Origin of the sequence: Erwinia psidii (assembly GCF_003846135.1) — a bacterium.
GTDB classification, from domain to species: domain Bacteria; phylum Pseudomonadota; class Gammaproteobacteria; order Enterobacterales; family Enterobacteriaceae; genus Erwinia; species Erwinia psidii.
Genome location: NZ_RHHM01000009.1, coordinates 115,343 through 169,597, shown reverse-complemented (window position 1 = coordinate 169,597; position 54,255 = coordinate 115,343). Strand labels below are relative to the sequence as shown.

The 54,255-nt window shown below is 51.8% G+C and carries 68 protein-coding genes and 1 pseudogene (1 of these 69 running past the window's edge); 17 read left to right on the top strand and 52 right to left on the bottom strand.

Annotation, left to right across the window (positions count from 1 at the left end; all coding sequences use genetic code 11):
• The 7 genes in view from rplR to rplN are tightly spaced (at most 30 nt apart) and all read right to left on the bottom strand, a layout consistent with a single transcriptional unit that may run on beyond the window.
• Window positions 1-68: the start of a 50S ribosomal protein L18 gene (gene rplR, locus EB241_RS13115; protein WP_004160572.1), read on the bottom strand. 286 nt of this gene lie to the left of the window's left edge; 68 of the gene's 354 nt are visible here — the first part of the coding sequence; its start codon is at window positions 66-68; the stop codon falls past the left edge of the window.
• Between the two features lie 9 nt (window positions 69-77).
• Window positions 78-611 (bottom strand): 50S ribosomal protein L6, encoded by a 534-nt coding sequence (rplF, locus tag EB241_RS13110; protein ID WP_124233599.1) that lies wholly within the window; start codon window positions 609-611, stop codon window positions 78-80.
• An 11-nt stretch (window positions 612-622) separates the two neighbouring features.
• A complete protein-coding gene (rpsH, locus tag EB241_RS13105; protein ID WP_020322766.1) occupies window positions 623-1,015 on the bottom strand; it encodes a 30S ribosomal protein S8 in 393 nt (130 codons plus the stop codon).
• Between the two features lie 30 nt (window positions 1,016-1,045).
• On the bottom strand, window positions 1,046-1,351 hold the full coding sequence (rpsN, locus tag EB241_RS13100) for a 30S ribosomal protein S14 (RefSeq protein ID WP_124233598.1): 306 nt from the start codon (window positions 1,349-1,351) through the stop codon (window positions 1,046-1,048).
• 13 nt (window positions 1,352-1,364) lie between these two features.
• Window positions 1,365-1,904, bottom strand: a complete 540-nt coding sequence (gene rplE, locus EB241_RS13095) for a 50S ribosomal protein L5 (RefSeq protein WP_024966584.1) — start codon at window positions 1,902-1,904, stop codon at window positions 1,365-1,367.
• 14 nt (window positions 1,905-1,918) lie between these two features.
• Window positions 1,919-2,233: a 50S ribosomal protein L24 gene (gene rplX / locus EB241_RS13090; protein WP_020322770.1), complete on the bottom strand. Its 315-nt coding sequence runs from the start codon at window positions 2,231-2,233 to the stop codon at window positions 1,919-1,921.
• Between the two features lie 10 nt (window positions 2,234-2,243).
• Window positions 2,244-2,615, bottom strand: coding sequence for a 50S ribosomal protein L14 (gene rplN, locus EB241_RS13085; protein ID WP_004160583.1), 372 nt, complete (start codon window positions 2,613-2,615; stop codon window positions 2,244-2,246).
• Window positions 2,616-3,291: 676 nt separating this feature from the next.
• On the opposite strand from rplN, the pseudogene EB241_RS22000 reads away from it, so the two are divergent.
• From EB241_RS22000 to EB241_RS21990, 4 genes and pseudogenes are all read left to right on the top strand, one after another.
• Window positions 3,292-3,552, top strand: a pseudogene (locus tag EB241_RS22000) (glycoside hydrolase family 3 N-terminal domain-containing protein); the annotation flags it as partial.
• Between the two features lie 156 nt (window positions 3,553-3,708).
• Window positions 3,709-3,930, top strand: a complete 222-nt coding sequence (locus EB241_RS21145) for a hypothetical protein (RefSeq protein ID WP_199737357.1) — start codon at window positions 3,709-3,711, stop codon at window positions 3,928-3,930.
• A gap of 351 nt (window positions 3,931-4,281) precedes the next feature.
• Window positions 4,282-4,548, top strand: coding sequence for a glycoside hydrolase family 3 C-terminal domain-containing protein (locus EB241_RS21995; protein WP_199737356.1), 267 nt, complete (start codon window positions 4,282-4,284; stop codon window positions 4,546-4,548).
• 122 nt (window positions 4,549-4,670) lie between these two features.
• Complete coding sequence (locus EB241_RS21990) at window positions 4,671-4,901, top strand: fibronectin type III-like domain-contianing protein (protein WP_199737358.1); 231 nt, start codon at window positions 4,671-4,673, stop codon at window positions 4,899-4,901.
• A 77-nt stretch (window positions 4,902-4,978) separates the two neighbouring features.
• Here EB241_RS21990 and rpsQ read toward each other — a convergent pair whose 3' ends face one another.
• The 20 genes from rpsQ to fkpA form a co-directional block, all read right to left on the bottom strand.
• Window positions 4,979-5,233: a 30S ribosomal protein S17 gene (rpsQ, locus tag EB241_RS13075; protein WP_124233597.1), complete on the bottom strand. Its 255-nt coding sequence runs from the start codon at window positions 5,231-5,233 to the stop codon at window positions 4,979-4,981.
• The gene (gene rpmC, locus EB241_RS13070; RefSeq protein WP_013204129.1) at window positions 5,233-5,424 is read right to left on the bottom strand and encodes a 50S ribosomal protein L29; all 192 of its coding nucleotides are present in this window, start codon (window positions 5,422-5,424) and stop codon (window positions 5,233-5,235) included. The genes rpsQ and rpmC overlap by 1 nt, the downstream gene beginning before the upstream one ends.
• Entirely contained in the window at window positions 5,424-5,834 is a 411-nt protein-coding gene (rplP, locus tag EB241_RS13065; protein WP_004956184.1) for a 50S ribosomal protein L16, read from the bottom strand. The genes rpmC and rplP overlap by 1 nt, the downstream gene beginning before the upstream one ends.
• Window positions 5,835-5,846: 12 nt before the next feature.
• Window positions 5,847-6,545: a 30S ribosomal protein S3 gene (gene rpsC, locus EB241_RS13060; protein ID WP_124233596.1), complete on the bottom strand. Its 699-nt coding sequence runs from the start codon at window positions 6,543-6,545 to the stop codon at window positions 5,847-5,849.
• 17 nt (window positions 6,546-6,562) lie between these two features.
• Window positions 6,563-6,895 (bottom strand): 50S ribosomal protein L22, encoded by a 333-nt coding sequence (gene rplV, locus EB241_RS13055; RefSeq protein WP_124233595.1) that lies wholly within the window; start codon window positions 6,893-6,895, stop codon window positions 6,563-6,565.
• 12 nt (window positions 6,896-6,907) lie between these two features.
• Window positions 6,908-7,186, bottom strand: coding sequence for a 30S ribosomal protein S19 (rpsS, locus tag EB241_RS13050; protein WP_013204132.1), 279 nt, complete (start codon window positions 7,184-7,186; stop codon window positions 6,908-6,910).
• A 16-nt stretch (window positions 7,187-7,202) separates the two neighbouring features.
• Entirely contained in the window at window positions 7,203-8,024 is an 822-nt protein-coding gene (rplB, locus tag EB241_RS13045) for a 50S ribosomal protein L2 (protein ID WP_124233594.1), read from the bottom strand.
• A gap of 17 nt (window positions 8,025-8,041) precedes the next feature.
• Window positions 8,042-8,344 (bottom strand): 50S ribosomal protein L23, encoded by a 303-nt coding sequence (rplW, locus tag EB241_RS13040; RefSeq protein ID WP_034917494.1) that lies wholly within the window; start codon window positions 8,342-8,344, stop codon window positions 8,042-8,044.
• Window positions 8,341-8,946 carry a 50S ribosomal protein L4 gene (rplD, locus tag EB241_RS13035; RefSeq protein ID WP_124233593.1) on the bottom strand — a complete coding sequence of 202 codons (606 nt, stop codon included), beginning with the start codon at window positions 8,944-8,946 and terminating at the stop codon, window positions 8,341-8,343. The genes rplW and rplD overlap by 4 nt, the downstream gene beginning before the upstream one ends.
• Window positions 8,947-8,956: 10 nt before the next feature.
• Window positions 8,957-9,586 carry a 50S ribosomal protein L3 gene (gene rplC, locus EB241_RS13030; protein WP_124233592.1) on the bottom strand — a complete coding sequence of 210 codons (630 nt, stop codon included), beginning with the start codon at window positions 9,584-9,586 and terminating at the stop codon, window positions 8,957-8,959.
• 32 nt (window positions 9,587-9,618) lie between these two features.
• Window positions 9,619-9,930: a 30S ribosomal protein S10 gene (gene rpsJ, locus EB241_RS13025; protein WP_001181005.1), complete on the bottom strand. Its 312-nt coding sequence runs from the start codon at window positions 9,928-9,930 to the stop codon at window positions 9,619-9,621.
• Window positions 9,931-10,288: 358 nt separating this feature from the next.
• On the bottom strand, window positions 10,289-11,473 hold the full coding sequence (gene tuf / locus EB241_RS13020; protein ID WP_124233591.1) for an elongation factor Tu: 1,185 nt from the start codon (window positions 11,471-11,473) through the stop codon (window positions 10,289-10,291).
• A gap of 69 nt (window positions 11,474-11,542) precedes the next feature.
• On the bottom strand, window positions 11,543-13,657 hold the full coding sequence (gene fusA / locus EB241_RS13015; protein ID WP_124233590.1) for an elongation factor G: 2,115 nt from the start codon (window positions 13,655-13,657) through the stop codon (window positions 11,543-11,545).
• An 87-nt stretch (window positions 13,658-13,744) separates the two neighbouring features.
• Window positions 13,745-14,215, bottom strand: coding sequence for a 30S ribosomal protein S7 (gene rpsG / locus EB241_RS13010; RefSeq protein ID WP_124233589.1), 471 nt, complete (start codon window positions 14,213-14,215; stop codon window positions 13,745-13,747).
• A gap of 96 nt (window positions 14,216-14,311) precedes the next feature.
• On the bottom strand, window positions 14,312-14,686 hold the full coding sequence (gene rpsL / locus EB241_RS13005) for a 30S ribosomal protein S12 (protein ID WP_013204141.1): 375 nt from the start codon (window positions 14,684-14,686) through the stop codon (window positions 14,312-14,314).
• Window positions 14,687-14,812: 126 nt separating this feature from the next.
• The gene (gene tusB / locus EB241_RS13000) at window positions 14,813-15,100 is read right to left on the bottom strand and encodes a sulfurtransferase complex subunit TusB (protein ID WP_124233626.1); all 288 of its coding nucleotides are present in this window, start codon (window positions 15,098-15,100) and stop codon (window positions 14,813-14,815) included.
• Window positions 15,101-15,107: 7 nt separating this feature from the next.
• Window positions 15,108-15,467 (bottom strand): sulfurtransferase complex subunit TusC, encoded by a 360-nt coding sequence (tusC, locus tag EB241_RS12995; RefSeq protein ID WP_124233588.1) that lies wholly within the window; start codon window positions 15,465-15,467, stop codon window positions 15,108-15,110.
• On the bottom strand, window positions 15,467-15,853 hold the full coding sequence (gene tusD / locus EB241_RS12990) for a sulfurtransferase complex subunit TusD (RefSeq protein WP_124233587.1): 387 nt from the start codon (window positions 15,851-15,853) through the stop codon (window positions 15,467-15,469). The genes tusC and tusD overlap by 1 nt, the downstream gene beginning before the upstream one ends.
• Entirely contained in the window at window positions 15,853-16,575 is a 723-nt protein-coding gene (locus tag EB241_RS12985; protein ID WP_124233586.1) for a helix-turn-helix transcriptional regulator, read from the bottom strand. Before EB241_RS12985 ends, tusD begins: the two co-directional genes overlap by 1 nt.
• A 189-nt stretch (window positions 16,576-16,764) precedes the next feature.
• Window positions 16,765-17,604 carry an FKBP-type peptidyl-prolyl cis-trans isomerase gene (gene fkpA / locus EB241_RS12980; protein WP_124233585.1) on the bottom strand — a complete coding sequence of 280 codons (840 nt, stop codon included), beginning with the start codon at window positions 17,602-17,604 and terminating at the stop codon, window positions 16,765-16,767.
• Between the two features lie 287 nt (window positions 17,605-17,891).
• On the opposite strand from fkpA, the gene EB241_RS12975 reads away from it, so the two are divergent.
• The gene (locus tag EB241_RS12975; protein ID WP_124233584.1) at window positions 17,892-18,107 is read left to right on the top strand and encodes a SlyX family protein; all 216 of its coding nucleotides are present in this window, start codon (window positions 17,892-17,894) and stop codon (window positions 18,105-18,107) included.
• Here the strand turns inward: EB241_RS12975 and EB241_RS20945 are convergent.
• The 5 genes from EB241_RS20945 to kefG form a co-directional block, all read right to left on the bottom strand.
• Window positions 18,101-18,262, bottom strand: coding sequence for a hypothetical protein (locus EB241_RS20945; protein WP_158612411.1), 162 nt, complete (start codon window positions 18,260-18,262; stop codon window positions 18,101-18,103). The two genes, EB241_RS12975 and EB241_RS20945, sit on opposite strands and share 7 nt — an antisense overlap.
• Window positions 18,246-18,800, bottom strand: coding sequence for a peptidylprolyl isomerase (gene slyD / locus EB241_RS12970; protein WP_124233583.1), 555 nt, complete (start codon window positions 18,798-18,800; stop codon window positions 18,246-18,248). The genes EB241_RS20945 and slyD overlap by 17 nt, the downstream gene beginning before the upstream one ends.
• Window positions 18,801-18,937: 137 nt before the next feature.
• Window positions 18,938-19,132 carry a YheV family putative zinc ribbon protein gene (locus EB241_RS12965; RefSeq protein ID WP_124233582.1) on the bottom strand — a complete coding sequence of 65 codons (195 nt, stop codon included), beginning with the start codon at window positions 19,130-19,132 and terminating at the stop codon, window positions 18,938-18,940.
• Window positions 19,133-19,140: 8 nt separating this feature from the next.
• On the bottom strand, window positions 19,141-20,946 hold the full coding sequence (gene kefB / locus EB241_RS12960; RefSeq protein ID WP_124233581.1) for a glutathione-regulated potassium-efflux system protein KefB: 1,806 nt from the start codon (window positions 20,944-20,946) through the stop codon (window positions 19,141-19,143).
• Complete coding sequence (kefG, locus tag EB241_RS12955; RefSeq protein ID WP_124233625.1) at window positions 20,947-21,498, bottom strand: glutathione-regulated potassium-efflux system ancillary protein KefG; 552 nt, start codon at window positions 21,496-21,498, stop codon at window positions 20,947-20,949.
• Between the two features lie 123 nt (window positions 21,499-21,621).
• Between kefG and EB241_RS12950 the strand changes: the two genes are divergently transcribed.
• Window positions 21,622-23,532: an ABC transporter ATP-binding protein gene (locus EB241_RS12950; protein ID WP_124233580.1), complete on the top strand. Its 1,911-nt coding sequence runs from the start codon at window positions 21,622-21,624 to the stop codon at window positions 23,530-23,532.
• A gap of 407 nt (window positions 23,533-23,939) precedes the next feature.
• On the opposite strand, the gene EB241_RS12945 is transcribed toward EB241_RS12950, so the two are convergent.
• Window positions 23,940-24,542: a LysE family translocator gene (locus tag EB241_RS12945; protein ID WP_124233579.1), complete on the bottom strand. Its 603-nt coding sequence runs from the start codon at window positions 24,540-24,542 to the stop codon at window positions 23,940-23,942.
• A 78-nt stretch (window positions 24,543-24,620) separates the two neighbouring features.
• On the opposite strand from EB241_RS12945, the gene EB241_RS12940 reads away from it, so the two are divergent.
• Window positions 24,621-25,616 (top strand): hydrolase, encoded by a 996-nt coding sequence (locus EB241_RS12940; RefSeq protein WP_407644277.1) that lies wholly within the window; start codon window positions 24,621-24,623, stop codon window positions 25,614-25,616.
• Between the two features lies 1 nt (window position 25,617).
• Window positions 25,618-25,839, top strand: coding sequence for a YheU family protein (locus tag EB241_RS12935; RefSeq protein WP_124233577.1), 222 nt, complete (start codon window positions 25,618-25,620; stop codon window positions 25,837-25,839).
• A gap of 41 nt (window positions 25,840-25,880) precedes the next feature.
• Here the strand turns inward: EB241_RS12935 and EB241_RS12930 are convergent, their stop codons facing one another.
• Window positions 25,881-26,126 carry a hypothetical protein gene (locus tag EB241_RS12930; RefSeq protein ID WP_124233576.1) on the bottom strand — a complete coding sequence of 82 codons (246 nt, stop codon included), beginning with the start codon at window positions 26,124-26,126 and terminating at the stop codon, window positions 25,881-25,883.
• Between the two features lie 33 nt (window positions 26,127-26,159).
• Between EB241_RS12930 and EB241_RS12925 the strand changes: the two genes are divergently transcribed.
• Window positions 26,160-27,029, top strand: coding sequence for a phosphoribulokinase (locus tag EB241_RS12925; RefSeq protein ID WP_124233575.1), 870 nt, complete (start codon window positions 26,160-26,162; stop codon window positions 27,027-27,029).
• Window positions 27,030-27,058: 29 nt separating this feature from the next.
• Here EB241_RS12925 and EB241_RS12920 read toward each other — a convergent pair whose 3' ends face one another.
• Window positions 27,059-27,463, bottom strand: coding sequence for an OsmC family protein (locus EB241_RS12920; RefSeq protein ID WP_124233574.1), 405 nt, complete (start codon window positions 27,461-27,463; stop codon window positions 27,059-27,061).
• A 309-nt stretch (window positions 27,464-27,772) separates the two neighbouring features.
• On the opposite strand from EB241_RS12920, the gene crp reads away from it, so the two are divergent.
• Together crp and EB241_RS12910 are read left to right on the top strand one after the other, a co-directional pair.
• The gene (gene crp / locus EB241_RS12915; RefSeq protein WP_124233573.1) at window positions 27,773-28,405 is read left to right on the top strand and encodes a cAMP-activated global transcriptional regulator CRP; all 633 of its coding nucleotides are present in this window, start codon (window positions 27,773-27,775) and stop codon (window positions 28,403-28,405) included.
• Window positions 28,406-28,461: 56 nt separating this feature from the next.
• Window positions 28,462-30,540 carry a YccS/YhfK family putative transporter gene (locus EB241_RS12910; protein WP_124233572.1) on the top strand — a complete coding sequence of 693 codons (2,079 nt, stop codon included), beginning with the start codon at window positions 28,462-28,464 and terminating at the stop codon, window positions 30,538-30,540.
• A gap of 31 nt (window positions 30,541-30,571) precedes the next feature.
• On the opposite strand, the gene argD is transcribed toward EB241_RS12910, so the two are convergent.
• The 3 genes from argD to ppiA all read right to left on the bottom strand — a co-directional run bounded on the left by argD (window position 30,572) and on the right by ppiA (window position 33,141).
• Window positions 30,572-31,792, bottom strand: coding sequence for a bifunctional acetylornithine/succinyldiaminopimelate transaminase (gene argD, locus EB241_RS12905; RefSeq protein WP_124233571.1), 1,221 nt, complete (start codon window positions 31,790-31,792; stop codon window positions 30,572-30,574).
• 83 nt (window positions 31,793-31,875) lie between these two features.
• Window positions 31,876-32,451 (bottom strand): aminodeoxychorismate synthase component II, encoded by a 576-nt coding sequence (locus EB241_RS12900; protein WP_124233570.1) that lies wholly within the window; start codon window positions 32,449-32,451, stop codon window positions 31,876-31,878.
• Between the two features lie 117 nt (window positions 32,452-32,568).
• Entirely contained in the window at window positions 32,569-33,141 is a 573-nt protein-coding gene (gene ppiA / locus EB241_RS12895; RefSeq protein WP_124233569.1) for a peptidylprolyl isomerase A, read from the bottom strand.
• A 274-nt stretch (window positions 33,142-33,415) separates the two neighbouring features.
• On the opposite strand from ppiA, the gene tsgA reads away from it, so the two are divergent.
• Window positions 33,416-34,600, top strand: a complete 1,185-nt coding sequence (gene tsgA, locus EB241_RS12890) for an MFS transporter TsgA (RefSeq protein WP_124233568.1) — start codon at window positions 33,416-33,418, stop codon at window positions 34,598-34,600.
• Between the two features lie 55 nt (window positions 34,601-34,655).
• Here the strand turns inward: tsgA and EB241_RS12885 are convergent, their stop codons facing one another.
• Entirely contained in the window at window positions 34,656-35,936 is a 1,281-nt protein-coding gene (locus EB241_RS12885) for a cytosine deaminase (protein WP_124233567.1), read from the bottom strand.
• 185 nt (window positions 35,937-36,121) lie between these two features.
• Here EB241_RS12885 and EB241_RS12880 point away from each other — a divergent pair, with 185 nt between their 5' ends.
• A complete protein-coding gene (locus EB241_RS12880) occupies window positions 36,122-36,562 on the top strand; it encodes a hypothetical protein (protein ID WP_124233566.1) in 441 nt (146 codons plus the stop codon).
• A 33-nt stretch (window positions 36,563-36,595) separates the two neighbouring features.
• Here the strand turns inward: EB241_RS12880 and trpS are convergent, their stop codons facing one another.
• The 12 genes from trpS to pilM form a co-directional block, all read right to left on the bottom strand.
• Window positions 36,596-37,600, bottom strand: a complete 1,005-nt coding sequence (gene trpS, locus EB241_RS12875) for a tryptophan--tRNA ligase (protein ID WP_124233565.1) — start codon at window positions 37,598-37,600, stop codon at window positions 36,596-36,598.
• Window positions 37,597-38,295 carry a phosphoglycolate phosphatase gene (locus EB241_RS12870; RefSeq protein WP_124233564.1) on the bottom strand — a complete coding sequence of 233 codons (699 nt, stop codon included), beginning with the start codon at window positions 38,293-38,295 and terminating at the stop codon, window positions 37,597-37,599. Before EB241_RS12870 ends, trpS begins: the two co-directional genes overlap by 4 nt.
• Window positions 38,279-38,965, bottom strand: a complete 687-nt coding sequence (rpe, locus tag EB241_RS12865; protein WP_124233563.1) for a ribulose-phosphate 3-epimerase — start codon at window positions 38,963-38,965, stop codon at window positions 38,279-38,281. Before rpe ends, EB241_RS12870 begins: the two co-directional genes overlap by 17 nt.
• Window positions 38,966-39,018: 53 nt before the next feature.
• Window positions 39,019-39,840, bottom strand: a complete 822-nt coding sequence (gene dam / locus EB241_RS12860; RefSeq protein WP_124233562.1) for an adenine-specific DNA-methyltransferase — start codon at window positions 39,838-39,840, stop codon at window positions 39,019-39,021.
• 125 nt (window positions 39,841-39,965) lie between these two features.
• Window positions 39,966-40,961, bottom strand: coding sequence for an SPOR domain-containing protein (locus EB241_RS12855; RefSeq protein ID WP_124233561.1), 996 nt, complete (start codon window positions 40,959-40,961; stop codon window positions 39,966-39,968).
• Window positions 40,962-41,057: 96 nt separating this feature from the next.
• A complete protein-coding gene (aroB, locus tag EB241_RS12850; RefSeq protein ID WP_124233560.1) occupies window positions 41,058-42,146 on the bottom strand; it encodes a 3-dehydroquinate synthase in 1,089 nt (362 codons plus the stop codon).
• 49 nt (window positions 42,147-42,195) lie between these two features.
• Window positions 42,196-42,717, bottom strand: coding sequence for a shikimate kinase AroK (gene aroK / locus EB241_RS12845; protein WP_124233559.1), 522 nt, complete (start codon window positions 42,715-42,717; stop codon window positions 42,196-42,198).
• Window positions 42,718-43,086: 369 nt separating this feature from the next.
• Complete coding sequence (gene hofQ, locus EB241_RS12840; protein WP_124233558.1) at window positions 43,087-44,325, bottom strand: DNA uptake porin HofQ; 1,239 nt, start codon at window positions 44,323-44,325, stop codon at window positions 43,087-43,089.
• Window positions 44,249-44,689, bottom strand: a complete 441-nt coding sequence (locus EB241_RS12835; RefSeq protein ID WP_124233557.1) for a DNA utilization family protein — start codon at window positions 44,687-44,689, stop codon at window positions 44,249-44,251. The genes hofQ and EB241_RS12835 overlap by 77 nt, the downstream gene beginning before the upstream one ends.
• Window positions 44,676-45,179, bottom strand: a complete 504-nt coding sequence (locus EB241_RS12830) for a HofO family protein (RefSeq protein WP_124233556.1) — start codon at window positions 45,177-45,179, stop codon at window positions 44,676-44,678. The genes EB241_RS12835 and EB241_RS12830 overlap by 14 nt, the downstream gene beginning before the upstream one ends.
• Window positions 45,176-45,754, bottom strand: a complete 579-nt coding sequence (locus EB241_RS12825) for a PilN domain-containing protein (RefSeq protein WP_124233555.1) — start codon at window positions 45,752-45,754, stop codon at window positions 45,176-45,178. The genes EB241_RS12830 and EB241_RS12825 overlap by 4 nt, the downstream gene beginning before the upstream one ends.
• A complete protein-coding gene (pilM, locus tag EB241_RS12820) occupies window positions 45,754-46,578 on the bottom strand; it encodes a pilus assembly protein PilM (RefSeq protein ID WP_124233554.1) in 825 nt (274 codons plus the stop codon). The genes EB241_RS12825 and pilM overlap by 1 nt, the downstream gene beginning before the upstream one ends.
• A 151-nt stretch (window positions 46,579-46,729) precedes the next feature.
• Here pilM and mrcA point away from each other — a divergent pair, with 151 nt between their 5' ends.
• Window positions 46,730-49,285: a peptidoglycan glycosyltransferase/peptidoglycan DD-transpeptidase MrcA gene (mrcA, locus tag EB241_RS12815; protein ID WP_124233553.1), complete on the top strand. Its 2,556-nt coding sequence runs from the start codon at window positions 46,730-46,732 to the stop codon at window positions 49,283-49,285.
• Window positions 49,286-49,371: 86 nt separating this feature from the next.
• Here the strand turns inward: mrcA and nudE are convergent, their stop codons facing one another.
• Complete coding sequence (gene nudE / locus EB241_RS12810; RefSeq protein ID WP_124233552.1) at window positions 49,372-49,938, bottom strand: ADP compounds hydrolase NudE; 567 nt, start codon at window positions 49,936-49,938, stop codon at window positions 49,372-49,374.
• A 405-nt stretch (window positions 49,939-50,343) separates the two neighbouring features.
• On the opposite strand from nudE, the gene EB241_RS12805 reads away from it, so the two are divergent.
• From EB241_RS12805 to hslO, 3 genes are all read left to right on the top strand, one after another.
• Window positions 50,344-52,482, top strand: a complete 2,139-nt coding sequence (locus EB241_RS12805; RefSeq protein ID WP_124233551.1) for an intracellular growth attenuator family protein — start codon at window positions 50,344-50,346, stop codon at window positions 52,480-52,482.
• Window positions 52,483-52,616: 134 nt separating this feature from the next.
• Window positions 52,617-53,018, top strand: a complete 402-nt coding sequence (hslR, locus tag EB241_RS12800) for a ribosome-associated heat shock protein Hsp15 (protein ID WP_124233550.1) — start codon at window positions 52,617-52,619, stop codon at window positions 53,016-53,018.
• Between the two features lie 22 nt (window positions 53,019-53,040).
• On the top strand, window positions 53,041-53,919 hold the full coding sequence (hslO, locus tag EB241_RS12795; RefSeq protein WP_124233549.1) for an Hsp33 family molecular chaperone HslO: 879 nt from the start codon (window positions 53,041-53,043) through the stop codon (window positions 53,917-53,919).
• The last annotated feature ends 336 nt before the right edge of the window (window positions 53,920-54,255 follow it).

Here is a 54,255-nt window from a genome sequence, read left to right as displayed (position 1 = left end):
GCACCCAGCTCTTTGAGCTTGCGGCGTGCGCGGGTCGCACGACGGATACGAGCAGATTTCTTATCCATAGTGTTACCTTACTTCTTCTTAGCCTCTTTGGTACGCACGACTTCGTCGGCGTAACGAACACCCTTGCCTTTATAAGGCTCAGGACGACGGTAGGCGCGCAGATCGGCTGCAACCTGACCAATCAGCTGTTTATCGGCGCCTTTCAGCACGATTTCAGTCTGCGTTGGACATTCAGCAGTGATCCCCGCTGGCAGCGCATGCTCAACCGGGTGAGAAAAGCCGAGGGCCAGACTCACAGAGTTGCCTTTAACAGCTGCACGATAACCTACACCAACCAGCTGCAGCTTCTTAGTGAAGCCTTCGGTAACACCGATAACCATACTGTTCAACAGTGCACGAGAAGTACCAGCCTGTGCCCAACCATCAGCAAACCCTTCGCGTGGAGCGAAAGTCAGCATATTGTCAGCATACTTAACTTCTACAGCAGCGTTGACAGTAAGAGTCAGCTCGCCGTTTTTACCTTTAATCGAAATAACCTGACCGTTGAGTTTTACCTCTACGCCGGCAGGAATGACGACAGGTGCTTTAGCAACACGAGACATTCTTTCCTCCGTTAAGCTACGTAGCAGATAATTTCGCCACCAAGACCAGCCTGGCGCGCTGCACGATCGGTCATTACACCTTTGGAGGTAGAAATAACAGCAATACCCAATCCAGCCATAACTTTTGGCAGTTCGTCTTTACGCTTATAGATACGCAGACCTGGACGGCTTACACGCTGAATGCTTTCTACCACTGCCTTGCCCTGGAAATACTTAAGAGTCAGTTCCAGTTCTGGCTTGGTGTCGCCTTCAATTTTAAATTCTTCAATATAGCCTTCTTCCTTCAGCACGTTGGCAATTGCCACTTTCAGCTTGGAGGAAGGCATGGTGACCGCAACTTTGTTCGCGGCCTGACCGTTACGGATACGGGTCAGCATATCCGCGATCGGATCTTGCATGCTCATCTGTCTTTACTCCCGTGATTCAATTGGTAATTACCAGCTAGCCTTTTTCAAGCCAGGTACTTCACCGCGCATAGCGGCTTCACGCAACTTGATACGGCTCAACCCGAATTTGCCCACATAACCATGTGGACGGCCAGTTTGGCGGCAGCGTTTACGCTGGCGAGACGGGCTGGAATCACGCGGCAGAGTTTGCAGCTTCAGAACGGCATTCCAACGATCTTCGTCGGATGAGTTCACGCTAGAGATAATAGCCTTAAGTTCCTCGCGTTTAGCGCGGTATTTTTCGGCCAGTTTTACGCGAACAACTTCGCGTGCTTTCATTGATTGCTTTGCCATAAGTAACCCTGCCTTACTTGCGGAAAGGGAAGTCAAAGGCAGCCAGCAGAGCACGGCCTTCATCATCAGATTTCGCAGTAGTGGTAATGGTAATATCCAAACCACGAACGCGATCGACTTTGTCATAATCGATTTCTGGGAAGATGATCTGCTCACGAACGCCCATGCTGTAGTTACCACGACCATCAAATGACTTTGCGGACAGGCCACGGAAGTCACGGATACGCGGTACAGCAATAGAGATCAGACGCTCAAAGAACTCCCACATGCGCTCGCCACGCAGAGTCACTTTACAGCCGATCGGATAGCCCTGACGGATTTTGAAGCCTGCAACTGATTTGCGTGCTTTGGTGATAAACGGTTTTTGACCGGAGATGGCTGCTAAGTCAGCTGCTGCGTTATCCAGCAGTTTCTTGTCAGCGATCGCTTCACCAACACCCATGTTCAGGGTGATCTTCTCGACCCGAGGGACTTGCATGACAGAATTGTAGTTAAACTCAGTCATGAGTTTTTTAACTACTTCGTCTTTGTAGTAATCATGCAGTTTCGCCATCGTACTACTCCAAATTACTTGATAGTTTCGCTATTAGATTTGAAGAAGCGGACTTTTTTGCCATCTTCGAATCTAAAGCCTACACGGTCAGCCTTGCCAGTGGCAGTGTTGTAAAGCGCAACGTTGGAAACCTGAATAGCAGCTTCTTTTTCAACGATGCCACCTGGTTGGTTCAGGGCCGGAACCGGCTTCTGATGTTTTTTTACCAGGTTAATGCCTTCAACAATGACCTTACCAGAAGACAGGACATTTTTTACTTTACCGCGCTTACCTTTATCTTTACCGGTCAGCACGATAACTTCGTCATCGCGACGGATTTTAGCTGCCATTTTTCGCTCCTTAGAGTACTTCTGGTGCCAGAGAGATAATTTTCATGAACTTTTCAGTACGAAGCTCACGAGTTACCGGCCCAAAAATACGCGTTCCGATTGGCTGCTCGCTGTTATTATTTAAAATAACGCATGCATTGCCATCGAAGCGAATGACAGAACCGTCCGGGCGACGAACACCCTTCCTGGTGCGCACCACTACCGCCTTCAGCACATCACCCTTCTTAACCTTACCGCGAGGAATTGCTTCCTTGATGGTAATTTTGATGATATCGCCTACGCCTGCGTAGCGACGGTGCGAGCCACCCAGAACCTTGATACACATTACGCGACGTGCACCGGAGTTGTCGGCGACGTTCAGCATAGTCTGTTCTTGGATCATTTTAGTGCTCCGCTAATGTCAACTACTACTTCGGGACCTGATTCAGGTCGTATAAAAGCCCCATTATTGAGGGCGCGTGATTATAACACCGCATCTCGCATATGGGTAGAAAAAATAAACGGCTCATATCGAGCCGATATCTGAACCTCTGAAATGAGGAACGCAGCATTCTAAGGAATTGTTCCCACCGCCGCAATCGTAATCTGTGTACTTCATCAGCTTATTGTTGATGAATCGGTAAAGTAGGGTGTGGCGCGCAAGATCTTGCCGACTTTTCTTTCTATGAGCTTTCTCGCAATTACTCATTTATCCCCATATTGGCCTCTTTTCAGCCAATAACAGGATTACTCGTTGAAATAGGAAATTCACGTGCGCTACATCCGCAGGAACAACCCGCCGGGATGATCTTTTCTGTTGCACCCTTTTCTCTTCAGTCTTGCACTGTCTTCTCAGCACGTTCATGCAAAACCAGTCGATAAGGAGGTTAAAGCTAAAGTTGACGCCCTGTTTGAGAAAATGACCCTGGCAGAAAAAATTGGTCAGATGAATCCGGTCAATTACTTTTCAAACGAAGTGCAGGGCTGGCTCTGTCCTTAACCCTATGGGTGCTTGTGAGTATGCCGGGCTGGGAAAAATTAATGCCATGTAACGTCTTGCTCTCGAATACAGACCAGCCAAAATTCCACTGTTATTTGAGCGCGATGTTATTCATGGGTTCAAAGCCGTCTTCTCAATCCCTTCAGGTCTGACAGCAACATTCAATCCTGACCTGATAGAGCAAGGGGCACGCATTGCAGCTCAGGAAGCCAACGCTTCCGGCATTCATATCACTTTTGCTCCTATGCTTGATGCATCAAGAGATGCGCGCTGGGGCAGAATTGCCGAAAGTTTTGGTGAGGACCCATTTCTGGTCAGCCGGATGTGTCGCCATAATTAACGGTTTTGAGACCACCGATCTCTCACGAACAGGCGCACTGGGTGCGACGGCGAAATATTGTTTGGTTATGGACGAGACTATAACTCAACTCATATCCCTGCGGGGCAGCTACACAATGTCTGTCTGCGTCCTTTCAAAGCAGCAGTGGATAACCTGGTGAGAAACATCCTGCGTATTAAATACAAAATGGGGCTGTTCGCTCACCTTTTCTTCGCACAACAGTCATCTAAAGACGCTTTTCTGAAACCCGCATCTCTGTTCAGCGCTAAACAAACGGCAGAGCAGTCCGCGGTGATGTTAAAGAACGAACATCATACCCTGCCGCTTAAATCGATAAATAAACTCGCCATCATCGGCCTCCTGGCACAAACCAAATGAACAAATGGGCGCCTGAGCATGGGATGGCGATGAGGCGGCAGTGGTCACTCCACCGGCTGCTTCCCGGCAGATGAAGGATCTGACCGTGCTTTACCAGCCAGGCCTTGCGCATTCGCGGGACAAATCAACTGACCATTTCGGGAAAGTTGTTGAAGCTGTGAAGCAGGCGACGCCACCCTGATATATTCCCCGGAGAGGAGGCGATTTTATCTGGTGAGGCGCATTCACTCGCCAACCTGAATCGGGTTGGTGCCCAGAACGAGCAGCTGGCGGAGGTAAGGAAAATCGGTAAGCCTGTCATTCTGGTGGTGATGGCAGGCACGCCGCTGACGATTGGCAGAGATTTGCCTAATGCCGATACTACTCAGCTTTCATCCCGGTACGATGAGAGGGTCGGCGCTGTGTGATTTAATCATGGGACAAACCAATCCCTGCGGCAAACTGCCTGTGACCTTGGTTCGCCACATAGGGCAAATTCCCGTCTATTACAACCACCTCCGGCTGAAAACCAACTGGCTAACCTGGAAAACATTCCGGTTGGGGAAGCCAGAAATCACTGGGCAATACGCCCTGCTGTCTGGATGCCGGAAAAGATCCACTGTTCCCGTTTGGTTATAGATTTCTTACAGTAGCTTTGACTATGCTCCTCTGCGGTACTCCAGGGTAAAGAAACACTTAGCGCTAAGCGTAAAGTAACCAACAGCAGTCTTATCGATGGTACCTAAGTTGTGTAGCTTTACCTGTGCGATCCGGTCAGTTCAAGGGTTCGTCCGGTTAGAGAGTTGAGAGCCTTCAAACGTGTTCCTCTTAAAGCAGGCGAAACGCAGACCGTTCGCTTCACGCTGACCAGGGATAATTTGGCTTTCTATAATGGCGATAACCAATTCGTGGCAGAACCCGGTGAATTTCAGCTTTGGGCAGGAGGCGACAGTCACAGTGGTTCACAGGCCCCCTTCAGATTCGCTCTTTGAAACCTGATTGCCAGGACTATAGCAGGCAAAAAAAAACCCCTGCCAAGGCAGGGGTTTTTCATCGAGAAAAGCGCTTATTACAGAATCGCTTTCTCTACGACGCGAACCAGAGTCCAGGATTTGGTCTTGGACAGTGGACGGCATTCGCGGATTTCAACCACGTCGCCAATTCCACATTCGTTATTCTCGTCATGTACGTGCAGTTTGGTCGTACGCTTAATGAACTTACCGTAGATTGGGTGTTTCACGAAACGTTCGATAGCGACAACAATGGATTTTTGCATCTTGTCACTGGTCACACGACCTTGCAGAGTACGGATTTTATCGGTCATTACGCACCCGCCTTCTCAGTCAGTAAAGTCTTAACGCGTGCAACATCACGACGAACCTGCTTCAACAGATGAGACTGTTGCAGCTGGCCGGATGCCGCCTGCATGCGCAGGTTAAACTGCTCACGCAGCAGGTTAAGCAGCTCAGTGTTCAGCTCTTCAACGCTTTTTTCACGCAGCTCAGTTGCTTTCATTACATCACCGTCTTAGTAACAAAGGTGGTTTTGATAGGCAGTTTTGCTGCTGCCAGCTTGAATGCTTCACGGGCCAGCTCTTCCGGGACACCGTCCATTTCATACAGGACTTTACCCGGCTGGATCAAGGCAACCCAATACTCCACGTTACCTTTACCTTTACCCATACGCACTTCGAGCGGCTTCTCGGTAATTGGTTTGTCCGGGAATACACGGATCCAGATTTTACCTTGACGCTTAACTGCACGGGTCATAGCACGACGTGCTGCTTCGATCTGACGTGCAGTCAGACGACCACGGCCAACAGCTTTCAGACCGAAAGTACCGAAGCTAACATCCGTACCCTGCGCCAGACCACGGTTGCGGCCTTTGTGCATTTTACGGAATTTTGTACGCTTTGGTTGTAACATCAGCGACTCTCCTTACTTACGGCCTTTACGCTGCTGCTTTTTAGGTTGAGCAGCCGGTTCCGGTTGTTCAACAGCAGCCATACCACCCAGGATCTCACCTTTGAAGATCCATACCTTAACGCCGATTACACCATAAGTGGTGTGCGCTTCAGAAGTGTTGTAGTCAATATCAGCACGCAGGGTGTGCAACGGCACGCGGCCTTCACGGTACCATTCGGTACGCGCGATTTCAGCACCGCCCAGACGGCCACTAACTTCAACTTTGATTCCTTTAGCGCCCAGACGCATTGCGTTCTGCACAGCACGCTTCATCGCACGACGGAACATCACACGACGCTCCAGCTGTGAAGTGATGCTGTCAGCAACTAATTTTGCATCCAGTTCCGGCTTACGGACTTCGGAGATATTAATCTGTGCAGGAACGCCAGCGATATCCGCTACGACCTTACGCAGTTTTTCTACGTCTTCGCCTTTCTTACCGATAACGATGCCAGGACGAGCGGTGTGAATGGTCACACGGATGCTCTTGGCCGGACGCTCGATAACGATACGAGATACGGACGCTTTGGCCAGTTCTTTAGTCAGGAACTGACGAACTTTAAAATCGCTGTCCAGGTTGTCAGCGAATTCTTTGGTATTGGCGAACCAGGTAGAGTTCCAGGGTTTAACAATACCCAGGCGAATACCATTAGGATGTACTTTCTGACCCATTGCTAGTCTCCAGAGTCTCAGCGATCGGACACAACCACAGTAATGTGGCTGGTGCGCTTCAGGATGCGATCTGCACGACCTTTTGCACGCGGCATAATGCGCTTCATGCTTGGGCCTTCGTCGACGAAAATTTTCGCCACTTTCAGATCATCAATGTCCGCGCCATCGTTGTGTTCGGCGTTAGCAATGGCAGATTCCAGAACCTTCTTAACCAGTACAGCCGCTTTCTTATTGGTGTAGGTCAGAATATCCAGAGCCTGCGACACTTTCTTACCGCGTACAAGATCTGCTACCAGGCGAACCTTCTGAGCAGAAGAACGAGCGTGGCGATGTTGAGCTAAAGTTTCCATCTCTTCCTCCTGTTAGCGTTTCTTGGCTTTCTTATCAGCAGTATGGCCGCGATAAGTACGGGTCGGTGCAAATTCACCCAGTTTGTGGCCGACCATTTCGTCGGAAACAAAGACAGGAACGTGCTGACGACCATTATGGACAGCGATGGTCAAACCGATCATGTTAGGGAAGATCGTTGAACGACGGGACCAGGTGCGCAAAGGCTTCTTGTCTCCGCTTTCCACCGCTTTCTCTACCTTCTTCAGCAAGTGCAGGTCAATAAAAGGACCTTTCTTGAGAGAACGTGGCATGGCTTATCCTCTAAAATTATTTGCTACGGCGACGTACGATAAATTTATCAGTACGCTTGTTGCTACGGGTCTTCTTACCTTTGGTCTGAACGCCCCACGGTGTTACCGGGTGCTTACCAAAGTTACGACCTTCACCACCACCGTGTGGGTGATCGACTGGGTTCATCGCAGTACCGCGAACGGTAGGACGAATACCACGCCAACGAGCAGCACCAGCTTTACCCAGAACGCGAAGCATATGCTCAGCATTACCGACTTCACCCAGGGTCGCGCGGCAGTCAGATTCGACTTTACGCATTTCACCAGAGCGCAGACGCAGGGTAACGTAGGAACCTTCACGCGCAACGATCTGAACGTAAGCACCTGCTGAGCGGGCAATCTGACCGCCTTTGCCTGGTTTCATTTCTACGTTGTGCACGGTGGAACCCACAGGAATGTTACGCATCGGCAGGGTGTTACCTGCTTTGATCGCAGCATCAACGCCAGACTGAATCTGGTCACCTGCTTTCAGGCCCTTTGGAGCCAGGATGTAGCGGCGTTCACCGTCTTTGTACAGAACCAGTGCGATGTTCGCAGAGCGGTTCGGATCGTACTCAAGACGTTCAACGGTTGCCGGGATACCATCTTTGTTGCGTTTGAAGTCAACAATACGGTAGGCCTGCTTATGACCACCACCGATATGACGGGTAGTGATGCGACCATTGTTGTTACGGCCACCGGATTTGCTGTTTTTCTCAACCAGCGGGGCAAAAGGTTTACCCTTATGCAGCTCTGGGTTCACCACTTTAACTACGTGACGACGACCCGGAGATGTCGGTTTACATTTAACAACTGCCATTGTTCTTCTCCTCCGACTTACTCAGCGCCGCCGACGAAGTCCAGATTCTGGCCTTCTTTCAGGGTGACGTAAGCTTTTTTCCAGTCGTTACGACGACCAATACGCTGTCCGTGACGCTTCACTTTCCCTTTAACAACCAGGGTGTTTACGTCCTCTACTTCCACTTCGAAAAGCTTCTGTACAGCGGCTTTGATTTCTGCTTTGGTCGCGTCTTTAGCAACTTTGAGAACGATGGTATTAGTTTTTTCCATCGCAGCAGACGCTTTTTCAGATACGTGCGGCGCGCGCAGTACTTTCAGCAGACGTTCTTCACGGATCATGCCAGCATCTCCTCAACTTGCTTAACTGCGTCAGCAGTCATAACGACTTTGTCGAAGGCGATCAGGCTAACTGGGTCGATACCTGCTGCATCACGGACGTCAACCTTGTACAGGTTACGAGCGGCCAGGAACAGATTCTCTTCCAGTTCGCCAGTGATGATCAGCACGTCTTCCAGCGCCATATCTTTCAGTTTCTCTACCAGCAACTTGGTTTTAGGCGCTTCCAGAGAGAACTGCTCAACAACGATCAGACGATCCTGACGTACCAGTTCGGACAGGATGCTTTTCAGCGCGCCGCGGTACATCTTTTTGTTTACTTTTTGACTGTGGTCCTGAGGCTTTGCAGCAAAGGTCACGCCACCGGAACGCCAGATCGGGCTCTTAACAGAACCTGAACGCGCACGGCCGGTACCTTTCTGACGCCACGGCTTTTTGCCGGAACCAGTAATTTCAGCACGAGTCTTCTGAGCACGAGTACCCTGGCGAGCACCTGCTGCGTAAGCAACAACAACCTGGTGTACCAGCGCTTCGTTGAAATCGCGACCGAAGGTAGTTTCGGAAACAGTCAGCGCGCTTTGCGCGTCTTTCAATACTAATTCCATTGCTATCCCCTTACGCCTTTACAGCTGGTTTAACGATCAGGTCGCTACCGGTAGCACCGGGAACTGCACCTTTAACCAGCAGCAGGTTGCGCTCAGCGTCAACACGTACTACGTCCAGGCTCTGAACGGTTACGCGCTCATTACCCAGCTGGCCTGCCATTTTCTTGCCTTTGAACACTTTGCCCGGAGTCTGGTTCTGACCGATAGAACCCGGAACGCGGTGAGACAAGGAGTTACCGTGGGTAGCATCCTGAGTACGGAAGTTCCAGCGCTTAACAGTACCGGCAAAACCTTTACCTTTGGATGTACCAGTAACGTCGACCTTTTTCACATCAGCAAAAATATCAACGTTAATGCTCTGACCAACGGTGAATTCGTCGCCTTCGGCAGTACGGAATTCCCACAGTCCACGACCGGCTTCAACACCAGCTTTAGCAAAATGGCCTGCTTCAGGCTTGGTTACGCGGTTTGCTTTTTTAGCACCGGCAGTTACCTGGATAGCAGTGTAGCCGTCGTTTTCCAGGCTCTTAACCTGAGTCACGCGGTTAGCTTCAATTTCAATCACGGTTACTGGGATAGAAACACCATCTTCAGTGAAGATACGGGTCATACCCACTTTTTTACCGACTAAACCAATCATTGTTTCAACCTCTCAATCGCTCAATGACCTGATTAACCCAGGCTGATCTGCACGTCTACACCGGCAGCCAGATCCAGACGCATCAGAGCATCAACCGTTTTTTCAGTTGGCTCAACGATGTCAACCAGACGCTTGTGAGTGCGAATCTCATACTGATCGCGCGCATCTTTGTTGACGTGCGGGGAGATCAGAACGGTAAAGCGCTCTTTGCGGGTCGGCAGCGGGATTGGACCACGAACCTGCGCACCAGTGCGCTTGGCAGTCTCAACGATTTCCGCAGTTGATTGATCGATCAGACGATGATCAAACGCTTTAAGACGGATACGGATTCTTTGGTTCTGCATGAGACCAGAGCTCCAATTATTTATAAACGAAAAAAATTACTACCCACACCCATTACGATTGATGGGGGAGTGTAATCGTCTGCACATAACTCCCCAATTGGGAGTATTGTCAGGTGAGCTAATTACTTGTGCTTACCTGCGGTTCAGATTGAACCGGGCCGTCATTTCTGACAAGCCCGCGAATTATACGCACATATACAAATCTTGCAATCTTTTTATCAACAGGCAAAGGGAAGCAACACCTTTATGTCATTGTATACCGCGTGGGGTTACCTGAAATTGAGGCAAAAAAAAGAGCACCGAAGTGCTCTTTTTTTACTGTGGTGAAGCAAAGCTCACCACGTCAAATCATCGACAATTAAGCGATAACTTTAGCAACAACGCCTGCACCAACGGTACGGCCACCTTCACGGATGGCGAAACGCAGACCGTCGTCCATCGCGATTGGGTGGATCAGGGTAACAACCATTTTGATGTTGTCGCCTGGCATTACCATCTCAACGCCTTCTGGCAGTTCGATGGTACCGGTCACGTCAGTGGTACGGAAGTAGAACTGAGGACGGTAGCCTTTGAAGAACGGAGTGTGACGACCGCCTTCATCTTTGGACAGAATATAAACTTCTGACTCGAACTGGGTGTGTGGCTTGATGGTGCCTGGCTTGGCCAGAACCTGACCACGCTGGATATCTTCACGCTTGATACCGCGCAGCAGGATACCACAGTTCTCACCGGCACGGCCTTCGTCCAGCAGTTTGCGGAACATTTCAACGCCGGTACAGGTTGATTTCACGGTATCCTTGATACCAACGATTTCAACTTCTTCACCGACTTTCACGATGCCACGCTCAACACGACCGGTAACAACGGTACCACGACCGGAGATGGAGAACACGTCTTCGATTGGCAGCAGGAACGGCTTGTCAATTGCACGCTCTGGTTCCGGGATGTAGTTGTCCAGGTGGCCAGCCAGCTCGATGATTTTAGCTTCCCACTCTGCATCACCTTCCAGTGCTTTCAGCGCGGAACCGTGAACGATTGGGGTATCGTCGCCCGGGAATTCGTACTGAGACAGCAGGTCACGTACTTCCATCTCAACCAGTTCCAGCAGCTCTTCGTCATCAACCATGTCACACTTGTTCAGGAACACGATGATGTAAGGAACGCCTACCTGACGACCCAGCAGGATGTGCTCACGGGTCTGCGGCATTGGGCCGTCAGTCGCAGCAACCACCAGGATCGCGCCGTCCATCTGGGCAGCACCGGTGATCATGTTTTTCACATAGTCGGCGTGGCCAGGGCAATCAACGTGCGCGTAGTGGCGTGTTGGAGTGTCATATTCAACGTGAGAGGTATTGATGGTGATACCACGCGCTTTTTCTTCCGGTGCGTTATCGATCTGATCGAACGCACGAGCAGAACCGCCGTAGGTTTTAGCCAGAACGGTGGTGATAGCAGCAGTCAGGGTAGTTTTACCGTGGTCAACGTGGCCGATAGTACCAACGTTGACGTGCGGTTTGGAACGTTCAAATTTTTCTTTAGCCACGGCGATATTCCTTAGTTTCTGTGCTCTCCCCTGTGGACAGGAGAGCACGGGATCAATTAGTTAACCCGGTTATTTACTACGGGCTTCGATAACAGCCTGAGCAACGTTGTTTGGCGCATCATCGTACTTCAGGAATTCCATGGAGTAAGACGCACGACCTTTAGTGATAGAACGCAGCTGAGTTGCATATCCAAACATTTCAGACAGCGGAACTTCAGCGTGAATCACATTACCCGTCACGTTTGATTCCTGACCACGCAGTGTACCACGACGACGGCTCAGGTCCCCGATGACGTCACCGGTGTTCTCTTCAGGCGTTTCAACTTCAACCTTCATGATTGGCTCAAGCAGCACTGGTTTCGCTTGCTTAAAGCCTTGTTTAAAGGCGATAGAAGCAGCAAGTTTAAACGCCAGTTCAGAGGAGTCAACGTCATGGTATGAACCAAAGTGCAGACGGATACCCATATCCACTACCGGATAACCCGCTAATGGACCGGATTTAAGCTGCTCCTGAATACCTTTGTCAACGGCCGGGATGTATTCGCCAGGGATCACACCACCTTTAATGTCGTTGACGAACTCGTAACCTTTCGGGTTAGAGCCCGGCTCCAGTGGGTACATATCGATAACAACATGACCGTACTGACCACGACCACCAGACTGCTTGGCGTGTTTACCTTCGATATCGGTCACTTTCGCGCGAATCGCTTCACGGTAGGCAACCTGAGGTTTACCGACGTTCGCTTCAACGTTAAACTCACGTTTCATACGGTCAACGATGATGTCGAGGTGCAGCTCACCCATTCCGGCAATAATAGTCTGGTTTGATTCTTCGTCAGTCCATACGCGGAAAGACGGGTCTTCTTTCGCCAGACGGCCCAGAGCAAGACCCATTTTTTCCTGGTCAGCTTTGGTTTTTGGCTCCACGGCGATGGAGATTACCGGCTCAGGGAATTCCATACGCTCCAGAATGATAGGAGAGTCTGGATCACACAAAGTGTCACCGGTGGTAACATCTTTCAAACCGATAGCGGCAGCGATATCCCCTGCACGAACTTCTTTGATCTCTTCACGTTTGTTCGCATGCATCTGTACGATACGACCAAAACGCTCACGTGCCGCTTTCACAGAGTTCAGCACGGTATCACCGGAATTAACAACACCGGAGTAAACGCGGAAGAACGTCAGGTTACCCACAAACGGGTCGGTCGCGATTTTAAACGCCAGTGCAGAGAATGGCTCATCATCAGTCGCGTGACGCTCAGCCGGGGTCTCTTTACCATCGTCCAGGATACCATTGATCGCAGGAACGTCAGTTGGTGCTGGCAGATACTCAACCACAGCATCCAACATCGCCTGAACACCTTTGTTCTTAAAGGCAGAACCACAGGTAACCAGAATGATTTCGTTGTTCAGAACACGCTGACGCAGAGCATTTTTGATCTCTTCTTCAGTCAGTTCTTCACCACCCAGATATTTCTCCATCAGCTCTTCAGAAGCTTCAGCTGCGGATTCAATCAGGTTCTGGTGCCACTCTTCAGCCAGTTCCTGCATATCAGCTGGAATATCTTCGTACTCGAAGGTTACGCCCTGATCGGCGTCGTTCCAGTTGATTGCTTTCATTTTCACCAGGTCAACAACACCGGTGAATTTCTCTTCTGCACCAATTGCCAGCTGCAATGGAACAGGGTTAGCACCCAGACGGGATTTAATCTGGCTAACCACTTTCAGGAAGTTCGCACCCATGCGGTCCATTTTGTTAACGAACGCGATACGCGGAACTTTATATTTGTTAGCCTGACGCCATACGGTTTCAGACTGTGGCTGAACACCACCAACCGCACAGTAAACCATTACTGCGCCGTCGAGAACACGCATGGAACGTTCTACTTCGATGGTGAAGTCAACGTGTCCGGGGGTGTCGATGATGTTTACGCGGTGTGGCTCGAACTGCTTGGCCATACCAGACCAGAAAGCGGTCGTTGCGGCGGAGGTGATGGTAATACCACGTTCCTGCTCCTGCGCCATCCAGTCCATGGTGGCAGCGCCGTCATGAACTTCACCGATTTTATGGTTTACACCGGTATAGAACAGAATACGTTCGGTCGTTGTGGTCTTACCGGCGTCGATGTGGGCACTGATACCGATATTACGATAGCGTGCAATGGGTGTTGTGCGAGCCATTTGATTCCTCTGATTCTCGGACGTTCCAAGTTAAAGCCCGGCGGGGTTAACTGAACGCCCGCCGGGTTAATAACAACTACAAAGCTGTTACCAGCGGTAGTGAGCGAACGCCTTGTTGGCTTCGGCCATACGGTGAACGTCTTCACGTTTCTTCACGGCAGTACCTTTGTTGTCTGCCGCATCAGAAAGTTCGTTCGCCAGGCGCAAAGCCATTGATTTATCACCGCGTTTACGAGCAGCTTCAACGATCCAACGCATTGCCAGCGCATTACGACGAACCGGACGGACTTCAACTGGTACCTGATAAGTAGAACCACCAACGCGGCGGGATTTTACTTCCACGGTTGGGCGGACATTGTCCAGGGCTACTTCAAATGCTTCCAGTTCGTTCTTACCGGCACGCTGAGCCAGGGTCTCAAGTGCGGTATAGACGATTGATTCAGCAGTAGATTTTTTACCGTCTACCATCAGGATATTTACAAATTTAGCCAGCAATTCTGATCCGAACTTAGGATCTGGCAGAATTTTACGCTGGCCAATTACGCGACGACGTGGCATGGAAATACTCCGTTGTTAATTCAGGATTGTCCAAAACTCTACGAGTTTATTATGACATTTAAGATAAAACGTTTGGCCTTACTTAACGGAGAACCATTAAGCCTTTGGCTTCTTCACGCCGTACTTGGAGCGTGACTGCTTACGGTCTTTAACACCTGAGCAGTCCAGCGCGCCACGAACGGTGTGGTAACGCACACCTGGCAAGTCTTTAACACGACCGCCACGGATCAGGATCACGGAGTGTTCCTGCAGGTTATGACCTTCACCACCGATGTAGGAGGTAACTTCAAAACCGTTGGTTAAACGAACACGGCAGACTTTACGCAGTGCTGAGTTCGGTTTTTTAGGAGTGGTAGTATATACACGAGTACATACACCACGTTTCTGCGGGCAGGCTTCCAGCGCTGGCACGTTGCTCTTTGCAACTTTGCGTGCGCGTGGTTTGCGAACCAGCTGGTTAACTGTTGCCATTAAATAGCTCCTGGGATTTGCTTTTGCTTCGTAAACACGTGATAAATCGCCTCGTGGTATAACGAGGACGCAGAATTTTAGGGCTGAGCAGAAAAGGTGTCAAGAAATAACCAGGATATCGTCTTGTTACCAGGTCATTTGTTTCGGATGTTTTACCGTCAGCGCAACGAAATCAGTATAGCTTACCATCCCTGCTTTGGGTGAAATTTGAGCAGAAAGCCCGCGTGCCACAACATCCTCCCGCAGCACATGAAGGGAAATATCCTTTTCAAGCAAGCAATTAAGTGAATGAGACTCTACTAGCGCAGCTAACACGCCGTCCTGCAGCAGTAACACATCGTCGCCCCCGGCAAGCATACGCAGCAGCGCATTGAAGTCGCATTTAAAAGGAGAATGAATCAGAAGATGCAACATACCTGCCTCAGAAAGTGATAATTCGGTCAAAACTGTCCAGCATTGTGCGCAATTCTGTTTGGGAAAGCACCTTTACCGGCAGCACACTCTCCCCTTCTGACGGCAGTCCGCGTTCCAGCAAAGAAGCTGAACAGATGTACAAATCCTCAATATCATACAGAGGAAGTAGACCAAAAGCGGCGGCGTAATGTCGTGCCAGCACCTTCTCAGGCTGCTGATTGGGACGAAGTTGCAGCACGCCATCGCTGATAAAAAATAGCGCAATATTTTCACTGAGAGCAGAGATTGCCAGCACGGCATCCAGTCCTTCCCTGCCCGCGCTGGTACCATGAGGTGACTGAGTAAACACAACAGCAATACGGTTCATCAGAACTGCACCAGACGGTCGCAGGTTAAAGCAGCCTCCGCCAATGCCCCAAGCCCTGAAAGCTGGAAACCGGGCGCGAGGTTGGCACCCACAAGGCCGAGATTTTTGGCTTCCTGTTCATTGGTCACCCCGCGGCGTAGCGCTGCTGACACACAGATATTTAGCGTGACCCCGCGTTGCTGGTTCAGCTGCTGCCAGCCCTGGGTCAGATTAAATTCATCGTTAGCAGGTGAAGTCAACACGCTGGCATTCAGCACACCTTCACGATAAAAAAACACGCTTTCCAGCGTATGGCCCTGAGCCAACAGCGCCTGTGCGAACAGCCAGGCGCTGCTGGCCTGTTGGGTGCCATAAGCAGGTCCGGTAACCAGCAGGGTAAAGCGCATCAGCGATCCTGCCCCTGAAAATCCCCACTTTTGAACTGGCGGATATAAAGGTAAACGGTATGTTTGGAGATGTTGAGGCGGTCGGCCACCTGATTGATGGCATCTTTAATATCAAAGATCCCTTTCTCATACAGATTGAGTACGATCTGGCGATTCTTGGCATTATTCGAGACATTCCGATCGCCACTCACTTCCTCAATGGTGAATTCCAGTGTCTGCATCACCAGATCGTCAACCGACGAGGCAAAGTTAACCGATGAGGCGACTTCCTGCGTTTCCGGCGGCATGAAAGACGCCATGATTTGTGAGAAAGGCACATCAAGATTCATGTTAATGCATAACAAACCGATGACTCGCTGATCGCCATTACGAATAGCGATAGTTACCGATTTCATCAGCACACCACTTTTTGCCCGGGTGAAGTAGGCTTTGGAGACATTGCTGTCTGCCCCCCTCATCTCATGTAGCATACGTAGTGCAAGATCGGTAATTGGGGACCCTATTTTTCGTCCCGTGTGTTCGCCATTGGCAATACGGACAGCAGAACGTTTTAAATCTTCCAGCGAGTGAAGAACGATTTCACAATGGGAGCCAATCAGCATCGCAAGGCCATCCACTACCGCTTCATACGACCTCAGGATATCAAAGTCAGTCTGCCCGAAAGGGCGCTGCTCCAGTAATTCCAGATCGGTCACATCACCGGTAAATATTGCACCAGACATTAAGAAACCACCCTTGAGCAGAACCTGACGCACAGTGCCAGGAAAGATGTATTCAGAAGAAAATGCGCGGAAGGCAGTCTAGCAAATATCGCGAACGCCTGTCCTGACCTTTATCAGTAAATGGTACTGACAACGACAATCAGGCAGAAGGGGAAATAGCACCGCCACAGTGAGGTGGCGGTGAACATTTTACTTGGTCTGAGCGGCGGCTGGAGCTTCAGCAGGTTTTTCTGCGTTAGCATCAGCTTTTGCTGCTGGTTTGATATCAAGCAGTTCAACATCAAACACCAACGTGGAATTAGCCGGGATACCCGGAACGCCGTTCTTACCATAAGCAAGCTGCGGTGGAATAACCAGCTTGATTTTACCACCTTTCTTCACGTGCTTCAGACCTTCGGTCCAGCCAGGGATCACGCCGTCAAGACGGAAGGAAAGTGGTTCACCACGGGTGTATGAGTTATCAAACTCGGTGCCGTCGATCAGGGTACCTTTGTAATTGACAACAACAGTGTCGCTGTCAGTCGGTGCCTTGCCGGTTCCCTCTTTTTGAACCTGATAAAGCAGGCCGGATTCGGTTTTTTTCACGCCTTTTTCTTTAGCAAATTTGGTTGCGAAAGCGTCACCTTTTTCAGTGTTCTCTTTAGCGTCTTTTTCCATCTTCGCCTGAGCAGCGCCTTTCACGCGGCTTTCGAATGCCTGCAATGTCTGCTCAATTTCCTGATCGGAAAGTTTGCTCTTACCAGCAAACGCATCCTGAACACCAGAAATCAGCTGCTGCTTGTCCAGCGTAATACCCAGTTTTTCCTGTTCTTTCAGAGAATTTTCCATATAGCGGCCAAGAGACGCGCCGAGTGCATAAGCGGACTGTTGATCATCTGTTTTAAACGCAGCATTTTTGGGTGCGGGCTTAGGCGCCTGCTCGGTTGGTGCGGAAGCTGCTGGTGCCGTCTCGGCAGCGAAAACCTGCGGAGCGTTCATTGCAACGGCCATGGTGGTGGCTAGCAGTGTGACTTTAAATATTGATTTCATCCATTTCTCCAAAACCGAAGCCTCTCACCTCGGAAATCATTACAGACGGGGCCAGTAGTATAGCGGTAAAACTGCATGAGAAAACTGCACAATTTCTCAATGAAAGTCAGGTAACCTAGGACCGCCTGCCCGCACGAAAGTTCATCACTGAAATGCAGGCGCAGAACTCGTTTTTCAAGTGCGGACCTGAATTAAGGTCAACAGGCCTGTTTCATCCCCAACTTTCCCGTTAGAATCAAAAAGCGTTGACGAAAATAGTCGCTCCGGCGGCCATAAGAGGAAATAATATGCAGCACGCTTTAGAACAGCGGATGGAAATGCTGGAAAGCCGCCTGGCGTTTCAGGAGCACACCATCGAAGCGCTTAACCAGACAGTCATTCACCATGAACTGGAAATGGCACGCCTGCGTGAGCAGATGCGTCTGCTGACGGATAAACTGCAATCAGTCGCCCCTTCAATGATCGCTTCGCAGTCCGAAGAGACGCCGCCGCCGCACTACTGATTAAACAGAATGACGGCGTTAGCAATATCCATGGCATTAATCTGAAACTCTGTGGTTTGTGGTGCTTTCACTGGCGCAACAGAGAGGCCAAAAAAGGCCACCAGAAGGCAGCCTGATGAACCAGCACAACGCGGGAAGTTAGTGATTGCAGCCACAGCCGCCGGTGCCGCAACCACCCTGACCGTGGTCATGGTCATGGTCATGGTCATGGTCATGATGATGATCGTGCTCGCCGTGAACGTGGCCGTGAGCCAGTTCTTCAGGCGTCGCTTCACGGATCGCCATCACTTCAACATTAAAACTCAGGTTCTGACCCGCCAACATGTGATTACCATCAACCACCACATGATCATCTTCCACTTCAGTGATCTCAACCGGGACCTGGCCCTGATCGGTTTCCGCCAGGAAACGCATCCCCACCTGCAATTCATCAACGCCCATGAAAACGTCTTTTGGTACACGTTGCACCAGATTATCGTCATATTGGCCATACGCATCGTCAGCCGCGATGTTTACTTCAAATTTGTCACCGGCTTCATGATTTTCCAGGGCTTTTTCAAGACCAGCAATCAGGGAACCATGACCGTGCAGATAGTCCAGCGGCGCACTTACCGTAGACTCATCAACCAACACACCATCCTCTGTACGTACCTGATAAGCCAGGCTGACGACCAGGTCTTTTGCTACTTTCATGATTACTCCTAACCGTTGAGAGCTTGAACGCTTATGCGTTGGCCAGATGGCCAACCTGAAGGGCTCTTAATTGCGTCGATTGTAATAAATTTCAACGCCGCTGTACGGTAAAGCTTAAAAAAAGTCGGGCGATTGCGCTACTCAGGATGAAAAATACCAATCACCTGTTCACTGTCCCGAACGTTATCCCGCACATGTTTATCCGCTTCCCGCATCTGATGTCCACAGGTAACGCATTCAACCACTTCAATATTATTCTCTTTCCATAACGCCAGCGTATCTTTTGCCTGGCACGCCGGACAGGTTGCACCGGCAATGAATCGTTTACGCATTTCCGCTCCTACTCAGACTCATCCCACCCACCAAACTGGCGCTTCTCATGGCGCATCTCTGCCTGAAAAATATCTTCCAGTTCACGTCGGGCTTCTTTTACCCGTGAAATCTGCTGACTGTCTGCATGGTTGGGCATCAGCTCACGCAGCATACGCATATCCAGGCGGCGGAAATGCTGCTGTGCGCGAAAAGCCTGATGGGGATGCATACCAAGCGTCATCAGCGTTTTGCGGCCCAGCTCCAGGGCGCTTGAAAAGGTTTCACGCGAGAACTGTATCACCCCGGCCTGAATCAGCTCATGCGCTTCCACACGACCTCGCGCACGGGCAAGGATTTGCAGATGTGGAAAATGTTGCTGGCAAAGATGAACAATTTCCATCGCATCTTCCGGGCCATTGCAGGTAATGACGATCGACCGTGCCGTTTCCGCTCCGGCAGCACGGAGCAGTTCCAGTTCGGTGGCATCGCCGTAGTATACCTGATAGCCATATTTACGCATCAGGCTGACCGAACTGATATCCCGTTCCAGCACCGTTATGCGCTTCTCATTAGCCATCAGCAGACGTGCCACTACCTGACCGAAACGGCCAAAGCCAACCACAATAACCTCAGGCTTGTCATCTTCAACAAACGGCTTTTCGTCCTGGGAATCGTCCTCGTTGAAACGCCTGGCCAGAATACTGTCGACAACCTGCATCAGGACTGGCGTCGTCATCATTGACAGCGTTACCGTCACCAACAGCAAAGGCATCTGATCGCCTTTAAACAGTTTTGCCGATGACGCCGCAGAGAAAAGCACAAAGGCGAACTCGCCGCCCTGACTTAACACCGCCGAAAACTGGAGTCGCTCAGAGCTACGCAAGCCAAAAACGCGGGAAAGCAGGTAAAGCACGCTCGCTTTGATCGCCACCAGCACGATAACGCCGACCACAATGGCAACGAGATGGGTGTAAAGCACACCGAGATTCAGCGCCATGCCAACGGAGATAAAGAACAGGCCAAGCAGCAGGCCTTTAAAGGGATCGATGGCCACTTCCAGTTCGTGACGGTACTCGCTCTCTGCCAACAGGATACCCGCGATAAAAGTGCCAAGCGCCATTGACAGCCCCAGAGCATCCATAAACAACGCTGCCCCTAATACCAACAGCAACGTGGCGGCGGTAAAGACTTCACGCACCCCGGAAGCGGCGATAAAGCGGAAGATAGGCCGCAGTAAGAAGCGCCCCCCCACCAGCATGCCCGCAAAAGCCAGCACCTTAATACCAACTTTCATCCAGTCAGTATGGCCGCTGTCGCCTCCGGCCAGCAGGGGCACCAGCGCCAGCGCCGGGATAACCGCCAGATCCTGGAACAGTAATACCGAAAAGCCAAGCTGCCCGGACTCATTGCGCTTCATCCCTTTATCACTCATCAGCTGAAGCGCCAGTGCAGTAGAGGACATCGCCAGGCCAAGGCCACCGATCATCGCCGCCTGCCACGAAAAATCCGTCAACCAGAGCAGGCCACCCAGAATCGCCGCGCTGAAAAGCACCTGCGCGGCGCCAACGCCAAAAATAGAGCGCCGCAGCTGCCAAAGTTTGGACGGGTTCAGTTCCAGCCCAATGATAAACATCAGGAATACCACGCCCAGCTCAGAGAAATGCAGGATCTCTTCAACGTCACTGATAAAGCCCAGCCCCCACGGTCCAATGGCGATACCGGCCAGCAGGTATCCCAGCACGGCACCGATCCCCAGCCGTGCCGCCAGCGGCACCGCGATCACCGCAGCAAAAAGATAAACCACCCCTGCCGTCAGTAATGTTTGTCCTTCCATTTAAAGCCCTCCGGGCAGTTGCGGAGACGCCAGCCAGTCACCGTAAGCCCGCGCAAAGTTTTTCATCGCCTCCGGCGGCTGCCGTCGTGCCAGATAAATGACCATCGGCGTCAGCCAGTGCATCCGGCAGAGTTGGGCGGTAAGTTCGAAGGGACGCATAATGTCAGACATGGGATATCGGTTAAGACCATCCTGATGGTAGGCGGCTTCCGGCTCCCCGGTGGTGATCACACTTCGCCAGAACTTCCCTTCCAGCACGTTGCCATTTGGACCACTGGCAAATCCCCGCGCCAGCACGCGATCCAGCCACTCTTTCAGCAATGCGGGACAGCTGTAGGTGTATAGTGGATGCTGAAAAACAATGACGTCGTGTTCACGTAACAGCTGCTGCTCACAATGGATATCAATAAAAAAATCAGGGTAGTGCGCATAGAGATCGTGCACGGTCACATTTGGCAGTTCCTTTGCCGGTTGCAGCAAAACCCGATTAGCAACCGAGTCCTGCGACTCAGGATGTGCGTAAAGCAGCAAAACTTTGGGTGGCTGCGACATCATTCCTCTCCAAATCGTCGTCATCGCGGGGAAATTCCGCTACCATGCCCGACACAACGGACTTGTGAATTCCGCAAGCAATCATGATGATTTAATTTAACATATTCTGACATTACGGCGCTTATGATTGTCTTCTCTTCGTTACAAATACGGCGCGGTGTCCGCGTACTGCTGGATAATGCCAGCGCCACCATAAATCCAGGACAAAAAGTCGGACTGGTGGGGAAAAATGGCTGTGGCAAATCGACACTGCTGTCGCTACTTAAGCATGAGATAAGCGCCGACGGCGGCAGCATGAACTATCCCGGCAACTGGTCGCTGGCCTGGGTTAATCAGGAAACGCCGGCACTCTCCACTCCGGCCATTGACTATGTAATTGATGGTGATCGAGAGTTCCGTCAGCTGGAAACCGCTCTGGCCCACGCCAATAAAATCGATGACGGTCATGCCATCGCCACGCTGCATGGCAAACTTGATGCCATTCAGGCATGGACCATACCGTCTCGCGCCGCCACCTTGCTTAACGGATTAGGCTTTTCGCAGGAGCAGTTACAACGCCCGGTAAGCGATTTTTCCGGCGGCTGGCGGATGCGCCTCAATCTTGCACAGGCGCTGATTTGCCGCTCAGATTTGCTCCTGCTGGATGAACCAACAAACCATCTCGATCTTGACGCGGTAATCTGGCTGGAACGCTGGCTGAAAAGCTATCAGGGCACGCTGATCCTGATCTCCCATGACCGCGACTTCCTCGATCCGATTGTGGATAAGATTCTGCATATTGAGCAGCAGTCCATCTTCGAATACACCGGCAACTACAGTTCGTTCGAAATCCAGCGGGCGACCAGGCTGGCGCAACAACAGTCAATGTATGAAAACCAGCAGGCAAAAGTTGCCCATTTGCAAAGTTTCATCGATCGCTTTAAGGCAAAAGCCAGTAAAGCAAAGCAGGCGCAAAGCCGCATCAAAATGCTGGAGCGCATGGAGCTGATTGCCCCTGCACATGTTGATAATCCCTTTACTTTTAGCTTCCGCGCACCAGAAAATCTCCCTAATCCGTTGCTGAATATGGAAAAGGTCAGCGCTGGCTATGGTGAGCGCGTCATCCTGAACTCGATCAAGCTTAACCTGGTGCCCGGTTCACGCATCGGCCTGCTTGGCCGCAACGGCGCGGGTAAATCGACACTGATTAAACTGCTGGCCGGTGAACTGGCTCCGCTGGAGGGCGATATCGGCCTGGCGAAGGGTATCAGACTTGGTTACTTCGCCCAGCATCAACTGGAATTCTTACGGGAAGATGAATCTCCGCTGCAACATCTGGTCCGGCTCGCCCCTAAAGTGCCGGAGCAACAGTTACGCGACTACCTGGGCGGCTTTGGCTTCCAGGGCGACAAGGTAAGCGAGAACACCGGGCGCTTCTCCGGTGGAGAAAAAGCGCGCCTGGTGCTGGCGTTAATTGTCTGGCAGCGTCCCAACCTGCTGTTGCTTGATGAACCGACCAACCATCTCGATCTCGATATGCGTCAGGCGTTAACTGAAGCACTGATCGACTTTGAAGGCGCGCTGGTGGTGGTATCGCACGATCGCCACCTGCTGCGTTCCACCACAGACGATCTCTATCTGGTCCATGACGCTAAGGTAGAGGCGTTTGATGGCGATCTGGAAGATTATCAGCACTGGCTGGGTGAGTTACAAAAGCAGGAGATCGCCAGTGCCGAACCCAAAGCGGACAATCTGAACAGCGCCCAGGCCAGAAAAGATCAAAAGCGCCGCGAGGCAGAACTGCGAACGCAAACGCAACCTTTGCGCAAACAGATTGAGACGCTGGAAAAGCAGATGGAGAAGCTGAACAATCAGCTGACCGCCGCCGAAGCAAAGCTGGCGGATACCGCCATCTACGATCAAAGCCGCAAGGCAGATCTCACCACAGCTCTGCAACAGCAGGCCGAGGCGAAATCCGCGTTGGAAGCGTGTGAGATGGCATGGCTGGATGCTCAGGAACAGTTAGAAACACTGCTCCAGTCATCGAGTCAGTAAGCCGTATTCACAGCAATAACCGCGCGGCGCATCATGCCCCGCGCCGGTTAAATCCCCGCCAGCTGTGATCCCCCGCGCTGCATGACCGCCATATTGATTGTTATATGCAGGGTCACCACCATGTTCAGACTGGGTAAATTCCTTTTACCAAGGTCGCGTTTCAACAGAAGTGACCTTCCTGATGCTTAATCAATTATCTCCGGGAAGCAGTGCCGGATACAAATGCCATCAGGCCCATAGCAGCTTTGAGCCAGATTGTTCTGGCAGATAAATCGGTTATTACTTGCTCATTTTGCGTCAACATTCCGAACCAGCGCGCGAAAAACACTCCCTTTCTCACAGCATTGGAGACACCACTCGCGGGGTGCAGTCCACAGGGCACTGGTTGCTCTGAAACAGCTCAGCGATCAGTGCCAAATCAGCAATACACAGGCGGCCGTCAGCAGTCCCATTGCCAGATTAAAAACCACCCAGGCACGACGGCTGGCAAGAATACGTCCGATGAGCGAACCAAAAGCCAGCCAGATAACGCCGGACACAAAATTAACCAGCGCCATCCCAACGCTTATCGCCATCACCGAACCCCACCATGCGTCGCCCGCCAGACTGAAGCTGGCCACCGCACCCAGCGCCATCAGCCAGGCTTTGGGATTGATCAACTGTAGCAGCCCACCCTGCCAGAATGGCATTGGACGCGTTGGTGCGTCGCCCGTGTCGAGCTTCTCGTATTTTGCCGTGGCAATTTTCCACGCCAGCCAGAGAAGATAGGCACTCCCGGCGATTTTCAGAAACAGATGAAGGGAAGGATAAAGCAGAATTAAGCCACCCATGCCAGAAGCCACGATGAACAACATCACCTGCATGCCGATCATGATGCCAGTAAGCAGCCACAGCGAACGCACAAAACCAAAGTTGGCGCCCGATGCGGTGAGTAACATATTATTAGGTCCTGGAGTAATCGCCGCCACCCAGAGGAAACCCAGCATTGACAAAAATAAACTCAGTTCCATATGAATCAGGTGCTCCTAACAGTTGATCAGACATGAACCTGATGAAGCTAGCAATATGACAGGGAGCCGACAAGCATTTTGAATATCATTTCAAATCAGCACGCCACTGATTTTCATCCCATAGCGGGATGGCGTAACCCACATCTGCAAACCCTCCTGCCGCGACTGGTGCGCCGCAAGATCCGCCTGTCCCCCCACTGGCAACGTCTGACACTACCCGACAGCGATTTTGTCGATCTGGCATGGAGTGAAGATCCAGGGCAGGCGAGCCATAAGCCACGCATGGTACTGTTTCACGGGCTGGAGGGCAGTGTTTACAGCCCGTATGCGCATGGTCTGTTGCAGACGTGCCAGCAGCGTGGTTGGCTGGGCGTGGTGATGCATTTTCGTGGTTGCAGCGGAGAACCCAACAGACAGCACCGTATTTATCATTCTGGTGAAACCAGCGATGCCACCTTTTTCCTGCAATGGCTGCGCGAGCAATGGGGTCACGTACCCACTGCCGCCGTTGGCTTTTCTCTGGGCGGCAATATGCTGGCCTTTTTGATGGGTGAGCAAGGCAGTGATTGCCTGCTTGATGCCGGGGTGGTGGTGTCCGCACCGCTGATGCTGGAGCCTTGTAGTCAGCGCCTGGAACAGGGGTTTTCCCGTATCTACCAGCGTTATTTACTCAACCAGCTTAAACAGAATGCGGCGCGTAAACTTATCGCCTGGCCGGGCACGTTGCCGGTCGATATGATACAACTGAAAGCGCTCAGGACACTGCGTCGCTTTGACGATGCCATCACCGCCAGAGCACATGGCTTTCAGGATGCCACCGACTATTACCGACGTTGCAGCGCCATGCCATTGCTCCCGGGCGTCAGTAAACCCCTGTTGATCATTCATGCCCAGGACGATCCCTTTATGACCAATGAAGTCATCCCCGCCCCTCATCTGTTACCTGACTGCGTGGAGTATCAGTTGACCCGCCATGGTGGACATGTAGGATTTGTCAGCGGAACCCTCTGCAAACCACAAATGTGGCTGGAGCAGCGGATCCCACAATGGCTCTCAACCTGGCTGGACAACTGAGATGATTATTCCCTGGCAGGATCTCGAAACAGAAACGCTGAATAACCTGATTGAATCCTTTGTGCTGCGGGAAGGAACAGATTACGGCGAACATGAGCGTTCACTGGCGCAAAAAGTCAATGATGTGCATCTTCAGTTACGTAACGGTGAGGCGGTGCTGGTATGGTCTGAACTCCACGAAACGGTCAATATCATGCGCCGTGGACAACTCAGCCAGACATAAATTTTACCGGCTGACCAGCCATTCCCCTGTTTTCACTATCGTCACTTTTCCGGTGCCATAACGCTCCCACTAACATCGCCAGGCTGGCGGGCAATGTTCACCGTACCAGCCGACTTCACCACCTGCTGATATTCTCCTTTGTGGTCATTCACGCAAGCTGGCAGCTCCTGACAGGGTGTTTTTATCGCGGCAAAGAGGAGGTTAATACGAGGATCGATATTGCGTAATATTGCCACCGGTAGTCGGCGGACGGGGTGATGACACCGGGTAACGAAACGTGTTAACAATGGTAGATCCCTCTATTTACAAGGAATACGTCTATGTCTGCAAAACATCCGGTCATTGCCGTCACCGGCTCCAGTGGCGCAGGAACCACCACGACCAGTCGCGCATTTCGTAAGATCTTTCAGCAGTTAAACCTGCATGCAGCCGAGGTGGAAGGAGACAGTTTTCATCGTTTTACCCGACCAGAAATGGATATGGCGATCCGTAAAGCACGGGATCTGGGCCGCCATATTAGCTACTTCGGCCCGGAAGCCAACGATTTCTCCCTGTTGGAAGATACCTTCAGGGAATATGGTTGTAGCGGTAGCGGCAAGTCCCGTAAATATCTGCATACCTTTGATGAAGCCGTTCCGTGGAACCAGGTTCCGGGAACCTTCACGCCCTGGCAACCGTTACCGGAACCGACCGACGTACTGTTTTATGAAGGTCTGCATGGTGGGGTGGTGACACCGCAAAATGATGTGGCGCAGCATGTTGATTTGCTGGTTGGCGTGGTACCGATTGTCAATCTGGAGTGGATTCAAAAGCTGGTGCGCGATACCGGTGAACGCGGTCATTCCCGCGAGGCGGTGATGGATTCTGTCGTGCGGTCAATGGAGGATTACATTAATTTTATTACCCCGCAATTTTCGCGTACTCACCTCAATTTTCAACGCGTGCCAACCGTTGATACCTCGAATCCTTTTGCCGCGCGTTCCATTCCGTCTCTCGACGAAAGTTTTGTCGTTATCCATTTCCAGGCGCTGGAAGATATTGATTTTCCCTACCTGCTGACAATGCTGAAAGGCGCGTTTATTTCCCGCATCAACACGCTGGTGGTGCCGGGCGGTAAAATGGGGCTGGCGATGGAACTGATCATGGCACCGCTGGTTAAACGGTTAATAGAAGGAAAAAAAATAGAGTAGCGCCCTGCCCGGACAGGGCCGCAGTGGGACTACAGCGCGATCGCCTCATAGCTGTGTGTGATCGCCACCCCCTTGCCCAGCATCAGCGCAACGGAACAATATTTTTCTGCCGAAAGATCAACGGCACGGGATACCGCTTTATCATCCAACGCGTTACCGCTCACGATAAAATGCATATTAATATGGGTGAATACCCGCGGCGCTTCTTCTCGCCGTTCTGAGGTGAGTTTAACCTCGCAATCTTTTACGTCATGACGACCTTTCTGCAGGATTGAAACCACGTCAATCGCACTACATCCCCCCGCCGCCATCAGAACCATCTCCATCGGACTGGGTGCTTTATCCCCTGAGTTGCCATCCATCAGCACCTGATGCCCGGATGACGATTCCCCCAAAAAGGTTAGCCCTTCAACCCATTTGACACGTGATTGCATAACAAACTCTCCTAATTCATTCAATTAACTTAAGATTACGCTTAAATAACAAATACGGCAATGTGGCAACTTTCGCACTATGATGGAGTAAAGAGAACAGAAGACACTGATGCAAAGCTGTGCTACAAAAGACTGTAAAATTTTCGTCAGTACCCTACAAAACATGACGAAACGTAATGACAAAACAAGCCAGGCTCTGAATAAGGGCCACATAAATTTCCTGACAGGGAAACACTTGACTATTTCATCGCCTGACAGGGAACTCTATCCCTGAATTTAAGGCACGATTACAACAGAGGATAACAGCGAATGGTTCTCGGCAAACCGCAAACAGACCCGACACTTGAATGGTTCCTGTCACATTGCCATATTCACAAATATCCATCAAAAAGTACGCTGATTCACCAGGGTGAAAAAGCAGAAACACTCTACTACATCGTCAAAGGCTCAGTAGCAGTGCTGATTAAGGATGAAGAAGGCAAAGAGATGATCCTCTCTTACCTCAATCAGGGTGATTTTATTGGTGAACTTGGCCTGTTCGAGGAAGGTCAGGAACGCAGCGCATGGGTGCGGGCAAAATCCGCCTGCGAAGTCGCGGAAATCTCCTATAAAAAATTCCGTCAGCTTATCCAGGTCAATCCTGAAATCCTGATGCGTCTCTCTTCGCAGATGGCTCGTCGTCTTCAGGTCACATCCGAGAAAGTTGGCAATTTAGCGTTTCTTGACGTGACAGGGCGTATTGCCCAGACCCTGCTGAATCTGGCTAAACAGCCCGATGCCATGACTCACCCGGATGGGATGCAAATCAAAATCACCCGCCAGGAAATTGGTCAGATTGTCGGCTGCTCCCGCGAAACCGTTGGACGTATTTTAAAAATGCTGGAAGATCAGAATCTGATCTCGGCGCACGGTAAAACTATCGTTGTCTACGGCACCCGCTAACCGTCACGGCTCCACGGCGTAACGTTCCTGGTTACGCCTTTCATTGGTACGGAGTCATGTGGCGTCGAATTATTTATCACCCGGAAATTAATTACGCATTACGCCAGACGATGGTGCTCTGTATCCCAGTGGCTATTGGCTGGTTGCTGGGGCATCTGCAAAACGGCCTGCTGTTCTCTTTAGTGCCTGCATGCTGCAATATCGCCGGTCTGGACACGCCACATAAACGCTTTTTCAAACGCCTGATCGTAGGCGGCGGCCTCTTTGCCTTTAGCAGCTTTCTTATTCAGTATCTGGGCGAATATCGGGTTCCCTTACCCGTGATCCTTTTTGTAATGGCGATGTTACTGGGTGTTGCCGGTGAAATCAGTCCGCTCCATGGGCGCCTGTTACCCGGATCGCTGATTGCCGCTATTTTTACCCTCAGCCTGGCTGGTCGGATGCCTGTCTGGCAGCCGCCCATGCTTTATATTCTGGGGACCACCTGGTATGGCATTTTCAACTGGTTCTGGTTTTGGCTGTGGAAAGAACAGCCAATGCGCGAAACGCTCAGTCTCCTGTATCGCGAGCTTGCCGGTTACTGTGAAGCAAAATACACCTTGCTGACCAAACTGACTGACCTGGAAAAAGCCCTACCGCCTCTGCTCACCCGCCAGCAAAAAGCGGTCGATCTGATCACCACCTGTTACCAACAGATGCATATGCTGGCCGCCAATAACCATAATCACCACAAACGGCTGACACGCGCCTTTCAGGTTGCGCTGGATTTGCAGGAACATATCTCAGTCAGCCTGCATCAGCCAACAGAGGTACAAAAACTGGTGGGACAGAGCCACGCTGAGGCCGTTATCCGCTGGAATGCGCTCACCATTGCGGCCAGACTTCGCACCTTAGCGGATGACATTCTTTATCACCGCCTGCCCGATCGTTTCAGCATGGATAAGCAGTTGCAGGCCCTGGCAAAAATTGCCCGCCAGCATGCTGCTAATCCCGTCGGTAGTTTCTGCTATTACCACTTCAGTCGCATCGCACGGGCGCTGCGGACACAGCGTCCTCTTTATCGGCGTGATTTGATGGCCGACCGCCAGCGCCGCTTACCGCTTTTACCCGCGATAAAAAGCTATCTTTCCCTGAAGTCATCAGCGTTGCGAACCGCCGCCCGCTTTGCGGTAATGCTGACCTTCGCCAGTTCGATGGCGCTGTTTTTCGATCTACCCAAACCCTACTGGATACTGATGACGGTGATGTTTGTCAGCCAGAACGGCTACAGTGCCACCCGTGTACGGATCCAACACCGGGCGCTCGGCACACTCGCCGGACTGATTATCGCCGCCATCACGCTACGGCTTCATGCCCCGGAATCGCTGGTACTGCTGGTGATGCTGGTGGTCACCCTGATTAGCTATCTGTTTATTCGTAAATTTTACGGCTGGGCAATGGTCGGATTTACGGTAACGGCGGTTTATTCACTGCAACTGCTGTCACTGAACGGCGCGGACTTTTTGTTACCGCGCCTGATGGATACGCTGATGGGATGTCTGATTGCTTTTGGTGGCATGGTCTGGCTGTGGCCACAGTGGCAGAGTGGCCTGCTGCGACAAAACGCTCACGATGCGCTGGGCGCTTATCAGGATGCACTGCAAATGCTGTTGGGGAGCGAGCAGAGCCCGGAGAAGCTGGCGTATCAGCGTATCAGGGTTAATCAGGCGCACAATGCGCTGTTTAACTCACTCAACCAGGCGATGCAGGAACCGGGATTTAACGCCAGCTACCTGGCAGATATGAAACTATGGGTTACGCACAGCCAGTTTATTGTTGAACATATCAACGCCATGACCATTCTTGCTCGTGAGCACACCATGCTAACCGCGGCGTTGGCAGAAGGCTATTTACAGGCATGTGAAATTGCGCTGCAACGTTGCCAGCAGCGGCTGGAATATGACGGTCCCAGCGCGGAGTCTGATGTAATGGAGGCCAGGATAAAACAGCCACAAGGGGCGGTGACCATTCTGGAAAGGCATGTGCAGCGGATCCTGGGGCATCTGAATGTGATGCATACCATCTCTTCACTGACCTGGGTCAACCGCCCACAGCATGGACGCTGGTTGTCCCGACGTTTGAGAAAACCGGCCTGATTATTCAGGCCGGTCGTCGCCATAAAAAGGCTTATGCTGACATCAGTTTCGTCACCGCCGCCGCAAAGCGCGCCATGCCCACTTCGATATCTGCCGGTTCAATAACCAGTGAAGGAGCAAAGCGGATAACATCTGTCCCGGCGCTGAGTACCATGACCCCTTCTTCTGCCGCTGCGTTGAGGATATCACGCGCCTTGCCAGCATGTTTAGGCTTGAGGGCCGCGCCGATCAGCAATCCTTTACCACGAATATCGCTGAACAAATCCAGGCTGGTATCAATCGCTTTTAACGCATTAATAAACATCTGACGACGGACCTCCACGCCGTTTAACACCTCCGGCGTGTTGATGATATCCAGCGCCGCTTCAGCCACCGCACACGCCAGCGGATTACCGCCATAGGTGGTGCCGTGCACGCCAGGCGACATCGTGGAGGCAATCTCATTGGTGGTCAGCATCGCACTGACCGGGAAACCACCACCCAACGCTTTCGCCGTGGTCAGAATGTCCGGCACCACGTTGTAATGCTCATAAGCAAACAGCTTACCGCTGCGGCCCATCCCGCTCTGCACTTCATCCAGCACCAGCAGCGCCTGATGCTCATCACACAGCTGGCGCAGGCCCTGCATAAACTCCGGCGTGGCTGGCATTACGCCGCCTTCGCCCTGGACAGGTTCAACCACGATGGCACAGGTATGATCGTCGATAACCGCTTTCACCGCCTCCAGATTATTAAAAGGCACATGAACAATATCCGCTGGCTTTGGACCAAATCCGTCGGAATATTTCGGCTGACCACCAACAGAAACGGTAAAAAAAGTGCGTCCGTGGAAAGCATTGTGGAAAGCGATGATTTTACTTTTATAGGGCGAATGGCGTTTTGAAGCGTAATAGCGAGCCAGTTTAAAAGCAGCCTCATTGGCTTCTCCACCGGAATTGGCGAAGAAAACGCGGTCAGCAAACGTTGCAGCAATCAGTTTGCTGGCAAGGCGCAGCGCGGGTTCATTAGTGAATACGTTGCTGGTATGCCACAGGGTTTCGCCCTGGGTTTTCAAGGCATCCACCAGCGCCGGGTGGCAGTGTCCCAGCGCGGTCACCGCAATTCCGCCAGAGAAATCGACGTATTCCTTCCCCTGTTGATCCCAGACCCGGCTGCCTTTACCTTTCACCGGCACAAACTGAGCCGGTGCATAAACAGGCAAAATAACCTCATCAAACGTTTTACGCGTTACCGCTAATTTATCCGCTGCCATTAACTACTCCACATTGTTCATGTTGCTTAAAAGTGAAAATATAATCACAAAATATGCATAAAAAATCACTCAAAGGCAACTTTTTACTGGTGAATAAAATTGTCCAGCAATTGATGTCCCTGCTCACTCAGGATGCTTTCAGGATGAAACTGCACGCCCTGTAACGGGAGCTGCCGGTGACGAAATCCCATAATCTCATCGGGCTGGCCATCACGCACCGTCCATGCAGTTATTTCGAATTCCGCCGGGAAAGATGCTTTTTCAACGATTAACGAATGATAACGCGTCACCGTCAGTGGATGGTTAAGACCGCGAAATACGCCACCATTATTATGTTCAATGGCGGATGTTTTGCCATGCATGACTTCCCTCGCCCGCACCACCCGCGCCCCAAAAGCCTGCGCAATCGCCTGATGCCCCAGGCAGACGCCAAGGATCGGCACTTTTCCGGCAAATTCCGCGATAGCCGCCAGCGAGATCCCGGCATCATCAGGCGTACAGGGGCCAGGAGAGATAACCAGATGTTCGGGACGCAGCGTGGCGATTTGTGTCAGCGTCAGTTCATCGTTGCGATGTACACGAACCTCAACGCCTGACTGACAAAAGTATTGATAGAGGTTCCAGGTGAAAGAGTCATAGTTATCAATAAGCAACAGCATGGACGCTCCGGGCAGGAGAAGGAGAGCACTGGTCTACACAGGAGTACAAAGCGGGGTCATGGCTGTGTCATGCCGCTCAGGGTATAAACAGGCAGCAACACTCCCCCACCGGCAGATTCAGGGCAGGACTTTAGCGGAAAGAATAACCACTGGCTTCATCGGAACATTTTGGTAAGGTCCGACATTCTGCGAAGGCACCTGAGAGATTTTATCCGCCACCTCCTGTCCTTTGATGACTTTACCAAATACGGCATAGCCGAAATCACGCTGGCCGTGGTCAAGGAAGGCGTTATCGGCCACATTGATAAAGAACTGGCTGGTGGCACTGTCTTTATCAGCAGTACGGGCCATAGAGATGGTTCCGCGTTTATTCAGCAGACCATTATCCGCTTCATTTTTAATCGGGGCGTTGGTCGGTTTCTGCTGCATATCTGTGGTAAAACCACCACCCTGAACCATAAAACCAGGGATCACACGGTGGAATGTGGTGTTGTTATAGAAGCCACTGTTGACATAATCGATAAAGTTCTTCACTGAGACCGGTGCCTTCTGGTTATTCAGTTCCAGCTCAATATTGCCAGCCGAAGTGGTCAACAACACATGGGTATCACTCTTCGCAGCCAGCGCTGAAGCAGAAAGTGTGGATAGCGCAATCACAGTAGCAAAGGCAGTTAACGTACGTTTTAGCATGAAAGATTCCTTACTGAAGACAACGGGCCAGGAAAAGAGAATTGATTTTAAAGAGGCCCTGATCAACACGCCAGCCTTTTGCTTTTATTTACTGTCACAAATTAACATGGCAGCTATTCTTGCCAACATCGAAAAGTGATATACATCACAAATCCACGGCATATGAAAAAAACACATTTCATTATTGATTTAAGCAGATCACGAAAATCATTACACTGCTGGGGCTTACCGGAGGCGTCAGCCTCACTCTCCTTCAGGATCGCAGACACTGACTATGACTAACCGTAATCGAATTGGCCTTACCTGGATCAGTTTTTTTTCCTATGCGCTTACCGGCGCGGTCGTCATTGTGACCGGTATGGTGTTGGAAAATATTGCTGACTATTTTCACCTGCCTGTTGCACAAATGAGCAGTACCTTTACTTTCCTCAACGCGGGCATTCTGGCAGCGGTATTTCTGAATGCCTGGCTGATGGAAATCATTCCGTTGAAACGCCAGCTGATTTTTGGTTTCGTGCTGATGGTCCTGGCAATACTTGGCCTGATGACCAGTCACAGTCTGACCGTTTTCTCACTGAGCATGTTTGTGCTGGGCGTGGTCAGCGGCATCACCATGTCGATTGGTACCTTTTTGATAACCCATCTTTATGAAGGACGTCAGCGCGGCGCACGGCTGCTGTTTACCGACTCCTTCTTCAGCATGGCGGGCACCATTTTCCCGATCGTTGCCGCCACCATGCTGGCACACGCGCTGCCGTGGTACTGGGTCTATGCCTGCATCGGACTGATCTATATCGCAATCTTCGTGCTGGCACTGTGCTTTGAATTTCCTGTGCTGGGCAAAACAGCCGCCAACCAACAACCGGCAGAAAAAGAAAAATGGGGTATCAGCGTACTGTTCCTGTCCGTCGCCGCGTTGTGCTATATCCTGGGGCAGCTGGGCTTTATCGGCTGGGTGCCACAATATGCCACCAAAAATAGGGGGATGGATCTGGGACAGGCGGGAGCGATGGTGGGCAACTTTTGGACCGCCTATATGATTGGTATGTGGGCATTCAGCGCCATCCTGCGCTTTATTGATCCACAGCGCATCGTGACTCTGCTTGCCCTGGTCTCCACGCTACTGATGTACTGGTTTGTCAGTAGCACCGATGCCGCCATGCTGAAGTGGATCATCATAAGCCTCGGCTTCTTCTCCAGCGCTATTTACACCACCATCATCACATTGGGTTCACTGCAAACCCGGATCGCTTCAGCAAAACTGGTGAACTTTATTCTTACCTGCGGAACGGTGGGCACCATGCTGACCTTTGTGGTCACCGGCTACGCAGTGGAAAAAGGTGGCCCTCATGCCGCGCTGCTTGTCGCCAACGTGCTCTATGCAGTGGTGTTTATCATGTGCTTGCTACTCGGGCCGGTCAGCAAACACAGACGGCATGTCGGAACTTCACCACATTAATCGTGCCAAATGTAAACAGGCCGGGATTTCCCGGCCTGTTTTCTACGGACCGATCTCACCGCTTAAAATTAACGCTTTCGCTCCCGTGCAAATGAATTTGGGTCTCTGCGGGTCGGGTCTGTGCAATCACCCGACCATCGCGGACAGAGTAGCGCACCGGTACCTGACGACGCAGCGCATCAAAACCACTGTCGGCTGGCAGAATGATCAGACTGGCGCGATTACCGGTCTGGATACCGTAATCCTTGAGTTGCAAAGTCATTGCGCTGTTAGTGGTGATCAGTTTAATCCCTTCATCCAGCTGTCCATACCCCATCAGCTGACAGACATGCAGCCCCATATGCAGCACCTGCAACATACTGGCGGTGCCTAATGGATACCATGGATCGAACACGTCATCATGGCCGAAACAAACGTTGATACCCGCCTCCAGCATCTCTTTCACTCTGGTGATGCCACGACGTTTGGGATAGCTGTCAAAACGGCCCTGCAAGTGGATATTGACCAGCGGATTGGCAACGAAGTTAATGCCGGATAGCTTCAGCAGGCGAAACAGCCGCGAAGTATAAGCGCCATTGTAAGAGTGCATCGCTGTAGTATGGCTGGCGGTTACCCGTGGCCCCATTTTTTCACGCAATGCCAGTGCGGCGACCGTCTCCAAAAAACGTGATTGCTCATCGTCAATTTCATCGCAATGAACATCCACCATACGCTGATACTTCTGCGCCAGTGCAAAGGTTTTATGCAGCGACTCCACGCCATATTCACGGGTGAACTCAAAGTGAGGAATAGCCCCAACCACGTCAGCCCCCAGCTTCAGCGCCTCCTCCAGTAATAGCTCCCCGTCCGGGTAAGAAAGAATGCCCTCCTGGGGAAAAGCCACAATCTGAATATCCACCCAGGGTGACATTTCCTCTTTTACTTCCAACATCGCACGGAGTGCGGTCAGCGTCGGGTCGGAAACATCAACATGAGTGCGAACATGCTGGATCCCGTTAGCTATCTGCCATTTCAGCGTCTGTCGGGCGCGTGTTTTTACATCTTCGTGGCTTAACAACGCCTTACGCTCTGCCCAACGCTCAATCCCTTCAAACAGCGTGCCGGACTCGTTCCAGGCTGGTTCACCTGCGGTTTGCGTGGTATCAAGGTGGATGTGCGGTTCGATAAAAGGCGGGAATGCCAGCCCCCCCTCCGCATCCAGCGCATCTTCTTCAGGCGCATTCTGTGGTTGAGCAGAAAGCGAAGCAATAACCCCATCGCGGATACCGATCTGCCATAACCCGTCACGCCACGGCAAACGAACGTGATTAATCCATTTCAAATTAATAACCTGCATGGAAACGCTCCTCAACATCAGTGGTCTCTGTTAAACATACCACTGATTTCAATCGCTGCACGGGAGATTAGCCGATCGGCAATGGCATGCCGGGCTCCTCGCCCTCACTGACTACGGCATGGTGGTATCTGGCAGCGGGATTCTTATCTATACTGATTTTTTGCCCGTATAGCGAAGGAAATTGTATGAATCGCCTGTGGTTTACTGTTTTGCTGGCCAGTCTGAGCCAGTTGAGTTGTGCCGCAACACTTAGCTATTCAACGTTACAGGGACGCTGGCAGGTGCAGTCTGTACATGTCAACAGCGACGGTATTCAGGCAGTGGTGGAGAACGACCCCCAGTATATGGGGGCAGAAGTCACCTTCTCGTCGGACAGCATCATCTGGACGAAAGGCACCAAAGATCGTCCAATCGATCCGGCGATCGATAACTGTAGTGGCAAAACCAGCCTGACGCCTGCCGATCATAACGATCCTGAAATGGGCTACCAGGTTGCGGAAGGATTTAACGTACTTTGCGGCAAACAGCCCTGGGGACCGGGCGCGGTGGTCACGTCGCCGGTCAGAAACACCATGACGCTTTACTGGTATGACGGCGCAATTTTGACTATGAAAAAAACCGGATAGCCGGGGGCGAGCGCTCCCGGCCGTTTGTGCCTGTTATGGCTGGGCAACAAATCCTACCGCTGAATAGACTTTGTTCAGCGTTTCCTGAGCCTGAGCGCGTGCTTTTGCCGCACCATCGCGCATCACCTGCTGAAGAAAAGCTTCATCATTGCGGTAGCGGTGATAGCGTTCCTGCAGATCGGTCAACATCCCGGAAACCGCTTCTGCTACCGCACCTTTCAGGTGACCATACATCTGGCCTTCAAACTGTTTTTCCAACGCAGGGATGCTCTGCCCTGTTACCCCTGAGAGAATATCCAGCAGGTTAGAAACCCCCGCCTTCTCCTTAACGTCGTAACGCACTATGGGCGGCTCATCCCCATCGGTCATCGCACGTTTGATCTTCTTTACAACCGATTTGGGGTCTTCCAACAGGCCAATGACGTTATTACGATTGTCATCAGACTTTGACATCTTTTTGGTTGGTTCCAGCAGTGACATCACGCGGGCACCTGATTTGGGGATAAACGGTTCAGGGATCTTAAAAACGTCACCGTAGAGAGCATTAAAGCGTGAAGCCACATCGCGGCTCAGTTCCAGATGCTGTTTCTGATCTTCGCCAACCGGCACCTGCGTGGTCTGATACAGCAAAATATCAGCCGCCATTAACACCGGGTAATCAAACAGACCGGCATTAATGTTCTCTTCATAGCGCGCCGACTTGTCCTTGAACTGTGTCATGCGGCTCAGTTCACCAAAGTAGGTGTAGCAGTTGAGGACCCAGCTAAGTTGAGTATGTTCGGGCACGTGTGACTGAACAAAAATAGTGCTCTTCTCAGGATCGATACCACAGGCGAGATAGAGTGCTAAGGTGTCCAGTGTCGCCTTACGAAGCGCCACAGGATCCTGGCGAACGGTAATGGCGTGTAAATCGACAATACAGTAAATGCAGTCGTAATCATCCTGCATACTGACCCACTGACGCAGCGCACCCATATAGTTACCGATGGTCAGTTCGCCGGATGGCTGTGCGCCGCTAAATACGATGGGTTTACTCATGTGTTTCGTCCCGGTAATGGCAGCCCAAGGGCGGGCAACAAATCGTTAAAATGATCGAGTACAAGGTTTGGATGGCTACTGGCGATCGGCTCACCATAGTTATAACCGAACGTCATCCCCACACAGGGACAACCAGCCGCCTGGGCGGCAAGGATATCATTACGGGAATCACCAACAAAGACCAACTCGCCGGGCTTCAGGCCGAAGCTGCCCAACACCAGGAATAACGGCGCAGGATGAGGCTTTTTCACCACCACATCGTCACCGCCTAACACCAACGAAAAGTAATCGTTAATGCCCAGTGATACCAGAAGGGGCCGGATAAAAGGCGTCGGCTTGTTGGTGACAATCGCCATCGGGATACCACTTGCGGCGAGCGTAGCCAGGCTCTCTTTCACCTCAGGAAACAGCCTGCTGCCTGTTGCTATCGTGAGGGCGTAATGCTTATCGAACAACGCACGGGCTTCGGTCTGCAGATGATTTGTCGGCGGGTGCCCCAGCGCCCAGCTCAGGGCGCGTTCGATCAGGATATCGGCACCGTTCCCAATCCATGTTGAAACCCGCTGAACACCTGCTGGGGGTAAATTAACCGCGCTCAGCGCGGCATCCACCGCATCGGCCAGACCTGGCGCGCTGTCAACCAGCGTCCCGTCAAGATCGAAAGCAACGCCACGAATCTCAGTGAAATGAGCCATGACGCGATTTCTCCAGTTCGGTCCGCATATCATCGATGACTTTTTTGTAATCGCTCTGACCAAAAATAGCCGATCCTGCGACGAACATATCCGCACCGGCCGCGGCAATTTCAGCAATATTATCCACTTTGACGCCACCATCCACTTCCAGACGAATATCATAGCCGCTGCGATCGATCAGCTGGCGCGCCTGACGCAGTTTATCCAGCGTGGCAGGAATGAAAGACTGGCCGCCAAAACCGGGATTGACAGACATCAGCAAAATGACGTCAATCTTGTCCAGTACGTAATCCAGATAGCTCAGTGACGTCGCGGGATTAAACACCAGTCCCGCTTTACAACCGTGCTCTTTAATCAATTGCAGGGAACGGTCAACGTGATCGGAGGCTTCAGGGTGAAAGGTGATATAACTGGCTCCGGCTTTGGCAAAATCAGGGATTAACCGGTCAACCGGCTTTACCATCAGATGCACGTCAATCGGCGCTGTAATGCCGTAATCACGCAGTGCTTTCAATACCATAGGTCCCATTGTCAGATTGGGAACATAGTGATTATCCATCACATCGAAATGCACCACGTCCCCCCCGGCTGCCAGCGCTCTGGCGGTGTCTTCCCCCAGGCGGGCGAAGTCAGCAGATAAAATTGATGGGGCAAGTAAAAACTGTTTCATCCATTTCTCCCAGTTTGGTGCGCCTGACGCCAGGCACGTACTGCATTTGAGATTCAGCCACCTTCAAACAGCGCCAGCAGCTCCTGAACCTGAGTGCGGCCCGTGCCGCTGCGGCTGATTGAACGTCGGACTTTAATCTGATGAAGCTGCCGCGCGGCCTGATACCATTCACGGGTAAGCGGTGTGTCATGGTTGGAGATCAGCACCGGGATGCGGCTCTCACGGGCCAGTTTCTCCGCCAGCTCGGCCAGATGCTGCTGTTGCCATAAACTGAAACTGTTGGTGTGATAGGCGGTAAAGTTCGCCGTGCCCGACAGCGGCGCGTAAGGTGGATCGCAGTAAACAACCGCCCCCTGCTGCGCCCTGCTCAGGGTAACATCGTAAGATTCACAGACAAAGGTTGCATTCTGTGAGCGTTCTGCAAACCAGTAAAGTTCTTCCTCAGGGAAATAGGGCTTGAGATAGCGACCAAAAGGCACATTGAATTCACCACTGAGGTTGTAGCGGCACAGTCCGTTGTAACAATGGCGATTGAGATATAAAAATAACACGGCACGACGAAAAGCATCGCTGCATTGATTGAACTCCTTACGACGCGCATAGTAAAAATCCGCGTGGTTACTTTCAGAGGTAAACAGCTCACGGGCGCTTGCTACAAACTGATCCACACGGACTTTAACGATGTCGTAAAGATTGATCAAATCATCGTTGATATCCGCCAGTATGTAGCGCGGAAAGCGGGTGTTAAGAAACACCGAGCCCGCGCCCACGAAAGGCTCAATCAGACAGTCTCCCTCAGGAAGGTAACGTTGAATATCATCAAGCAACGGGAACTTACCGCCCGCCCACTTCAAAAAAGCGCGATTTTTTTTCATGCCGTCGTTTTAATACAATTACTCTTCCTGCTGCGGTCATACCGACAGCACATCTGCGCTTTGAATGGTCAGCCCGTAGCGGACAAGCCTGACGTTCGTCGTTGGCCGGACAGGCCCGGCCACGGTTAGTGTGACGCTTCTTTCTTCACCTGGCTAACCGATTTCACCCAAGGGTTTTGCGCACGCACTTCAGCGGGCAACGAGGCGACAGCATGTTTAGCTTCGGCTGAGGTGGCGTATGAACCACTGACCAGCACAAACCAGGGCTGGCCATTGCGAGTGGTTTGGTAAACGTGATAGCTACTCAGGTTCTGTTTTTTCGCCCATGCATTTAGCGAGTCAGAACGTGAGGCGCTGCTCAGCTGAAGCGTATAGCTGCCTCGTGGCACCGAGGTTGTGGCGGTTTTCGCTGCTTCAGGGGCAACATGCGACTTTTTCTCTTTAACCGGTTGAGCAACGACTGGCTTATCGCTGCTGACAGGTTTGTTATGATGCTGCACAACAGGGCGTGGCGGCGTCGCCTGGCGGGGTTGGCTGGTGGCCGCTTTGGGTGTGGCAGCAGGACTTGCTCCCGGCACCACCGTGGCTGGCGCGGTCGGCAACGAACTGGCATTATCCTGAGGGCGTTGAGCCGCGTTATCGACCTGGCCCTGTTGGTTAGCCAGAGCGTTATTGAGATCGCCCGGTAATTCAACGCGCTGCTGATTTGCCGGCGTCTGTACCGGAGCAGCCTGAGTCGGTGTTGATGAGACCGGCGGCGCACTGAGTTCCTGCGGACTATTGCCAGCCTGCACGGCAGGCTGCTGTGCACCCGATTGCCCACTCATTGAAGACGAACCGGAAAGATCGATGCTTTTATCGCCACTGCCAGAGGACGTCGGGGCTGATGAAGAAGGTGGCTGTGAAGCTGGTGACTGTGCAGACTGATTGCCATTGCCTGTACTGTTCAGCGCTGAGCCTATGCCAATCACTAATAGCAGTAACACCAGAATGCCGATCCCCATCATCATATATTGACGGGACACAGGCACCTTAGGGGCAGAAGACGTCTTGCGGGACCGCTGTGGACGGCGATCGCTGGCATCAGGTTTTAACTCGTCTTCCGGTTTAAACTCGTCCATTCAACCTCCTCCAGTAGATCGGAAAAGCCGCACCACTTCCTGTGGGCGGACGTTACTTCATAAATTAAAACCGGATCCAAATCCGAACAGACGGCCTCAGACTTGCTCACAATCTTTAATGGCAGCCAGAACCGTATCATGCCCAACACCGGCGCGCACTTCCGCTTTGCCAATCGCTAGTGGCAAAACCAGACGCAGTTCACCCGCCAGCACTTTCTTATCACGCAGCATATGCGGCAGATAGGCTTCAGGAGCCATACTTTCTGGCCCGGTAACCGGCAAACCGGCGCGCTGTAACAGTGTGATAATCCGCATGGTATCTTCATCACGGAACTGACCAACACGTTCCGCAGTGCGGGCCGCCATAACCATGCCAGCGGCCACGGCCTCGCCATGCAGCCAGTTACCGTAGCCCATATGCGCTTCGATAGCGTGGCCATAGGTATGGCCAAGATTCAGCAAAGCGCGCAGGCCCCTTTCATGTTCGTCAGCAGCAACCACCTCTGCCTTAAGTTCACAACATCGGCGTATGCAATACGCCATCGCCTTGTGGTCCAATGCCAGCAACGCATCCAGATGGTTTTCAAGCCAGTTGAAAAACTCACCATCCAGAATAATGCCGTATTTAATCACCTCTGCCAGCCCGGAAGAAAGTTCCCGCGGTGGAAGCGTGCTCAGACAGGTCAGGTCAACCACCACCGAAGCTGGCTGGTAAAACGCCCCGATCATGTTTTTGCCCAGAGGGTGGTTAACGGCCGTTTTACCGCCAACAGAAGAATCAACCTGTGACAGCAGCGTGGTAGGAACCTGAATAAAACGGACGCCTCGCTGATAGCTGGCAGCCGCAAAACCGGTCAGATCGCCGATCACCCCACCGCCCAGCGCGACCAGCGTCGTGTCGCGACCGTGTGATTTTTCCAGCAGCGCCGTAAAAACCTGATCCATCACGGTTAGCGTTTTATACTGTTCGCCATCAGGCAGGATCACCTGGTCAACCTTTACACCAATGCTTTCCAGCCGCTGTCGCAGGGCGTCAAGATAGAGCGGGGCCAGCGTCTGGTTTGTCACCAGCATAGCCCGATTACCCGACTCAAGCGGCCAAAAAGACGCCGGATCGTTAAGCAGGCCAGCAGCTATGGTTATGGGGTAACTACGCTCCCCCAAAGTGACGGAAACCTTCTCCATGAAGCATATCACCTTAATGACATTGGCCCGCAGGCGGGATGAGCCTGATTCAGCTCTTCTCTAACATGCTGATAATCTGATTAGCGACCACCTTCGCACTCTGATCGTCAGTGCGAATGGTCACATCAGCAATCTCTTCATACAACGGGTTGCGTTCATCTGCCAGCGCTTCCAGTACCTCACGGGGTGGAGAATCCACCTGCAGGAGAGGTCGCTTTTTATCACGCTGAGTTCGCGCGAGCTGCTTTTCGATGGTGGTTTCCAGATACACCACCACGCCGCGCGCTGAAAGACGATTGCGTGTTTCACGGGATTTTACCGAACCGCCACCGGTAGCCAGCACGATGCCCTGTTTTTCGGTGAGTTCGTTGATGATTTTTTCTTCGCGATCGCGGAAGCCTTCTTCGCCTTCAACGTCGAATACCCAACCCACATCCGCTCCGGTACGTCGCTCAATTTCTTGATCAGAATCGAAAAATTCCATATTGAGTTGCTGAGCTAACTGACGCCCAATAGTGCTTTTGCCGGCACCCATAGGCCCAACCAGAAAGATATTGCGTTTCTCTGCCATTTTTTTGGTATTACTAAGACAATTCGTTAATGATACCCCGTCCAACCGGACAGGACATGAACTGAAACCTCATGAGCGATAGTGCGAGAGTCAGACGAAAATTATCTCAACACTCAAGGTGTTTTGGCAACCGATTAAATTAATCTTGCCCATCATGTTTCAGTCAGCTTGATTATCAGCCCGATGTCACTGCATCAGCTACGCCGTTTGCGCACGATAAAAAAACGGGTTAAGTGCATTTTGGGAGGACTGCCCCCCTAAAACCAAAATCGCTAAACCTTGTAAGCTAATTCCGCTCTTGCGTCAAACGCATATGGCCTGATTCAATCAAAAAAGGCTCCTGTTGCTCAGTTTTGGTCAGGAAAACCATTATTGTTCGCCAATTAATCGGGGCGTAATGAAGATCACCAACTCACGCTTCTTTTGCTCAGCGTTAGCATGGCGAAACAGCGCACCAATCACTGGCAGACTGCCCAGTAACGGCACGGTACTCTGTCCCTGTATACTCTGCTGCTGAAAGATCCCACCCAGCGCCAGCGTTTGCCCATCTTTCACCGTGACCTGGGTCTGAATTTCCTGTTTATCAATGGCAATGTACTCACCGGAACCACTTCGCAGGACGCTACCCGGAAGATTCTGGCTGATGTGAAGTTTCAGCATTATCCGTCGATTGGGCTGTACCACTGGCGTAACCTCCATCCCCAGCACGGCTTCTTTAAATTCAACCGATGTGCTGCCATTACTGCCGCTGGCGACTTCATAGGGAATTTCCGTGCCCTGCTTGATACTGGCGGTTTGCTGATGCGAAGTGAACAGACGTGGACTGGCGATAATCTTCAGCTTATTTTCCTGCTCCAGCGCACTCAGTTCCAGATCCAGTAATCGTCCATTTAACCGGGCTACGGATACGCCAGCCGTTAGCGCCGGACTGGCGGCGGCCAGATTAACCCGTAACTGGCTTGCCCGCAGTGCGCGATTAACCTGCTCATCTGCACTCATCGCCCAGCTCACGCCCAGCTCACGCAGACTGTCTTCACTGATAGTGACAATATGTGCCGACAGCTCAATCTGTTCCAGTGGTCTGTCAAACGCGGTGACCCAGCGGCGGGTTTCTTCCAACGCCGCTGGTGTGTCGCGCAGCAGCAGACTGTTAGTTCTGCTATCAACAGTTACGCTACCGCGTGGCGTCATCAGCGTGCTGCGTTCGGCTACAAGGCTGTTGTTCACCGTTGCCGCGTCGGCATAGTGCAACGTCAGCACACGTGTATGCAAAGGCTGGGCATTTTCCTCCTTTTGCTGGCGCAGGGCCTCCTGATGATCTTTTTCCTGCTGCCAGCTTTGCGGCCAGGCCAACAGGATATTGTCCTGCTGCTCAATGCTTAACTTGCCCATCCGGGCTACCAGCGCCAGCGCCTGTGGCCACGGCACATTATGCAAGCGGAGCGATAATGCCCCTTCAACGCCAGGACCCACCACTAAATTAAGCTGCCGGTAATCTGCCAGCGCCTGAAGAACCTGACCAACGGGAACATCATCGAATGCCAGAGACAACGCTGTTGGGCTGCCGTATAGCGGTGGCAGGGCTGATAACAGAATCAGCGCCAGCATGGATATAATCCTTTTCCTTTGCATAAATATTCCCTTTTAACATCATTTTCAGCGATGCAGCGCATCCATGCCAATGGACAAGGGTGATACTGAACGCCTCCAGCTGAGACAATTGCCAGCGTTCATCCGGCCTCTGACCTTTTGCCCAGAGCCTGCCGACACCCTGTGGAGAAACCAGCCATGCCCGGTAATCCCCTGGATTACCCACAACGCCGCGTAGTTGCCAGGCAGGAGCAACGGGCGGTGCATTCAGACATTCAATATCCTGAGGCGGCCGGAAAGGATCGCGTTCAGCATGGCACGGACCAGAAAAGCTCAGGCTTAACGTCAACAGAGTGCTGCACCATCGGTTATAAATCATCATTCAGCACCATTGATAACCTGACCAGCAGCAGCCCCTCCTGTTCACTCAGCGAAAAACCGGACAGTACGATCCCCGGGGATAAGCCACGTAAATAGGCAAGAACAGCCAGAAACCCGCGCCAGCCCATACGCACTGTCAGCTCACCTCCCTGGTTATCTGGCTGCCATGTTTCCATCGTGCCACCTGAATGGGCGATCAGCGCAGCCAGTGATCCTCCGCCATACTTCGCAGGCAACAGCGCATTTTCTAACCGGGTAATATCTGCCTCAAGCAGCGGCGGCGGCGGTTGACGCAGCAGAGCTCGTTGGGTGAGACGGTTGTGTGCTGACTGTTGCCACAGCATTCTGTTCAGCACCTCAGCCTGATGCAGCATGGGCCGAAGGCCACACCACCACAACGCGCAAGCCAGCAGCAAGCTGCCCAGCAAAAGCGTGAGAACGCGCCACCACAAAGGAAGATATAACCAGCCAGTAAGCCAGTTATGGCTCATGGTTTTTCGCCCCCCTTTTTAGTGCGTTGTTCAGATATCTCCACCGTATTGTGTTTCAGGACCGCTTGCAGACTGAACCGGATAACCCCCTGCCGGTCCCGGCTAAGCTTGCCGGTTCTGACCTCGCTGAATAACGGTGCCTGCAACAGCTGCTGTCTGAGCAGCCGGACATCCGCTATCGCCAGACAAAAGCCAGCCAGGGTAAGGCGCTGCGGCGTTTTGTTCAGCTCACTTAGCCACAGAGTGGCGGGCAGCTTCATGGCAAGCCCGCCAGCAAAATCAGCCCACCCTGCCATGTGCGCCTGCTGTTGCTGTTGCAGGATGAACTGTTGCTGCAAAGACTCACGCTGTCGGGTCAATGCATCTATCCTGACTTTAACGCCATTCAGCTGCTGCCCCGCTTCATGCTGCCGCTGTACCGCCTTAGCCAGCTGGGTATTCAGCGTATGCAGACCGACAACCGGCAGCAGTCCAGCAAGAAAAACCGCCAGTAAAACCAATAATATCAGCGACCAGCGGTGTAACCTCGCCCGAAGCAGTTGATCGCGCCATGGCAAAAAATTAACCAGCACCATCAGGCGTCCCCAGGTCGCAACGCCAGTCCGGCGGCCAGGGTAAATGCACCAGGATTTATCGGTAGCGGAGGCTGCATATGAGCAAGCACAGCGAGTGGATTTAACCACCGGGCGCCTTCTGGTAGTGGCGTATCCATTATCGCGCTGTAATAAAAAGAGTTCACATCAGGCAGGTGCACCCGTCGGAGGCTTGTAAAATCTGGTGCGTCCTGCAGTGAGCAGCATCCCCAATTTGGTTGCCGGAAGGGACAACACCATAGCCAGTGGTCGTATAACCGGTGCACCAGTACAGCTCCGGGGTCAAGCCGCATATTTTTTGCCAGCACAAACAGCGCGGTGGGTGTCAGTTCCAGCACCTGAGGTGACAGATCCGCTTCATGCAGGCAGTGTAACCAACCTTGCAACGCCTCACGCCGTGTGGCGGTAAGCCATAGCTGGTCGTCTCGCTGTTGCGGCTGACGATAATCCAGCGTCAACGTTTCAGGTTCAACAGGAAAAAAGCGTTTCGCAGCGGCGTAAATGTAGCTGCCGCAATGCGGCTCCCGTAACTGCTGGCGTGTCACCTCAAGCTTACGTTGCAATACCAGTTGAGGCGGAAACCCAACCCGCAGTGAAACACGGTAAGGCAGCTGTTTTCGAAAGCGTTGTAATAGGGTCGTGAACACCTCAGAGCGTTGCAGTTGACCATCTGTCAACGTATCGTGCGGCAAAGCATGTTGCCACCAGTGACGCAATTGCCAGCCGTTGCGACGCCTCTGGACAGCGAGGGCACAAAGTTGTCCATTTTGTATATCCAGACCGACTTGCCATGTCATAAATGCCATTTAATGTGATCTCCATATTGTCAATGCCAGAAATTACCCGGTCTGAAGTTACCTGTATCAGAAATTGAGGTATCCAGGCGTCTGGCTTGCCTTTATACTACCGCGCGATTGTTTATAAACTGTCCAGGCGACTTAAAATGGAAAATATCAGGTGAAGTTCGTAAAGTATTTTTTGATCCTTGCACTGTGTTGCATTTTGCTGGGAGCAGGCTCGATCTATGGTCTTTACACTTACATAGAGCCACAGCTGCCCGATGTCACCACGCTGAAAGATGTGCGGCTGCAAACGCCCATGCAGGTTTACAGTGCCGATAATGAGCTGATTGCTCAGTACGGTGAAAAGCGCCGTATTCCTCTGAAATTACAGAAAATGCCGCCGTTGTTAGTGAAGGCGTTTATCGCCACTGAAGACAGCCGCTTCTATGAGCATCATGGGGTTGATCCCATTGGTATTTTCCGTGCAGCAAGTATCGCGATGGTTTCCGGTCATGCTTCGCAGGGTGCAAGCACCATCACCCAGCAGCTGGCCCGTAACTTCTTCCTCAGCCCTGAACGCACGTTAATGCGTAAAATCAAGGAGGCCTTTCTCGCAATACGCATCGAGCAGTTGATGAGCAAGGATGACATTCTTGAGCTGTATCTGAATAAAATCTATCTCGGCTACCGTGCTTATGGCATCGGGGCGGCGGCTCAGGTCTATTTCGGTAAGAATGTCGATGAGCTGTCACTGAGTGAAATGGCGATGATTGCCGGTCTGCCTAAAGCCCCGTCGACGTTTAACCCACTTTACTCGCATGAACGTGCGCTCCAGCGGCGTAATGTGGTGCTGAGCCGTATGCTGGATCAGCATTACATTACCCACTCACAATATGATGAGGCGCGTCTCTCGCCGTTGGTCGCCAATTATCATGCGCCGGTTATCGCTTTTTCTGCACCTTATCTGACTGAAATGGTGCGCCAGGAAATGGTCAAGCGTTATGGCGATAATGCCTACAATGATGGCTTTAAGGTGACCACGACCATTACCCGAAAACTACAGCTGGCGGCACAAAAGTCGGTGCAGGACAACGTGATCAACTATGACATGCGTCATGGCTATCGTGGTCCGGCCAACGTGCTGTGGAAAATCGGTCAGCGTCCCTGGGATCGGAGCGAAATTCTGAAGTCGCTGAAAGCACTCCCGGTTTATGGTCCACTTTTCCCGGCGGTCATTACTGACGCCGAAGGCGATCGGGCCACCGCACTAATGCGTGATGGCAGCAGCGTTACGTTGGGAATGGCCGGCGTGCGTTGGGCGCGGGCTTACAAGTCAGACACCGTTCAGGGCAGCACACCGAGATCGCTGACTGAAGTGGTACAACCCGGTCAACAGGTTTGGGTACGGCAGGTGGCAAGTGACTGGTGGTTGGGCCAGGTGCCTGATGTCAACTCATCCCTGGTTTCTCTCGACCCACATAATGGTGCGGTGCTGGCTTTAGTGGGTGGTTTCGACTTTAATCAGAGTAAATTTAACCGTGCGACTCAGGCGCTGCGTCAGGTCGGTTCGAACATCAAACCGTTCCTGTATACGGCAGCGATGGATCGCGGGCTTACCCTGGCCTCCATTCTTAACGACGTGCCTATCTCTCGCTGGGATGCGGGTGCAGGCTCCGACTGGCGGCCAAAAAACTCGCCACCGACCTATGATGGCCCTATCCGCTTACGCCAGGGACTTGGGCAATCTAAAAACGTGGTGATGGTACGCGCCATGCGTGCGATGGGGGTCGATTACGCTGCGGAGTATCTGCAACGTTTTGGCTTCCCCGCACAAAATATCGTCCATACCGAATCGCTGGCACTGGGTTCCGCCGCCTTTACGCCTTTGCAAATGGTTCGCGGCTATTCGGTGATGGCAAACGGTGGCTTCCTGGTTGACCCGTGGTTCATTAGCAAAATTGAGAATGAGCAGGGCATCACGCTGTTTGAAGAGAAGCCCAAAGTCGCCTGCACGGAATGCAACCTGCCGGTGATCTATGGTGAAACCAAAAAAGCCGTCGCGATGAATGAAGACAGCGTGGAAAATCCGTCAGTTTCACAGGAAGGCAGGAATATTGCCGTTCCCCAGCCACAGTTGGAACAGGTCAGTCGGCAGCAGATGCAGCAGGATGGCCAGCAGCAATATGCTCCACATGTGATTAATACCCCACTCTCTTTTCTGATTAAGAGCGCACTTAACTCTAACATCTTCGGCGAGCCGGGCTGGATGGGGACAGGGTGGCGTGCCAGCCGCGATCTGAAACGTAACGATATTGGTGGTAAAACCGGGACCACTAACAACTCTAAAGACGCATGGTTCTCCGGCTATGGTCCAGGCGTAGTGACGTCGGTCTGGATCGGTTTTGACGATCATCGCCGTGATTTGGGCAGATCCACCGCATCAGGGGTGATTAAGGATCAGATCTCCGGTTATGAAGGTGGCGCAAAAAGTGCACAGCCAGCGTGGGATGATTATATGAAAGTGGCACTGGATGGAGTGCCAGTGCAGCCGCTGACGCCACCTGACGGCGTGGTAACGGTAAACATTGATCGTAGTACGGGCAAACTGGCCAACGGTGGCGGTAACACACGCCAGGAATACTTCATCAATGGTACTCAGCCGACAGAATATTCCGTTCACGACGTTGGAACCACCATCATGGACAATGGACAGAGCCACGAACTGTTCTGATTATCGGCATTCGGGCATACCCCGGTGTTGAAAAAAGGGATGAGGCCACTCTGGCTCATCCCTTTTTCTCTGGCGTTTGGTTAAATTCAGTATTGCGCTCTTCCCTGACTGACCAGCCACTCCCTGACCATAAACAGTGCGCTGATGTTACGCGCCTCACGGAAATCTGGCTCCTGTAATAACGCCAGCAGATTATCCAGCGGCCAACGTCGCTGCGGCAGCGGTTCTGGCTCATCCCCTTCCAGTTTCTCTTCATAGAGTCCTTCAGCAACCATAATATTCATCCGGCTGGAAAAGTAGGAAGGGGCCAGCGTCACCTGCCCCATTAACGCCAGTTTCTCTGCGCCAAACCCGACTTCTTCTTTCAGCTCACGATTTGCCGCGTCGAAAGGCGTTTCCCCTGGATCAATCAACCCTTTAGGAAACCCCAACTCATAGTTTTCCAGCGCCACCGCGTATTCCTGGATCAGGATAAGGTGATCATCGATGATCGGCACGATCATCACCGCCTCCCGCCCTGAAGGTTTCATACGTTCATAAACACGCCGCGCACCGTTGCTAAACTCCAGATCAACGGCTTCAACAGTAAAAAGACGTGAACGTGCGACGGTGTGAATATTAAGGATTTTGGGTTTCTGTAACTGTCTGGTCATAGGGGCCCCAGGGAAAAGCCGAAAATGAGCAAAGTAGCCCACTGGTCAGGGTTTATTTATCGATGATATCCCCATTGCGCGTCAGCCGCACGAAGAAACCCACCATTGCACAAAGCATCTCACATACTTATAGCAAATCAGTCACTTAACAGATGAAATTTTTATAAAAAGTCAATTAAGACTGAATAAAATAGGATTATACCGATACTGATAATGAGCACAGATTGTTAGTATGATTTTTATAAGTCATATATAGTTATTCTAATTTTATGATTTTGTGCGCTATTTTAGTACACACAGTAGATTGCCAGCTCCACCTAAACCCGTCAGAATGCACATACCTAATGTTTACGACAGGCGTTTTCAGCAAAGCTACAGGAGCAAAGTGGCAGGAATGAGGATTGCATGAGCGCAATAGTCATCATATTGGTTGTGATGCTGGCCTGTTCGCTCGGAGCAGGTTGTTTCTTTTGGTACGCTATGCGGCACAGGCCGCCGTTGGCGAAACCACTGCCATTCATTAGTCCCCCTTTCCGCAAGCTCAACAATGATGAGCGTAAAGCCGTCGAAAGCTATATCGACTCGCTTGAAAAACACCGTAAGAGCGTGATACCAAGCGGTGCCAGCAGCACCGCCGATCATCTGGTGTTGAGCTCACAAAGCAGCAACGTTTACCCGGTTACCCGCTCAATTACCCGTTATGGTCTTTCTACCGATGCGCCTTACAAGTGTCGCTATTATCTTGATGCCGTTGAAGTACATCTGCCGCCACTGTGGGAGCAATACATCACCGATGAAAATTTTGTCGAACTGATCAAGACACAAACCATCCCGTTGGTGATCTCCCTTAATGGCCATTCGCTGGTCAACTACGTTTATGAACAACCTTCATTACTACCGGTTGTCAGGGCGGCGGGTCAGAACGCGTCAATCAGAAAAGAAGAAAGCGAAAATATTGAGCTGCTCAGGATACGCAAAGAGACAACGGAGGAGTATGCGCTCCATCGCCCCGATGGTACCCGTGAAGCTTTTGCCATCAACTTCGCCCTGCTGCTGATATTCTTCAGTTTGTGCGGACCGGTGGTGTTGATGACCTGGCTGATGGTAGCCGCAGTTATCATCATGTTACTCAGCTGCTGGTCTCTCTGGCGTCGTCCTGGCGCGAAGGACATGAGGGAGATTCACTGTCTGCGAGGTGCGCCAAAACGCTGGGGGTTGTTTGGTGAATCAAATCAGGGACAGGTGAGTAATATCTCTCTGGGTATTATCGACCTGATCTATCCTGTCCACTGGCAGCCCTACGTTACCAACGATCTTGGCCAGTCGACAGAAGTGGATATCTATCTCAGCCGCCATGTTGTCCGCCAGGGGCGTTTTTTATCGCTTCAGGATGAGGTTCGCCATTTCCCCATCCAGCGCTGGAGAAAAAACATGGTGCTGGCAGCCGGTTCACTTCTGGTACTGCTGCTACTGATTACCTGGATACCGCTGAGTATGCCACTGAAGCTGAGTCTGGCCTGGCTGAAAGGCACGGAAAGCGTCCAGGTGCATTCGGTTAATGATTTGGAAAAAATTTCTCTGCGTATCGGTGACAGTCTCAGGGTAAACGGGGAAGGAATGTGCTCAATTCCCGCTACCTATCAGGGAAATCGTTCCTACGCCTTTATGCCATTTGACTGCTCAGCGATCTACTGGAACAATGCCGCGCCCCTGCCGCAACCACAGTCTGACATTATCGATAAAGCTACCGCATTGCTCACTACCACCAGCCAGCAACTACATCCTCAGAACAACACCGATCAGAAACTGAATCCACAGCTGGCTACTGCCATCCAGAAGTCGGGGATGATCCTTCTTGATAACTTTTCCGACATCGTGATGAGAACCCAGGATCTGTGCAGCCAGGAACAGGATTGTGTCAGACTTAAAAACGCGCTGGTCAACCTTGGCAACGCAAAAGACTGGGAAACACTGGTGCATCGGGCAGGCTCCGGCGCACTGAATGGCATGAATGTGCTGCTACGTCCGGTCAGTGCTGAAGCACTGGAAAACCTGGTCAATACCGCCACGTCATCCTTCTTCTACCGGGAAACGCGCCGCGCTGCGGAAGCACTCAACAGTCCGCCGCCCGGCGGATTTGTGATCCTGAGCGATGAAGGCAAACAGTTAGTGAATCAGCAGGCTCCCAGCGTGTCACTGTTCGACTACAACGCGCCAGACCAATGGCCTGAGTTACAGCGTTTGGCCGGTATATTGCTGCATACATCGTTTTCTGCCAGCGGTATCGTGACCAGTATCACGACGGATGCTAATGGTACTCGTCATATCGCTCTGCATAGTGAACCGGATGTCCTCACTCTGAGCCGCTATCTTGGCAACAGCCTGCTGCTGGTGATCACCGTGCTGAGTTTTATTATCAACAGCCTGCTGGCGTTGAAGCGCATTCACCGTAACCGCATGCGCACCAGCGCCATCCAAAACTACTACGAGAAATGCTTTAGTCAGACCTTAAACAACAGTGAGGGTATTCGTCCCCTGTTCTGAACCAGCCCAAGTGTTATGCTATTTTTAAGGCTGACATACCCTCCCGGACATCTCTGTCTGCCACTCTGGAAAGGTCCTTGATTTCTGGCCTACAACCCACACATAGAGGGTTTCCTGAAAAGGAGCAGCAATGAATGAAAGAGAAACCCATACAGGCAATACGACTTGATAAGTGGCTATGGGCCGCCCGCTTCTATAAAACCCGCTCAACTGCCCGAGAGATGATCGAAGGCGGTAAAGTTCATTACAATGGTCAACGCACCAGGCCGGGAAAAACAGTGGAATTGCAAGCCGAAGTGACATTGCGCCAGGGAAACGACGAAAAAACGGTGATTGTACATGCCCTCAGCGACCAGCGCCGCCCGGCCACAGAAGCACAGCAGATGTACAGTGAAACCGCTGAAAGTATTGAAAAGCGCGAAAAAATAGCGCTGGCACGCACAATAAACGCGTTAAGCATGCCGCATCCCGACCGACGTCCTGATAAAAAAGAGCGGCGCGATCTGTTGAAATTCAAAAATTCTGGCGATGAATAACTCGCCTTAACGAGAGAGAATTATGGCTCAGCAAGACCAAATGCATCGTTACCTGTTTGAAAACCACGCCGTGCGTGGCGAACTGGTTACCGTATCCCAAACCTGGCAGACTGTCATTGACGGTCACGACTATCCGCAGCCGGTTCAGCAGCTGTTGGGCGAGCTGCTGGTCGCCACCAGCCTGCTCACCGCTACGCTGAAATTTGACGGTGACATTACCGTACAGTTACAGGGGGATGGTCCACTAAAGCTTGCGGTTATCAACGGTGACAACCACCAGAAGATGCGCGGTGTGGCACGTTTGCAGGGGGAGATCGCAGCAGGCAGCACGCTAAAACAGATGGTTGGGAATGGTTATCTGGTCATCACCATCTCACCAACACAAGGCGAACGTTATCAGGGCGTGGTCGGTCTGGAGGGTGAGACGCTGGCTGAATGTCTGGAGGACTACTTCATGCGCTCTGAGCAGTTGCCAACCAGGCTGTTTATCCGCACCAGTGATAATGCAGCCAGCCGTGGAGCGGCGGGTATTTTGTTGCAGGTTCTTCCGGCACAGGACGCCAACCCGGAAGATTTTAACCATCTGGCAACACTGACTGAAACCATTAAAGCCGAAGAGCTGCTAAGCCTGCCTGCCAATGACGTGCTGTGGCGCCTTTACCATCAGGAAGACGTCACCGTCTTTGACCCTCAGGATGTCAGCTTCCATTGCACCTGTTCACAGGAGCGTTGTGGTGAAGTGCTGCGCACGCTGGCAGCGGAAGAGGTTGATCAGATCATTGCGGAAGACGGCCAGATTGATATGCACTGCGACTATTGCGGCAGTCACCACATTTTTGATGCGGTCGATATCGCAGCAATCCGCAACGACTCTACGGGTGGAAACAATCAGGTCCATTAATATTTCGACGTCATCAGCCTCACCGAGCGTCTGATGACGTCGATTTTTCACCTGGCGCTTATGCTCCGCAGCCACTGTTTCTGATGGGTTAAGACAGCCGTCGTGGTTCTGATAAAAGACCATTCATCGGCTGACGTAACCCCTTTTCGCACAGAATAATCTGATAAGATTAAGTTTTACTTACAGATTTACGTTCTGCTTCTCATTTTTGTTGCTTACCTCTTTCCCTTTCGTTATGTAAGTGTAAACTGCGCGCGATCATATTCTCCCTTTGCCGCTGGCAGACAGCGCATCTTCATTAACAGGCAGCCATCTCAATTAAACTCAGTGGCAGAA

Excerpts from the sequence above, each read along its gene's own strand:
- rplF (WP_124233599.1), bottom strand. The coding sequence starts at position 611 with ATGTCTCGTGTTGCTAAAGCACCTGTCGTCATTCCTGCCGGCGTAGAG.
- rpsH (WP_020322766.1), bottom strand. The coding sequence starts at position 1,015 with ATGAGCATGCAAGATCCGATCGCGGATATGCTGACCCGTATCCGTAAC.
- rpsN (WP_124233598.1), bottom strand. The coding sequence starts at position 1,351 with ATGGCAAAGCAATCAATGAAAGCACGCGAAGTTGTTCGCGTAAAACTG.
- rplE (WP_024966584.1), bottom strand. The coding sequence starts at position 1,904 with ATGGCGAAACTGCATGATTACTACAAAGACGAAGTAGTTAAAAAACTC.
- rplX (WP_020322770.1), bottom strand. The coding sequence starts at position 2,233 with ATGGCAGCTAAAATCCGTCGCGATGACGAAGTTATCGTGCTGACCGGT.
- rplN (WP_004160583.1), bottom strand. The coding sequence starts at position 2,615 with ATGATCCAAGAACAGACTATGCTGAACGTCGCCGACAACTCCGGTGCA.
- EB241_RS21995 (WP_199737356.1), top strand. The coding sequence starts at position 4,282 with ATGCCGATACTACTCAGCTTTCATCCCGGTACGATGAGAGGGTCGGCG.
- rpsQ (WP_124233597.1), bottom strand. The coding sequence starts at position 5,233 with ATGACCGATAAAATCCGTACTCTGCAAGGTCGTGTGACCAGTGACAAG.
- rpmC (WP_013204129.1), bottom strand. The coding sequence starts at position 5,424 with ATGAAAGCAACTGAGCTGCGTGAAAAAAGCGTTGAAGAGCTGAACACT.
- rplP (WP_004956184.1), bottom strand. The coding sequence starts at position 5,834 with ATGTTACAACCAAAGCGTACAAAATTCCGTAAAATGCACAAAGGCCGC.
- rpsC (WP_124233596.1), bottom strand. The coding sequence starts at position 6,545 with ATGGGTCAGAAAGTACATCCTAATGGTATTCGCCTGGGTATTGTTAAA.
- rplV (WP_124233595.1), bottom strand. The coding sequence starts at position 6,895 with ATGGAAACTTTAGCTCAACATCGCCACGCTCGTTCTTCTGCTCAGAAG.
- rpsS (WP_013204132.1), bottom strand. The coding sequence starts at position 7,186 with ATGCCACGTTCTCTCAAGAAAGGTCCTTTTATTGACCTGCACTTGCTG.
- rplB (WP_124233594.1), bottom strand. The coding sequence starts at position 8,024 with ATGGCAGTTGTTAAATGTAAACCGACATCTCCGGGTCGTCGTCACGTA.
- rplW (WP_034917494.1), bottom strand. The coding sequence starts at position 8,344 with ATGATCCGTGAAGAACGTCTGCTGAAAGTACTGCGCGCGCCGCACGTA.
- rplD (WP_124233593.1), bottom strand. The coding sequence starts at position 8,946 with ATGGAATTAGTATTGAAAGACGCGCAAAGCGCGCTGACTGTTTCCGAA.
- rplC (WP_124233592.1), bottom strand. The coding sequence starts at position 9,586 with ATGATTGGTTTAGTCGGTAAAAAAGTGGGTATGACCCGTATCTTCACT.
- rpsJ (WP_001181005.1), bottom strand. The coding sequence starts at position 9,930 with ATGCAGAACCAAAGAATCCGTATCCGTCTTAAAGCGTTTGATCATCGT.
- fusA (WP_124233590.1), bottom strand. The coding sequence starts at position 13,657 with ATGGCTCGCACAACACCCATTGCACGCTATCGTAATATCGGTATCAGT.
- rpsG (WP_124233589.1), bottom strand. The coding sequence starts at position 14,215 with ATGCCACGTCGTCGCGTAATTGGCCAGCGTAAAATTCTGCCAGATCCT.
- rpsL (WP_013204141.1), bottom strand. The coding sequence starts at position 14,686 with ATGGCAACAGTTAACCAGCTGGTTCGCAAACCACGCGCACGCAAAGTT.
- tusB (WP_124233626.1), bottom strand. The coding sequence starts at position 15,100 with ATGTTGCATCTTCTGATTCATTCTCCTTTTAAATGCGACTTCAATGCG.
- tusC (WP_124233588.1), bottom strand. The coding sequence starts at position 15,467 with ATGAACCGTATTGCTGTTGTGTTTACTCAGTCACCTCATGGTACCAGC.
- tusD (WP_124233587.1), bottom strand. The coding sequence starts at position 15,853 with ATGCGCTTTACCCTGCTGGTTACCGGACCTGCTTATGGCACCCAACAG.
- EB241_RS12985 (WP_124233586.1), bottom strand. The coding sequence starts at position 16,575 with ATGTCTGGTGCAATATTTACCGGTGATGTGACCGATCTGGAATTACTG.
- fkpA (WP_124233585.1), bottom strand. The coding sequence starts at position 17,604 with ATGAAATCAATATTTAAAGTCACACTGCTAGCCACCACCATGGCCGTT.
- EB241_RS12975 (WP_124233584.1), top strand. The coding sequence starts at position 17,892 with ATGCAGCACGCTTTAGAACAGCGGATGGAAATGCTGGAAAGCCGCCTG.
- slyD (WP_124233583.1), bottom strand. The coding sequence starts at position 18,800 with ATGAAAGTAGCAAAAGACCTGGTCGTCAGCCTGGCTTATCAGGTACGT.
- EB241_RS12965 (WP_124233582.1), bottom strand. The coding sequence starts at position 19,132 with ATGCGTAAACGATTCATTGCCGGTGCAACCTGTCCGGCGTGCCAGGCA.
- kefB (WP_124233581.1), bottom strand. The coding sequence starts at position 20,946 with ATGGAAGGACAAACATTACTGACGGCAGGGGTGGTTTATCTTTTTGCT.
- kefG (WP_124233625.1), bottom strand. The coding sequence starts at position 21,498 with ATGTCGCAGCCACCCAAAGTTTTGCTGCTTTACGCACATCCTGAGTCG.
- EB241_RS12950 (WP_124233580.1), top strand. The coding sequence starts at position 21,622 with ATGATTGTCTTCTCTTCGTTACAAATACGGCGCGGTGTCCGCGTACTG.
- EB241_RS12945 (WP_124233579.1), bottom strand. The coding sequence starts at position 24,542 with ATGGAACTGAGTTTATTTTTGTCAATGCTGGGTTTCCTCTGGGTGGCG.
- EB241_RS12935 (WP_124233577.1), top strand. The coding sequence starts at position 25,618 with ATGATTATTCCCTGGCAGGATCTCGAAACAGAAACGCTGAATAACCTG.
- EB241_RS12925 (WP_124233575.1), top strand. The coding sequence starts at position 26,160 with ATGTCTGCAAAACATCCGGTCATTGCCGTCACCGGCTCCAGTGGCGCA.
- EB241_RS12920 (WP_124233574.1), bottom strand. The coding sequence starts at position 27,463 with ATGCAATCACGTGTCAAATGGGTTGAAGGGCTAACCTTTTTGGGGGAA.
- crp (WP_124233573.1), top strand. The coding sequence starts at position 27,773 with ATGGTTCTCGGCAAACCGCAAACAGACCCGACACTTGAATGGTTCCTG.
- EB241_RS12910 (WP_124233572.1), top strand. The coding sequence starts at position 28,462 with ATGTGGCGTCGAATTATTTATCACCCGGAAATTAATTACGCATTACGC.
- argD (WP_124233571.1), bottom strand. The coding sequence starts at position 31,792 with ATGGCAGCGGATAAATTAGCGGTAACGCGTAAAACGTTTGATGAGGTT.
- EB241_RS12900 (WP_124233570.1), bottom strand. The coding sequence starts at position 32,451 with ATGCTGTTGCTTATTGATAACTATGACTCTTTCACCTGGAACCTCTAT.
- ppiA (WP_124233569.1), bottom strand. The coding sequence starts at position 33,141 with ATGCTAAAACGTACGTTAACTGCCTTTGCTACTGTGATTGCGCTATCC.
- tsgA (WP_124233568.1), top strand. The coding sequence starts at position 33,416 with ATGACTAACCGTAATCGAATTGGCCTTACCTGGATCAGTTTTTTTTCC.
- EB241_RS12885 (WP_124233567.1), bottom strand. The coding sequence starts at position 35,936 with ATGCAGGTTATTAATTTGAAATGGATTAATCACGTTCGTTTGCCGTGG.
- EB241_RS12880 (WP_124233566.1), top strand. The coding sequence starts at position 36,122 with ATGAATCGCCTGTGGTTTACTGTTTTGCTGGCCAGTCTGAGCCAGTTG.
- trpS (WP_124233565.1), bottom strand. The coding sequence starts at position 37,600 with ATGAGTAAACCCATCGTATTTAGCGGCGCACAGCCATCCGGCGAACTG.
- EB241_RS12870 (WP_124233564.1), bottom strand. The coding sequence starts at position 38,295 with ATGGCTCATTTCACTGAGATTCGTGGCGTTGCTTTCGATCTTGACGGG.
- rpe (WP_124233563.1), bottom strand. The coding sequence starts at position 38,965 with ATGAAACAGTTTTTACTTGCCCCATCAATTTTATCTGCTGACTTCGCC.
- dam (WP_124233562.1), bottom strand. The coding sequence starts at position 39,840 with ATGAAAAAAAATCGCGCTTTTTTGAAGTGGGCGGGCGGTAAGTTCCCG.
- EB241_RS12855 (WP_124233561.1), bottom strand. The coding sequence starts at position 40,961 with ATGGACGAGTTTAAACCGGAAGACGAGTTAAAACCTGATGCCAGCGAT.
- aroB (WP_124233560.1), bottom strand. The coding sequence starts at position 42,146 with ATGGAGAAGGTTTCCGTCACTTTGGGGGAGCGTAGTTACCCCATAACC.
- aroK (WP_124233559.1), bottom strand. The coding sequence starts at position 42,717 with ATGGCAGAGAAACGCAATATCTTTCTGGTTGGGCCTATGGGTGCCGGC.
- hofQ (WP_124233558.1), bottom strand. The coding sequence starts at position 44,325 with ATGCTGGCGCTGATTCTGTTATCAGCCCTGCCACCGCTATACGGCAGC.
- EB241_RS12835 (WP_124233557.1), bottom strand. The coding sequence starts at position 44,689 with ATGATGATTTATAACCGATGGTGCAGCACTCTGTTGACGTTAAGCCTG.
- EB241_RS12830 (WP_124233556.1), bottom strand. The coding sequence starts at position 45,179 with ATGAGCCATAACTGGCTTACTGGCTGGTTATATCTTCCTTTGTGGTGG.
- EB241_RS12825 (WP_124233555.1), bottom strand. The coding sequence starts at position 45,754 with ATGGTGCTGGTTAATTTTTTGCCATGGCGCGATCAACTGCTTCGGGCG.
- pilM (WP_124233554.1), bottom strand. The coding sequence starts at position 46,578 with ATGGCATTTATGACATGGCAAGTCGGTCTGGATATACAAAATGGACAA.
- nudE (WP_124233552.1), bottom strand. The coding sequence starts at position 49,938 with ATGACCAGACAGTTACAGAAACCCAAAATCCTTAATATTCACACCGTC.
- EB241_RS12805 (WP_124233551.1), top strand. The coding sequence starts at position 50,344 with ATGAGCGCAATAGTCATCATATTGGTTGTGATGCTGGCCTGTTCGCTC.
- hslR (WP_124233550.1), top strand. The coding sequence starts at position 52,617 with ATGAAAGAGAAACCCATACAGGCAATACGACTTGATAAGTGGCTATGG.
- hslO (WP_124233549.1), top strand. The coding sequence starts at position 53,041 with ATGGCTCAGCAAGACCAAATGCATCGTTACCTGTTTGAAAACCACGCC.